The 56634-nt window shown below is 56.1% G+C and carries 58 protein-coding genes and 1 pseudogene (1 of these 59 only partly in view); 23 read left to right on the forward strand and 36 right to left on the reverse strand.

The annotated features are described in order from the left end of the window. Positions 1-46 precede the first annotated feature (46 nt). Positions 47-1009 carry a YhfZ family protein gene (locus FKM52_RS19170; RefSeq protein WP_141177764.1) on the reverse strand — a complete coding sequence of 321 codons (963 nt, stop codon included), beginning with the start codon at positions 1007-1009 and terminating at the stop codon, positions 47-49. Between the two features lie 15 nt (positions 1010-1024). After that, on the reverse strand, positions 1025-1876 hold the full coding sequence (locus tag FKM52_RS19175) for a class I fructose-bisphosphate aldolase (protein WP_141177765.1): 852 nt from the start codon (positions 1874-1876) through the stop codon (positions 1025-1027). Between the two features lie 167 nt (positions 1877-2043). Here FKM52_RS19175 and FKM52_RS19180 point away from each other — a divergent pair, with 167 nt between their 5' ends. From FKM52_RS19180 to potE, 12 genes are all read left to right on the forward strand, one after another. Continuing rightward, positions 2044-3441: an FAD-binding oxidoreductase gene (locus FKM52_RS19180; protein WP_141177766.1), complete on the forward strand. Its 1398-nt coding sequence runs from the start codon at positions 2044-2046 to the stop codon at positions 3439-3441. 23 nt (positions 3442-3464) lie between these two features. After that, positions 3465-4808 carry an FGGY-family carbohydrate kinase gene (locus FKM52_RS19185; protein ID WP_141177767.1) on the forward strand — a complete coding sequence of 448 codons (1344 nt, stop codon included), beginning with the start codon at positions 3465-3467 and terminating at the stop codon, positions 4806-4808. Next, entirely contained in the window at positions 4805-5770 is a 966-nt protein-coding gene (locus tag FKM52_RS19190; protein ID WP_141177768.1) for a 1-phosphofructokinase family hexose kinase, read from the forward strand. Before FKM52_RS19185 ends, FKM52_RS19190 begins: the two co-directional genes overlap by 4 nt. 14 nt (positions 5771-5784) lie before the next feature. Beyond that, a complete protein-coding gene (locus FKM52_RS19195) occupies positions 5785-7170 on the forward strand; it encodes a sugar porter family MFS transporter (RefSeq protein ID WP_141177769.1) in 1386 nt (461 codons plus the stop codon). Between the two features lie 87 nt (positions 7171-7257). Further along, positions 7258-7755, forward strand: a complete 498-nt coding sequence (locus FKM52_RS19200; RefSeq protein ID WP_141177770.1) for an RbsD/FucU domain-containing protein — start codon at positions 7258-7260, stop codon at positions 7753-7755. A gap of 14 nt (positions 7756-7769) precedes the next feature. Continuing rightward, on the forward strand, positions 7770-9149 hold the full coding sequence (locus FKM52_RS19205; protein ID WP_141177771.1) for a sugar porter family MFS transporter: 1380 nt from the start codon (positions 7770-7772) through the stop codon (positions 9147-9149). A gap of 430 nt (positions 9150-9579) precedes the next feature. Further along, complete coding sequence (locus tag FKM52_RS19210; RefSeq protein WP_141177772.1) at positions 9580-13125, forward strand: AAA family ATPase; 3546 nt, start codon at positions 9580-9582, stop codon at positions 13123-13125. A 76-nt stretch (positions 13126-13201) separates the two neighbouring features. Continuing rightward, positions 13202-13654, forward strand: a complete 453-nt coding sequence (locus FKM52_RS19215) for a hypothetical protein (protein WP_141177773.1) — start codon at positions 13202-13204, stop codon at positions 13652-13654. Positions 13655-13808: 154 nt separating this feature from the next. Next, positions 13809-14330 carry a hypothetical protein gene (locus FKM52_RS19220; protein ID WP_141177774.1) on the forward strand — a complete coding sequence of 174 codons (522 nt, stop codon included), beginning with the start codon at positions 13809-13811 and terminating at the stop codon, positions 14328-14330. Between the two features lie 347 nt (positions 14331-14677). Continuing rightward, on the forward strand, positions 14678-14782 hold the full coding sequence (gene speFL / locus FKM52_RS19225) for a leader peptide SpeFL (protein ID WP_106875989.1): 105 nt from the start codon (positions 14678-14680) through the stop codon (positions 14780-14782). 256 nt (positions 14783-15038) lie between these two features. Next, on the forward strand, positions 15039-17237 hold the full coding sequence (gene speF, locus FKM52_RS19230) for an ornithine decarboxylase SpeF (RefSeq protein WP_141177775.1): 2199 nt from the start codon (positions 15039-15041) through the stop codon (positions 17235-17237). After that, positions 17234-18550 carry a putrescine-ornithine antiporter gene (gene potE, locus FKM52_RS19235; protein ID WP_141177776.1) on the forward strand — a complete coding sequence of 439 codons (1317 nt, stop codon included), beginning with the start codon at positions 17234-17236 and terminating at the stop codon, positions 18548-18550. The genes speF and potE overlap by 4 nt, the downstream gene beginning before the upstream one ends. A gap of 58 nt (positions 18551-18608) precedes the next feature. On the opposite strand, the gene pgtP is transcribed toward potE, so the two are convergent. After that, on the reverse strand, positions 18609-19994 hold the full coding sequence (pgtP, locus tag FKM52_RS19240) for a phosphoglycerate transporter PgtP (RefSeq protein WP_141177777.1): 1386 nt from the start codon (positions 19992-19994) through the stop codon (positions 18609-18611). 468 nt (positions 19995-20462) lie between these two features. On the opposite strand from pgtP, the gene pgtC reads away from it, so the two are divergent. From pgtC to FKM52_RS19275, 7 genes are all read left to right on the forward strand, one after another. Then, a complete protein-coding gene (gene pgtC / locus FKM52_RS19245) occupies positions 20463-21617 on the forward strand; it encodes a phosphoglycerate transport regulator PgtC (protein WP_246085559.1) in 1155 nt (384 codons plus the stop codon). Beyond that, complete coding sequence (gene pgtB / locus FKM52_RS19250) at positions 21614-23623, forward strand: two-component system sensor histidine kinase PgtB (protein ID WP_141177779.1); 2010 nt, start codon at positions 21614-21616, stop codon at positions 23621-23623. Before pgtC ends, pgtB begins: the two co-directional genes overlap by 4 nt. Beyond that, positions 23613-24860, forward strand: a complete 1248-nt coding sequence (gene pgtA / locus FKM52_RS19255; RefSeq protein WP_141177780.1) for a two-component system response regulator PgtA — start codon at positions 23613-23615, stop codon at positions 24858-24860. The genes pgtB and pgtA overlap by 11 nt, the downstream gene beginning before the upstream one ends. A 229-nt stretch (positions 24861-25089) precedes the next feature. Next, positions 25090-26058, forward strand: a complete 969-nt coding sequence (locus FKM52_RS19260; protein WP_141177781.1) for a methionine ABC transporter ATP-binding protein — start codon at positions 25090-25092, stop codon at positions 26056-26058. A gap of 42 nt (positions 26059-26100) precedes the next feature. Next, positions 26101-26775 (forward strand): methionine ABC transporter permease, encoded by a 675-nt coding sequence (locus FKM52_RS19265; protein WP_141177782.1) that lies wholly within the window; start codon positions 26101-26103, stop codon positions 26773-26775. A 22-nt stretch (positions 26776-26797) separates the two neighbouring features. Beyond that, complete coding sequence (locus FKM52_RS19270) at positions 26798-27640, forward strand: DUF169 domain-containing protein (protein ID WP_181407959.1); 843 nt, start codon at positions 26798-26800, stop codon at positions 27638-27640. Between the two features lie 18 nt (positions 27641-27658). Next, positions 27659-28459, forward strand: coding sequence for a MetQ/NlpA family ABC transporter substrate-binding protein (locus FKM52_RS19275; RefSeq protein WP_141177784.1), 801 nt, complete (start codon positions 27659-27661; stop codon positions 28457-28459). 352 nt (positions 28460-28811) lie between these two features. On the opposite strand, the pseudogene FKM52_RS19280 reads toward FKM52_RS19275, so the two are convergent. Continuing rightward, positions 28812-29029: pseudogene (locus tag FKM52_RS19280) on the reverse strand (integrase core domain-containing protein); the annotation flags it as partial. Between the two features lie 518 nt (positions 29030-29547). Between FKM52_RS19280 and FKM52_RS19290 the strand changes: the two are divergent. Together FKM52_RS19290 and FKM52_RS19295 are read left to right on the forward strand one after the other, a co-directional pair. Further along, positions 29548-29892, forward strand: coding sequence for a POTRA domain-containing protein (locus FKM52_RS19290; protein ID WP_141177786.1), 345 nt, complete (start codon positions 29548-29550; stop codon positions 29890-29892). Between the two features lie 189 nt (positions 29893-30081). After that, positions 30082-30318, forward strand: coding sequence for a hypothetical protein (locus FKM52_RS19295; RefSeq protein WP_141177787.1), 237 nt, complete (start codon positions 30082-30084; stop codon positions 30316-30318). On the opposite strand, the gene FKM52_RS19300 is transcribed toward FKM52_RS19295, so the two are convergent. After that, entirely contained in the window at positions 30287-31072 is a 786-nt protein-coding gene (locus FKM52_RS19300) for a DNA adenine methylase (RefSeq protein ID WP_141177788.1), read from the reverse strand. The two genes, FKM52_RS19295 and FKM52_RS19300, sit on opposite strands and share 32 nt — an antisense overlap. Before the next feature lie 220 nt (positions 31073-31292). On the opposite strand from FKM52_RS19300, the gene FKM52_RS19305 reads away from it, so the two are divergent. Beyond that, on the forward strand, positions 31293-32393 hold the full coding sequence (locus tag FKM52_RS19305) for an acyltransferase family protein (RefSeq protein ID WP_141177789.1): 1101 nt from the start codon (positions 31293-31295) through the stop codon (positions 32391-32393). Between the two features lie 58 nt (positions 32394-32451). Here FKM52_RS19305 and FKM52_RS19310 read toward each other — a convergent pair whose 3' ends face one another. The 23 genes from FKM52_RS19310 to terL all read right to left on the reverse strand — a co-directional run bounded on the left by FKM52_RS19310 (position 32452) and on the right by terL (position 52891). Next, on the reverse strand, positions 32452-32604 hold the full coding sequence (locus FKM52_RS19310; RefSeq protein WP_141177790.1) for a DUF1378 family protein: 153 nt from the start codon (positions 32602-32604) through the stop codon (positions 32452-32454). 62 nt (positions 32605-32666) lie between these two features. Further along, on the reverse strand, positions 32667-33239 hold the full coding sequence (locus FKM52_RS19315) for a tail fiber assembly protein (RefSeq protein WP_141177791.1): 573 nt from the start codon (positions 33237-33239) through the stop codon (positions 32667-32669). After that, positions 33236-34156, reverse strand: a complete 921-nt coding sequence (locus FKM52_RS19320) for a phage tail protein (RefSeq protein ID WP_141177792.1) — start codon at positions 34154-34156, stop codon at positions 33236-33238. Before FKM52_RS19320 ends, FKM52_RS19315 begins: the two co-directional genes overlap by 4 nt. After that, positions 34156-34737: a YmfQ family protein gene (locus tag FKM52_RS19325; protein WP_141177793.1), complete on the reverse strand. Its 582-nt coding sequence runs from the start codon at positions 34735-34737 to the stop codon at positions 34156-34158. The genes FKM52_RS19320 and FKM52_RS19325 overlap by 1 nt, the downstream gene beginning before the upstream one ends. Further along, positions 34734-35804 carry a baseplate J/gp47 family protein gene (locus tag FKM52_RS19330; RefSeq protein ID WP_141177794.1) on the reverse strand — a complete coding sequence of 357 codons (1071 nt, stop codon included), beginning with the start codon at positions 35802-35804 and terminating at the stop codon, positions 34734-34736. The genes FKM52_RS19325 and FKM52_RS19330 overlap by 4 nt, the downstream gene beginning before the upstream one ends. 10 nt (positions 35805-35814) lie before the next feature. Next, the gene (locus tag FKM52_RS19335) at positions 35815-36165 is read right to left on the reverse strand and encodes a phage GP46 family protein (RefSeq protein WP_141177795.1); all 351 of its coding nucleotides are present in this window, start codon (positions 36163-36165) and stop codon (positions 35815-35817) included. Between the two features lie 85 nt (positions 36166-36250). After that, positions 36251-36916, reverse strand: a complete 666-nt coding sequence (locus FKM52_RS19340) for a phage baseplate assembly protein V (protein WP_141177796.1) — start codon at positions 36914-36916, stop codon at positions 36251-36253. Beyond that, the gene (locus FKM52_RS19345) at positions 36909-38027 is read right to left on the reverse strand and encodes a phage baseplate assembly protein (protein WP_141177797.1); all 1119 of its coding nucleotides are present in this window, start codon (positions 38025-38027) and stop codon (positions 36909-36911) included. Before FKM52_RS19345 ends, FKM52_RS19340 begins: the two co-directional genes overlap by 8 nt. Beyond that, the gene (locus FKM52_RS19350; protein ID WP_141177798.1) at positions 38011-39330 is read right to left on the reverse strand and encodes a DNA circularization protein; all 1320 of its coding nucleotides are present in this window, start codon (positions 39328-39330) and stop codon (positions 38011-38013) included. The genes FKM52_RS19345 and FKM52_RS19350 overlap by 17 nt, the downstream gene beginning before the upstream one ends. Further along, positions 39330-41561 (reverse strand): phage tail tape measure protein, encoded by a 2232-nt coding sequence (locus tag FKM52_RS19355; protein WP_141177799.1) that lies wholly within the window; start codon positions 41559-41561, stop codon positions 39330-39332. Before FKM52_RS19355 ends, FKM52_RS19350 begins: the two co-directional genes overlap by 1 nt. Positions 41562-41695: 134 nt before the next feature. Beyond that, a complete protein-coding gene (locus FKM52_RS19360; RefSeq protein WP_246085555.1) occupies positions 41696-42082 on the reverse strand; it encodes a hypothetical protein in 387 nt (128 codons plus the stop codon). Between the two features lie 2 nt (positions 42083-42084). Then, on the reverse strand, positions 42085-42453 hold the full coding sequence (locus FKM52_RS19365; protein ID WP_141177800.1) for a phage tail protein: 369 nt from the start codon (positions 42451-42453) through the stop codon (positions 42085-42087). A gap of 10 nt (positions 42454-42463) precedes the next feature. Further along, on the reverse strand, positions 42464-43900 hold the full coding sequence (locus tag FKM52_RS19370) for a phage tail sheath C-terminal domain-containing protein (protein WP_342777793.1): 1437 nt from the start codon (positions 43898-43900) through the stop codon (positions 42464-42466). Positions 43901-43902: 2 nt separating this feature from the next. Further along, entirely contained in the window at positions 43903-44148 is a 246-nt protein-coding gene (locus FKM52_RS19375; RefSeq protein ID WP_141177802.1) for a DUF2635 domain-containing protein, read from the reverse strand. After that, entirely contained in the window at positions 44141-44791 is a 651-nt protein-coding gene (locus FKM52_RS19380; protein ID WP_141177803.1) for a phage protein Gp37, read from the reverse strand. The genes FKM52_RS19375 and FKM52_RS19380 overlap by 8 nt, the downstream gene beginning before the upstream one ends. Further along, on the reverse strand, positions 44791-45231 hold the full coding sequence (locus FKM52_RS19385; RefSeq protein ID WP_141177804.1) for a gp436 family protein: 441 nt from the start codon (positions 45229-45231) through the stop codon (positions 44791-44793). The genes FKM52_RS19380 and FKM52_RS19385 overlap by 1 nt, the downstream gene beginning before the upstream one ends. Before the next feature lie 2 nt (positions 45232-45233). Beyond that, positions 45234-46145: a Mu-like prophage major head subunit gpT family protein gene (locus FKM52_RS19390; protein WP_141177805.1), complete on the reverse strand. Its 912-nt coding sequence runs from the start codon at positions 46143-46145 to the stop codon at positions 45234-45236. A gap of 17 nt (positions 46146-46162) precedes the next feature. Beyond that, positions 46163-46594 carry a hypothetical protein gene (locus tag FKM52_RS19395; RefSeq protein ID WP_141114705.1) on the reverse strand — a complete coding sequence of 144 codons (432 nt, stop codon included), beginning with the start codon at positions 46592-46594 and terminating at the stop codon, positions 46163-46165. After that, the gene (locus tag FKM52_RS19400; protein ID WP_141177806.1) at positions 46591-47670 is read right to left on the reverse strand and encodes a phage protease; all 1080 of its coding nucleotides are present in this window, start codon (positions 47668-47670) and stop codon (positions 46591-46593) included. Before FKM52_RS19400 ends, FKM52_RS19395 begins: the two co-directional genes overlap by 4 nt. Before the next feature lie 250 nt (positions 47671-47920). Beyond that, positions 47921-48397, reverse strand: coding sequence for a phage virion morphogenesis protein (locus FKM52_RS19405; RefSeq protein WP_141177807.1), 477 nt, complete (start codon positions 48395-48397; stop codon positions 47921-47923). Next, on the reverse strand, positions 48394-49623 hold the full coding sequence (locus tag FKM52_RS19410) for a phage head morphogenesis protein (protein ID WP_246085556.1): 1230 nt from the start codon (positions 49621-49623) through the stop codon (positions 48394-48396). The genes FKM52_RS19405 and FKM52_RS19410 overlap by 4 nt, the downstream gene beginning before the upstream one ends. A gap of 19 nt (positions 49624-49642) precedes the next feature. Beyond that, positions 49643-51202 (reverse strand): DUF935 domain-containing protein, encoded by a 1560-nt coding sequence (locus tag FKM52_RS19415; RefSeq protein ID WP_141177809.1) that lies wholly within the window; start codon positions 51200-51202, stop codon positions 49643-49645. Further along, the gene (terL, locus tag FKM52_RS19420; RefSeq protein WP_141177810.1) at positions 51203-52891 is read right to left on the reverse strand and encodes a phage terminase large subunit; all 1689 of its coding nucleotides are present in this window, start codon (positions 52889-52891) and stop codon (positions 51203-51205) included. It abuts the gene before it with no gap. Between the two features lie 81 nt (positions 52892-52972). Here terL and FKM52_RS19425 point away from each other — a divergent pair, with 81 nt between their 5' ends. Further along, positions 52973-53230, forward strand: coding sequence for a hypothetical protein (locus FKM52_RS19425; RefSeq protein ID WP_139568252.1), 258 nt, complete (start codon positions 52973-52975; stop codon positions 53228-53230). Here FKM52_RS19425 and FKM52_RS19430 read toward each other — a convergent pair. From FKM52_RS19430 to FKM52_RS19470, 8 genes are all read right to left on the reverse strand, one after another. After that, the gene (locus FKM52_RS19430) at positions 53202-53639 is read right to left on the reverse strand and encodes a hypothetical protein (RefSeq protein ID WP_139568253.1); all 438 of its coding nucleotides are present in this window, start codon (positions 53637-53639) and stop codon (positions 53202-53204) included. The two genes, FKM52_RS19425 and FKM52_RS19430, sit on opposite strands and share 29 nt — an antisense overlap. Next, positions 53632-54153, reverse strand: a complete 522-nt coding sequence (locus FKM52_RS19435; protein WP_141177811.1) for a DUF1804 family protein — start codon at positions 54151-54153, stop codon at positions 53632-53634. Before FKM52_RS19435 ends, FKM52_RS19430 begins: the two co-directional genes overlap by 8 nt. Next, a complete protein-coding gene (locus tag FKM52_RS19440; RefSeq protein ID WP_088208052.1) occupies positions 54153-54419 on the reverse strand; it encodes a hypothetical protein in 267 nt (88 codons plus the stop codon). The genes FKM52_RS19435 and FKM52_RS19440 overlap by 1 nt, the downstream gene beginning before the upstream one ends. 195 nt (positions 54420-54614) lie before the next feature. Further along, positions 54615-55085 carry a hypothetical protein gene (locus FKM52_RS19450; RefSeq protein WP_139568255.1) on the reverse strand — a complete coding sequence of 157 codons (471 nt, stop codon included), beginning with the start codon at positions 55083-55085 and terminating at the stop codon, positions 54615-54617. Continuing rightward, positions 55069-55326, reverse strand: coding sequence for a DUF2644 domain-containing protein (locus FKM52_RS19455; protein ID WP_246085557.1), 258 nt, complete (start codon positions 55324-55326; stop codon positions 55069-55071). The genes FKM52_RS19450 and FKM52_RS19455 overlap by 17 nt, the downstream gene beginning before the upstream one ends. Positions 55327-55346: 20 nt before the next feature. Further along, on the reverse strand, positions 55347-55745 hold the full coding sequence (locus FKM52_RS19460) for a M15 family metallopeptidase (protein WP_141177813.1): 399 nt from the start codon (positions 55743-55745) through the stop codon (positions 55347-55349). 84 nt (positions 55746-55829) lie between these two features. After that, positions 55830-56279 (reverse strand): hypothetical protein, encoded by a 450-nt coding sequence (locus FKM52_RS19465; RefSeq protein ID WP_139568257.1) that lies wholly within the window; start codon positions 56277-56279, stop codon positions 55830-55832. A 1-nt stretch (position 56280) separates the two neighbouring features. Then, positions 56281-56634, reverse strand: the 3' portion of a protein-coding gene (locus FKM52_RS19470) for a gp16 family protein (protein WP_139568258.1). 42 nt of this gene lie beyond the right edge of the window; 354 of the gene's 396 nt are visible here — the last part of the coding sequence; the start codon falls outside the window, past its right edge — the gene reads right to left on this strand; its stop codon occupies positions 56281-56283.

Below are 56634 nucleotides of genomic sequence, written 5' to 3' on the forward strand. Positions count from 1 at the left end.
TGGGGATTGGCTATCTCTATGCTAAAGCGGCGCTGGAAGGCGGAAATTAGCGAAAGCGCAAAATATCCGGGACGCTGTCAAACCAGGGATCGGCGGCGTTTAGCGGCTGCATCGCCTGCGCGTTAAGCGTGGCGAAATCGATCTGGCGCAGCAGCTGAGCGACAGGCGAAGCTGAACGCACCACCAGCACGGCGCTGGATAAGGTTTCCGCCAGCGCCAGCGCCTGAGGATTATCCAGCGGCTTAATGGTTAAGCCGATCTTCTCCAGCGGGATCAGCGATGGCTCCTGGTGCCAGACGCCGGTATCGATCTCACCGAGGAAAACGGAGCGCGGCAGCAGGGTAAAATCCACTTCGATGTAGTCACAGGCTTGTTCAGGGAACTGCGCTCTGGTTAAGCGCTGATGGTCGCTGGAGTGAAAATCGATGCCCACGCGCAGGCGCTTTGCCGGCGCGGCGTCGGTTTTTTCCACCACCACCAGGCTTTCCGGGCGGTAGTAGCTGCCGTTGCCCACCTCGAACAGTTCGAAGCCGCGATCGGCGGCATCCGCCATCAACTTTTGCGCCGAGCCGGAGGAGATAACCATGATGTCCGCCTCGCCCTGCTGGAAGGCGGCCAGACGAGAGCGCGCGCCGCGCAGATAGCCGACGGTAGTCACCACGTCCCACTGGCGGCACTGCTGCACGAACGCCGAAGCGACCTGCGTCGCCTCACGCGAGCCGCGCGGCGGCAGCAACATATGCACCGGTGGCATACGCGCCGCGTCCCACAGCAGCGGAAAATCCCAGGAGACCACGAAGGTCCCCTGATGACCGCGTGAAACCAGGCTGACCGCGCCCGATTTCTTCAGTTCCTGTAGCGCTTTTTGCACCGTGCCGGAGCCTATCTCCAGAACATCCTGAAACCAGGAGGTGGTCGGCAAACGACCGGACAATCCCAGCGAGAGGATGGTCCGCGCAATAAACGCTACCGGAGAAAGCTGCTTCGCATCATGTGCAATAACCGTCATTGTTTCCGTCGACTCTTACTGTTCCAGAAACCGCAGTGCCTGCTCAACGCTTTGCTTCTCATGTACGACGGCGTTGAGCGCACGAAGAACCCCGGCGGGCCGCTGCGCGCGGAAGATACGTCGTCCAAACATTACCCCGCTCGCGCCTGCCTGCATCGCGTCTGCCGCCAGCTGCAATGTTGAGTGCGGATCTTCGCCGCCGGCGCCGCCTGCAAGCAGTACCGGAGTATAACAGGTGCTTGTTACAGCAGCAAAATCCTCCACGGAGCCGGGCCACAGCGCTTTCACCAGATCGGCGCCGATATCCGCGGCGATGCGGCAATACATGCTCATCACTTTGGCGCTGAGCGCGTCGGGATCGATACCTTCCAGCGCCGAACGCGGCTCAATGATCACCGCAATGCCGTGACGTTCGCATTCGCGTACGATGCGGGTATTGCGCGCGATTTCCGCCTGCTCCAGCGCCGTATCTTTCTGCCCCAGATACATATAGGTCATTACCGCGTCGATACCGCAGGCCGCGACGTCGCCAATCTCAGCCAGCTGCGCCAGCACCCCTTCGCTGCGTCCATCTTTACCCGGCGTATAGATGGCGCGCGCATGGTTTTTCCAGTCAAGATGCAGCACAAAACCGGGACGATCGCGGCCGATAAAGGTATTTTCCACCAGCGGAATCATCCCCGGCGAGACCATCACGCCGTCGGCGGCGCGCAGCTGAGCGAAGACGGTTTCAATTTCGTTGCGCGTTTTCAGCCCTGACGGCGGCCCGGCCATTACGCCGTGGGAGGCGGCAACCACCACTGCGCGTCCGGTTTCCGGGCGCAGGATACGACCTAAACGAACAGCCTTTCCGGTTCTTGAATCCATTTTGATCCCCTTCACAAAGTTGAGATGTTGGCAAAAAGCAATTTGCAGCTTTCTGCAAATTGATCGTATATTAGCCGTCAATCCGATGTCAATGAAATATGCCCTGTGCGTTTCAACCCTTCAGAGGCGCCAGAATCTTTTCCTAAATTGTGAATGCAGGAGTTTGTATGTCTGACATTTCCCATCTCGTTTCCGCCTTAAAAAACCTGTTGCCTGAATCCCAGGTATTAACCGACAGCGATACGCTTCAGGCGTCAAGCCATGATACCTGGCCGCTCTCTACCAAGCTGCGGCGCTTAGGGTGCCATGATTATCAGGCGGATGTCGTGGTTAAGGTCACCGACGAGCGGCAAATTCAGCAGGTTCTGGCGCTGGCGACGGCGCACGATACGCCGGTTACGCCGCGGGCGCTGGCCTCTTCCGTCACCGGGCAGCCGCTGCCGACGCGCGGCGGCATCGTGCTCGATTTAACCGGCATGAAAAATGAACGCGATGTGAATACCACCAACCTGACGGTAGAAGTCTCCGCCGGCTATAACGGCGGCAAGCTGGAAGATGAGCTGCAGGCGATGGGCTGGACGCTCGGCCATTCGCCGCAGTCTTTATATCAATCCAGCGTCGGCGGCTGGCTCTCCACGCTGGCGACCGGCCAGTTCTCCTCTTACTACGGCGGCATTGAGGATCTGATCACCGCCTACACCGTTATCCTCGCCACCGGTGAAAAAATTCGCCTGAAAGCCTCGCCGCGTGCGGCGATGGGGCCGGATCTGCGCCAGCTGTTTATCGGCGCTGAAGGTACGTTAGGCATCGTCACTTCGGTACAGCTGAAAATTTTCCCGCTGCCGCAGACGCGCCTGTTCGATTCGCTGGAGCTGCCGTCGGTCGACGCGGGGCTGAAAATTATGCGCGAGCAGGCGATGGCTGGCCTGCGCCCGTTCCTGCTGCGTCTTTACGATACCGCCGAAGCGCGTCATGCCATGCAGAATCCGGCGCAGGACAAACCGGTAATGTTCCTGGGCGCCCAGGGCGTTGAAGCGGTGGCCCGCGCCGAGATGGATGCCTTTATGGCTATCGTTCAGCGCCACGGCGGCAAATCTGTCGGCCCGCAAGGGGTGCTGAAGTGGATGGATCGCCGCTTTGATTTCTCCACCGTGGAAAACCTGCTGGATACCACCGGCGGCTTCGCGGAAACCATTGAAATTGCGCACACCTGGGACGGCATCGCGGGCCTCTATCACGACCTGAATAAAATGCTGACGCCGCTGGCGGGCGAGGTGCTGTCGCACTTCTCGCACGTCTACCCGCAGGGCACTTCCATGTACATGATTCTGCTGGGTCAGGAAAAAACCGACGCCGAAGCGGTAGAGAAGCTGCGCACCATCTGGCGCGAGACAATGCGCGTCTGTCTGGAGCACAATGCCGAGCTTTCGCATCACCACGGCGGCGGCCTGGTGCGTTCGCCCTACGCTCGCGAATCGCTCGGCTCTGCGCATTTACTGCTGCGCCGCCTGAAACATGCGCTCGATCCGAACGGCGTTCTGAACCCAGGCAAGCTGGGGCTGTAATTTGATAATTGAGGGTAATCACGATGTGGTTTCTCGGCATTGATATTGGCACCACACATATAAAAGTTATCGGTATTAGCGAAGAAGGCGCGCTGCTGCCGGTGAAAAAGTGCCGTACGCCCGTTACGCAGCATAACGGGCTGACCTTTCACGATGCGCAGGCGGTATGGCAGCTTCTGTCGGCGCTGATTGTTGATTACGCCAACAGCGAGGCCCGCGCCTGCGGCCCGCTGGCGGCGGTGTCCATCGGCACATTCGGTCAGGAGGAGTCGGTAGCCGTTAACCAGCGAGGGGAGGTGATTTACCCTTCGCTGGCGTGGTGGGAGAACTATCCCGTCGCGGCGCTGGCGGCCGATACGCACCGCTGGCTCGACAGTCAGCAGCACTATCGGATATCCGGTATGCGCTCGCGCCCGAACCAAAGCCCGGAACGGCTGAGCTGGATCCGCCAACATCATGCGGATATCTGGCAGCAAACCGAGCGCTGGGTGGATTTCGGCAGTTATGTTATGTGGCGCCTCACCGGGGAATGGCGTGCGCCCACTTCGCAAATCACCCACTCACAGTGCGTTGATTTGCAAACCATGCAGCTGCATGAGCCGACGCTGGAACGGCTGGGGCTGCGCCCTGAGCTGTTTTCCGCGATGGCGGATACCGGCCAGTGCTGCGGCGAGATTCGTGCGCAATCGCTGCCGGGCGTGGCGCTCGGCCAGGGCGCCTGCGTTTTTGTCGGCGGGCACGATCAAATCGTCGGCGCCTGGGCGGTGCAAAATCGCCAGCCGACCCACGTTTTTGACTCCATCGGCACCTCGGAATATCTGATGGTGCTGACGCCTCACTTCCCTGATACGCCTGTCGCCTGGCAGCTTGGCGTGGATATTGAACGCACCTGGCAGGCGGGAGAGTTCGTCATGGGGTGCGCCACGCCTTCCGGCAAGATTATTCAGACGCTGGCGGAGCTGCTCTATCAGGGCGATTACGACCGGCTGTTTAGCGATCTGCTGGAGGGCCAGCGCGCGCCCGGCCTTGCCGTTTCCGTCAATGAAAATGAAGCGCAGGGGCTGTTCTCGCTGCACCACCTGAACGCCGGCGTGCGGCCAGCGGATATCGTACAGGCGACGCTGAACCATATTGCCGATCGCGCTTTTATGCTGCTGACCCAGATGTGCGAAACCGGCGCGATTCGTCCGCAGGATGCGGTGCTGATGGGTTCTCTGTTCCAGCGCCCGGAGATGCTGGAACATCGTAAGCGTCGCTGGAAAATGCCGCTTTACGTCAGCGAGCTGGCTGAGCCGGTCGCCACCGGCGCCGCCATGATCGCCCGCGAAAGCTGGCTTATTGCTCATCACCGGGAGGATCGACTGTGAACGTGATTATCGCCTCACTGAATACCGCTATCGAACGTCTGCTGCTGGTGGAGGAGCAACGCCCCGGCGTTGTGCATCGCCTGCTGGATGATAAAACCCTGGCGGGCGGCAAGGGGGTCAACGTGGCGCGCGTGCTGCGTCAGCTACAGGCGCAGCTGCCCAACGCGCCTGAGCCGCTGCTGCTTGGCTTTCTCGGCGGCGCCACGGGCCGCCTGTGCCGCGAGCTGCTGGAGCAGGAGCGGCTGGAGGGACGCTGGTGCGTTATCTCCGGCAGCACGCGCATCTGCGAAGTGGTTACCGAGAAGCAGGCGCCGGAAAAAGCCAGCGTTTACAACGCCGCCGGTCCGGCGATTCAGCCTGACGAACATCAGCAGCTGCACGCCATGCTGGCGAAAGAGATGCCGCACGCCAGCGCGGTAATCTGCACCGGCTCGCTGGCGAAAAACCTGGCGCCGGACGAATACGGGCGCTGGATAACCCTGGCGCGCGAGCATGGCGTGCTGTCGCTGCTCGATACGCATGGCCCGGCGCTGCTGCAGTCCGCCGCCATGCTGCCCGATATCATCAAAATTAACCGCGATGAGCTACGCCAGGTAAAAGAGGCGTCCGGGGAAAACCTGCCGGAAAGCTGGCTGGCGCAGGGGGTACGCTGCGTCATTATCACCGACGGCCAGCGGCCGACGCTGGCGCTGACGCCGGACGGCGCTTTTGAAATTACCTCGCCCGCCGTGACCACCGTTAGCGCGGTAGGCTCCGGCGACGCCTACTGCGCCGGACTGATCGCCAGCCTGCTGGCTCAACCGCAGGCGGGCTGGGCGCAGCACCTGACGCTGGCGGCGGCCTGCGGCGCGGCGAACGCCGCCAGCCCCACGGCCGGACTGGCGCCTGACGTCAGCCTGAAGGCGCTGCAGCAGGCCTGCGCTATACGCGCAATCACACCATCGCCACGCTCACCCGCCTGATAACGGAGAGTTTTATGGTCAGTCACGCACATGTCTCAGCAAAAACCACCTGGATGCGCAACGTTCTGCTGATCTCGCTGGTTACCGCCGTCGGCGGATTTTTGTTTGGGTTTGATAACGGCAGTATTTCCGGTTCCGTTGGCTTTTTACAGGAAAGGTTCACGCTGGATGCCGATGGCATCGGATGGGTGACCTCATCGATTATTGTCGGCTGTATTATCGGCGTTGCGATAGCCGGCCCGCTTTCTGACGCGGCGGGAAGGAAAAAAGTTCTGCTGCTGACGGCGCTGATTTTCATCTTCGGCGTGCTGGGCGAAGCGCTGGCCTCGTCGCCGGAGATGCTGGTGTGGTTTCGTATTCTGGTCGGCATCGGTATCGGGCTGGAAACCACGGTAGCGCCGCTCTATATCGCTGAAGTCTCCCCGGCGCATATCCGCGGGCGGCTGGTTTCGCTTAACCAGCTTTTTAACTGCGTCGGTAACCTGACGGTGTTTGCTATCGCCGCGATTATCGCCAGCCAGGCCAGCGAGGCGTGGAATATTGAGTACGGCTGGCGGGTGATTTTCGCCACCGGCATCGTGCCGGCGATTGTTTTCCTGCTGCTGCTGGCCTGGGTGCCGGAAAGCCCGCGCTGGCTGGTGCGTAAAGGGCGCGATGAGCAGGGGCTGGATGTGCTGCGTCAGATTAACCCGGACGAAGCGGCCGCCAGGGAACAGCTGAAGGCGATTAAAGCCGCGCTGCGCAATGAGCACTCGGCGCGCCTGAGCGATCTGTTCGCTCCGCGGCTGCGCAAGGCGCTGGCGATCGGCTTCTGCGTGGCCCTTTTCCAGCAGATAACCGGTATTAACGCCATCTTCTACTACGCGCCGGAGATCTTTAAAAGCGCGGGCGTCAACGTCAGCGGCGCGATGTCTTTTACCGTACTGATTGGCCTGACGCTGGTTATCTCTACGCTGGTTTCCATGTGGATTATCGATAAGGTCGGGCGGCGGACGCTGCTGATTTTCGGTTCGCTGGGCATGGCTATCGCTCTTGGCTGTACCGGTATGCTGTTCCGCGCCAGCGAAACGCACACCATCCTGCTGCTGATTTGTATCCTGGCCTACGTTGCGGTGTTCGCTGTCTCTTACGGTACGGTCGCCTGGGTAATTATCGCGGAAATTTTTCCGATTCACGTGCGCGGCGTTGCCGTATCCATTGCGACGTTCGCCTTGTGGGGCGGTAATTTTCTGGTATCCCGCTTTTTCCCGGTGCTGGTAGAAAATATTAGTGCGGCCAACACCTTCTTTATTTTCGCCGGTATTTCCGTGGTCGCTTTACTTTTTGTCTTAGCCATGGTGCCGGAAACAAAAGGTAAAACGCTGGAGGAAATTGAGCTGGAAATGCACGGAAAAGAATAAATTAAATTTTAAATCAACGGATGGAAAACGGCTTAATACCTTAGCCCTTACTCTACTTATTAACTGAAAATAATACCGGAGAACATCATGAGACCTGGGAAAATCCTACACCCGCAGATCGCCTCGGCGCTGGCCAGCCTCGGCCACGGCGATATTGTTCTGGTTACCGATGCGGGCGCGCCGGTTCCGGCCGATGCTAACCGCATCGATCTGGCGTTCTGCGCGGGCACGGTGGATTTATTTACAATATTACGCGTGCTGCGCCAGGAAATATTTATCGAAGAGGTTATTTTTGCCGCTGAAGTACCTGAAAGTAACCCTAAACTTTTGCGCGACGTTACGGAAATTTTTACCGGATCGGGCGCAGACTTTACCTTAATACCTCATCAGAAACTGGTTGCGGAGATCTATAGCGCGGCGAGGGTGGTTATTCGCTCCGGCTCATTAATGCCGTGGGGTAATTTTGCTCTGGTCGCCAGTACCGATCCTGATGCCTGGTTTGATGATTCAATGAAAATGATCCCGGAATATAAAGCGAGATCGGAGCGTATCAAAAATAACGCCGTCCCCAGAATTAAAAAATAATCACGGGTGAACATATGAAAACAACATATCGTATGAGCTATAGGCTGTCTTTTATTGCGTCATTAGCCGGTTTGTTGTACGGGTTTGACTCTGCCGTTATTGCAGGTGCAATCTCGCACCTGAGCAGATACTTTTCCCTCGATGCGATGGGCACCGGGTGGGCGGTCTCTTCCGTGGTGCTCGGCTTTATGATTGGCGCTTTCAGCGGGCAATTTATTACCAACGCGCTGGGCAGGAAAAAAGCGCTGATTATTACCGGGCTGCTGGTCTTTTTATCGGGCGTGTTCACCGCGTTTCCCTATAACTTCACGCTGTTTATTATTTTCAGAATCATCGGCGGTATTGGCGTCGGGCTGGGTTCCGCTACTGCTCCGGTCTATATCGGCGAAATATCAGCACAGAAGATACGCGGCAAAACGCTGGGCTTTTATCAGATGATGATCGCCTTCGGCATACTGGCGGTGTATATGGTTAACGCGCTGGTTGCCAGCTGGACGACCGATCCTGAGTGGGCTACGCAATATTCCTGGCGTTTTATGCTGGGAGCGATGGCGCTGCCCGGCTGCCTGTTTATGATCCTCGCCTTCTTTTTACCGGAATCTCCGCGCTGGCTGATTAATAAAAACCGCGAAGAAGAAGCCAGCGCCATTATTAAATATGTTAACGGGCAGGAATATGATAGCGCAGCGGCTATCGCCGAGATCAAAGGCTCTTTCCAGAATAAGAGCCCTGCTGATAAAAGTGAAAGCATCCTGTCGAAAAAATATCGCCGGGTATCGCTTACCGTGCTGACAATGGCGCTGCTGGCGAACCTGTGCGGCATCAACGCCGTGCTCTATTACGGCAACGTGCTGTTTGAAAACATCGGCATCGCCAGCGAAAAAACCGCCTACTATCAGCAGATTGTTATCGGCGTTGCCTTTTTCGCCGCAGCGGTCTGGGCGGTATATCGCGTGGAAAAATATGGGCGGCGTAAACTGCTGATCGTAGGCTCCTTTGTCTGCTTCTTATCGATCACGCTGCTGGGCATATTAATCTGGCTGGGGATCTCCAGCCTGTTTATGCTGGCGATCATGATTATCTATATTCTGTTTTTCGGCGGCACCGTCGGCCCCATCCTGTGGATCATTATTCCGGAGCTGGCGCCGAACCTGATACGTGACAAGCTGATGTCCTGGGCCACGCTGCTGATCTGGACCGGCAGCTTTATCGTTTCACAAACCTTCCCGATGCTGACCAACAGCGAACTGCTTAACCGGCTGTTTAACGGCAGCTTTCCGTTCTTTATGTATGGCTTCTGCTGCCTGCTGTGGTTCCTGCTGAACCTTTTCTTCGTGACCGAAACCAAAGATAAATCACTGGAGCAAATCAGCGCGGAAATGAGTAAAGCCTGAAGCGGCTGCCTGTGGCAAACCGGTCAGCCAGGCTGTCGGCCGGTTACGTCAGCTTTTTATAACGCCTTTATTTTGCGCGAAAATGCGCCGGTAACAGGCTGAAGAGAGCTGGCCGTTAGCAATTTGCCAGCAAATCAGCAACAGGATCATATTATAATTTCGCTAATTTTAAACAGCGTTTAATATTACTGGCCGCAAGGCGTGATTTTTAATCGCGCTTCCGGCGCCAGCCGCAGCAAAATAGCGTTAGCGCGCGCTCCGCTGACAACAATATAACACCCACCCTGCGCCGCCTGCTTTTCATCAGGAGATTAAGAGCGGTTTTCCAACTGGCTATTAATCCGTCACGTGGGTAAAATCCCTCATCTGCATATAACGTAAATAATTGCCTGTTTCATGGCGGAATTTTTCCCAAAAGGCGGATCGCCCGGTGACGTTTAAAGAACTGCTAAAATTTTTATTCCCTGAATGGCAAATCTTCTCGTTTATTAAACAATATGGCTTAACTGCCAGAGCGCAAGCGCCGTCGTCGGAGCCGCCATTACGGCAACAGCAAGCCGGAGCCTCAGCGCAGGCGTCCCAGAGCGCAACGCCCGGCGGCAGGCGCGATCAAGCCGCTTCCGCCTCGTCCCGCAGCGCTAATAAGATAAAAAACGGTGAACTGAACCGTAAATTTAACGCTATCGGCGCAGATCTCACACAGCATATTGTCGGTCAGCTACAGTGCCAGGCCCGCCTGCTGCGCGCGTTTAAGCGCCCGTTTGTGGCGGGGCGCGACAGCCTGATGCCAGCGAATACGCTTTTTCTGCTGGGCGGAGAAAGCTCCGGCAGAAATACCCTGATCGTGCAGATCGCCAGGCAGCTGGCGGAGCGGGCGTTGATCCAGCACGATCGCGTCAGGCGTTTAGATCTGGCGCGCTATGCCAGCGCGGGCGATGAGCAGAACTTTCTTCAGGAGCTAGGCAATACGCTGCGCGGCCCGGCTGAGATCGTTGTTTTTGAACATTTTGAGCAGTGCGCGGATAGCTATCTGCGGCCGCTGGCGCAGCTGGTCACCAGCGGACAATATCAATCTATGCGCGCCGGGGGCGACGCTACTCTGCTGACGGCCAGGGGAAAATATCTGGTATTTATCAGCAGCGTGCGTGAAAGCGTGATATCAGAAACGTTTGGCGGCCCGTTTATGCAGGCGGTAAACGATGTGATTAGCGTGGATGACTACACGCCTGGCGAAATTAAACAGCTGACGCTGCGCTTTCTTAACGACCTGGAGCAGCGCAGCCAGAAGAACCTGCAATTTACGCTCTATTACGACGATGAGTTAGTGCAGCACTGTACGGCGAGATACAGCAAAAAGCAGGGGCTGATAGCGATTCGCCACTACCTGCAAGAGACGATCTATAAGGCGCTGGTTGAGTATCGCCTGCAGGATAACGCCGCCGGCGACGGCAAGCTCTATCTGGCGGTTATTGACGATGCGCTGGCGATCAGGCCGGGATCGCCTACGGCGCAGCCTGTCTGCCTGGATGCGCTGCTTCCCAACCGGCAAAACAGCAGCCTGCTGGCGGTTCAGCAGGAGCTGCAGGCGGTGATCGGGCTGCACAGCGTGAAAGAGTATGTGCTGGGGCTGGAGAATAACGCCAGCATCCAAAAGCGCCGAGAGAAGGCGGGCTATAAATCGTCTCCGGTTTCGATGCATATGATTTTTACCGGCAATCCGGGAACCGGTAAAACCATGATGGCGCGTATCGTCGCCAGATATTTAAAAGCCATTGGCGTGCTGACCGGCGGCCAGCTGAAAGAGGTTACCCGCGCGGATCTGGTGGGGCAGTATGTTGGACATACGGCCAGGCTGACCAACGAGGTCATCCAGTCCGCGCTGGGGGGCGTGCTGTTTATTGATGAAGCCTATGCGCTGTGTCGCGATCGCCATGACGTTTTCGGCATTGAGGCGGTTGATGCGCTGGTAAAAGGAATAGAAGACCATCGCGACAATCTGGTGGTGATTCTGGCCGGCTATAGCGATGAAATGCAGACCTTCCTGCAGGCTAACAGCGGCCTGAAATCGCGCTTCCCGAACCTGATTCATTTTGATGATTACAGCGCCGATGAGATGCTGAAAATCGCCGGCCTCACGGCGCGCGCTAAAGGCTATGTAATTGACGACGCCTGCAATGAGCCGCTGCTTCGCCAGTTTGAAAAGAGCCAGATTAAAGGGCGCAACGACAGCGGCAACGGGCGGCTGGTCAGAAATATTATTGAGGGCGCTATCGTCGAACAGTCCAGACGCCTGGCGCGCGAGCCGAAGGCCGATATGGGGCTGCTGCTGGCGGAAGATTTCAAATTTGTCCGGCATCAGGATTTTGATTTAGAAAGCGTGCTGGCGTCGATCGTCGGCCTGGAGAGCGTGAAACAGGCGATTCGCGCCCAGCACGCCATGCTGCTGGCCGCAGAGAAACGGCGTAAGGCGGAGGTGGTGGTCGATATCCGACAGTCGCTCAATATCATCTTTACCGGTAATCCCGGCACCGGTAAAACCACTATTGCGCGCGTGATGGCCGCCATGTTTAAAGATATGGGGCTGCTGAAGCAGGGCCAGCTTATTGAAACCGACCGCAGCGGCCTGGTTTCCGAGTATTACGGTAAAACGGCGGAAAAAACCGCCGCTATCGTCAAGAGCGCGCTGGGCGGCGTACTGTTTATTGATGAAGCCTATTCGCTCTCCGCCAGCCGCCCTGGCGATAAAGAAGCGATCGATACGCTGGTGAAGCTTATTGAAGATTATCGCGGCGAACTGGTGGTGATTCTCGCCGGCTATAAGAAAGAAATGGCCGACTTTATGAAGAATAACTCCGGGCTGGAATCGCGCTTTCCGCTGGTTATTCACTTCCCGGACTACTCGGCAGAAGAGCTGTACCATATCGCCCTGTTGCAGGTAGCGCGTAAAGGCTTCCGGCTTACTGAACAGGCGCAGGCCAGGCTGCATGAGTCGGTAGCGGCGGCAAGCCGAAGCGCCTCCGCCTCATCCGGCAACGGGCGCATGGTGCGTAATATGCTGGAGAAAATTTTGCGCAATCAATCGGCGCGTATAGCGACTACCGAGGTGGCGGCGGCCGATTTGACCACCATCCTGCCGGAAGATATCGGCACGGCGCGGCCGGCGGAGCAAGCCTACGATCTGGAGGCGGTGCTCAACGATATTATCGGGCTGAACGAGGTTAAAACCTATATCCGCAGCCTCTATGCCCGGCTGCGGGTGCTGAGCGAGCGACGCAAAATGGGCCTGCCCGTCGACGGCAGCCAGACCCTGCATATGATTTTTAAAGGCAATCCCGGCACCGGTAAAACCATGATGGCGCGTATTATCGCCGACGTGCTTTCACATATTCACGTTATTCAGACCAACAACCTGGTTGAAACCGACCGGGCCGGGCTGGTGGCGGGCTATGTGGGGCAGACGGCGATAAAAACCACCGAGAAGGTTCGGGAGGCGATGGACGGCGTGCTGTTTATCGATGAAGCCTACGCTCTTGCGCAGGGCGGCGCCAACGACTTTGGCCGCGAGGCGATCGATACGCTGGTTAAGCTGATGGACGATAACCGCGATCGGCTGGTGGTCATCCTGGCAGGCTACAGCCAGAACATGGATGCATTTCTGGCAATGAACCCCGGCCTCAAATCGCGCTTCCCTAATATTATTCAGTTTGATGATTACAGCGTGGACGAACTGATGCGCATTGCCGACCAGCTTTATCAGAAACGCGGCTACGTGCTGGAAGAGGCGGCGCGGCAGAAGATGCGGGCGCTGTTTACGCAGGCGGTCAGCGAAACGGCGTTCGGCAACGGGCGCTACGTGCGTAACGTTTTTGAAAAATCATTAAACCAGCAGGCGCTAAGGTTAAGCACCGATCCGGATCTGACGCGGGAAGAGCTGATTACAATCGAGGCCAGCGATATTATCGCGCGCCAGGAATAAAGGAAGCGCCGGCGACGGAACAGCAACAGGTCGCCAGCCTCCCTCTGTTAAACATTTTTTATAAATAAGGTAGCCGATGAATTATCAAGAGCGCCCTGCGCCAGGCATCTTCGCCAGGCTCTATTTCCTGTTTTTTATCCTGCCGCTAACGCTGCTGCTGGTTATTACCCCGCTGGGATTTATGATGGATATTTTTACTACTATCAGCAGCGGTTGGGTTCCCGCGTCAAGCGTGGGCGTTCCCTCTTCGATGGTGCAGGCTGTTTTGATGACGTTATTACCGACGTTCTTTTTTGCCCGTCTGCGCAGCCTCTACTGGTATTTTCCGTGGCTGCTGCCCGTGGTGATTATCGGCTCGCTAAACCTGCTTATTTTTGCCGCCGGCGCCGGGCTGCTGTTTAAAGGTTTCGAAGTAATCAACGCAAGCCGTCAGATTATTTTTATTGTTCTCGCCATCGTACAGATTATTGTTTCGCGCCTGGCGATGTGCGCTTATTTTCACTTCAGACCGCTAAAGCCATTGAGTTGATCAGATGAACTTTTTTAAGAAAAACAAGCCAGCGCCATCAGAAGCGCAGTATAAGCACACGCAGCAAGATTCGCAGACCAGGCGGCAACAGGATAAAAATTCCCACAGAGAGCAGGCTGAGGGAAAAGCCGTCAAAAAAAGGAATTTATTCAGCGTGCTGGGCTTTATCGCCCTCGGCGTGCTGGGCGCCACCTTTTATCTGGCGGACAGCGTTCCCCTTGTTGCAACCGGCCAGGAGGCCGCCAGTGCGTTAAATACCGGCGTGTCTGAGACGCTTGGCGCCGGCGTGCGCCTGCTGGAAAACGACGGCAAACAGCTGCCGGGCAGAGACTATAACGTCACGTTTCGCAGCGGAAACGACGCCGGCGACGAGCAGGAAAAGCATAGCGTGGAGCTGCTGGTATGGGATTATGCCGCAGTTGACGGCGATTACGTACAGATCCTTAAAGACCACAGCGCGCTTAGCGATGCCTTTATGATCAAGCATGCGCCGCAACGCTTTCAGCTGAACGTAACGCCAGGCGTGCCGGTGACGTTACAGATTAAAGGCGTTCGGGACGGCGGCGGCGGTATCACCTATGCAGCGATGTTTCACTATAAGCAGCATCACATCACCTTTTATAATCAGGCGCCTGAAGCGGGAAGCAATACTTATACCGTTAATTTAATTCCCTGAGCTGGCAGAAACGAATGCGGTTAGTTATCGCGACGGATGGCGAGGCGGGCTATCGCCATCTGTGCCTTTACTTTTTTCCCGCGCTTATGCCGCACCGTGGCGTATATCAACGCCAGCCTGTCGCGGATTATTTAATATTTAACCATGCGGCCACAGGCGCATACCCGCTGCAACATCGACACATAAATCCAACATTACGATATGTGGTGAAACAATGCGCTGGATAGTGCTTTTTTCATGGTTATTAATTTCACGTTACATGCGCAATAGTGATCATCGTCACAGTTTTACCTCCGGCCAGCGTTAAAATAGCGCTACTTTCAGTTAACCCTTTGAAGGTACCCGTGATGGAAAATAATAACCGACTGATGCCTCATATCAGGCGGACAACGCATATAATGATGTTTGCCCACCGCAACAGCTTCGATTTTCATTTCTTTAATGCCCGCTAGTCTTTCGACTATGGGCGCCTCAGCATACAGGTCTTCCTGAATCCTGGTTATTACCGGTTGCTGCTGGTAACTAACCGCGCTCACTCCCAATAAAACCTTTATTCAGCAGTATCCGGACTGCGAGGGTTTTTGTTTCCAGAAAGCATAACACTGATATTGATTTATCAGCGGCAAGCTATTGCTTTTATTCCGGAGTAATCAATTTCTTTTTTAAGAAATTGAGGGCCTGCTATTATCTGAAAATAAAGAGATGAAAATGAGTGCTTTAAAAATTGCCGTTAGTAACACCTGCCCCAACTGTTTTGCTACCCAGCGCAGCAGGGTACAGGTTGGTGAAACTAATTTTATCGACGTTGCCGCCGCTGTATTAACAATGAAAGATGTGGCCAGCGGCAAACTCGATGAGATCGGCGCTACCGGTTATAACATCCCGGTGTTTATCGCGATTAATAAAGATGAGGTTGTGCCGTCTGAATATATGCCATTAATTCAGGGCGTATTTGAGCACGATGAAACCCGCAGTGATTTCTATGGTCGTCAGCTGGAAGCCGCCGCGCATAAATATGAAACTCAACTGCGTCCGCCGTTTTTCAGCGCGCTGGTGGATTACGTTAAGCAGGGCAACAGCGCGTTTGACTGCCCCGGACACCAGGGCGGTGAATTTTTCCGTCGCCATCCTGCGGGTAATCAGTTTGTTGAATACTTTGGCGAAACGCTGTTCCGTTCAGATTTGTGCAACGCCGACGTCGCCATGGGCGACCTGCTGATCCATGAAGGCGCGCCGTGCGCCGCCCAGCAGCATGCGGCGAAGGTATTTAATGCGGATAAAACCTATTTCGTACTGAACGGCACCTCCTCCTCTAATAAAGTGGTGCTCAATGCCCTGCTTACCCCAGGGGATTTGGTGCTGTTCGATCGTAACAACCATAAATCCAACCACCACGGCGCGCTGTTGCAGGCCGGGGCCACGCCGATTTACCTTGAAACCGCGCGTAACCCGTACGGCTTTATCGGCGGTATCGACGCCCACTGCTTTGAAGAAAACTATCTGCGCGATCTTATTGCGGAAGCCGCGCCGCGTCGGGCGAAAGATGCGCGTCCGTTCCGCCTGGCGGTGATTCAGTTAGGCACCTATGACGGTACGATTTATAACGCCCGTCAGGTGGTCGATAAAATTGGTCACCTGTGCGATTACATCCTGTTTGACTCCGCGTGGGTCGGTTACGAGCAGTTTATTCCGATGATGGCCGACTGCTCTCCGCTGCTGCTGGAGCTGAATGAAAACGATCCGGGCATTCTGGTTACTCAGTCCGTACATAAACAGCAGGCTGGCTTCTCGCAGACGTCGCAGATCCATAAAAAAGACAGCCATATCAAAGGGCAGCAGCGCTATGTGCCGCATAAGCGCCTCAACAATGCCTTTATGATGCACGCCTCCACCAGTCCGTTCTATCCGCTGTTTGCCGCGCTGGATATCAACGCGAAAATGCACGAGGGCGAAAGCGGGCGCAATATGTGGATGGATTGCGTAATGAACGGTATCAAGGCGCGTAAGCTGATCCTGGAAAGTTGCAAACATATCCGTCCATTTGTGCCGCACAGTGTGGATGGCAAACCGTGGCAGTCTTATGAAACCGCTCAAATCGCCGTTGACCTGCGCTTTTTCGCGTTTGGCCCAGGCGAACGCTGGCATGCGTTTGAAGGCTATGCCGATCATCAATATTTTGTCGATCCGTGCAAATTACTGCTCACCACGCCGGGCATCAACACCGCAACCGGTGAGTATGAGGCGTTCGGCGTACCGGCCACCATTCTCGCTAACTACCTGCGTGAAAACGGCATCGTCCCGGAAAAATGCGATCTCAACTCCATTCTGTTCCTGCTCACCCCGGCGGAAGATATGGCCAAGCTGCAGCAGCTGGTCGCCCTGCTGGCGCAGTTTGAAACCCTGCTTGAACACGACGCGCCGCTGAAAGATGTGCTGCCCTCTATCTATCGTCAGCATGAAGCGCGCTATGCCGGCTACACCCTGCGCCAGCTGTGCCAGGAGATGCATGACCTCTACGCCCGTCACAATGTGAAACAGCTGCAGAAAGAGATGTTCCGTCGGGCGCACTTCCCGGACGTGCGGATGAACCCGCAGGAGGCCAACTACGCCTACCTGCGCGGCAACGTGGATCTGGTGCCGCTGCCGGAAGCGGAAGGCCGTATCGCCGCTGAAGGCGCGCTTCCTTATCCGCCGGGAGTGCTGTGTGTGGTTCCGGGCGAGGTCTGGGGCGGCGCGGTACTGCATTATTTCACCGCGCTTGAGGAGGGCATCAATCTGCTGCCGGGCTTTGCGCCGGAGCTGCAGGGGGTTTACATCCAGGAAAACGACGGGCGCAAACAGGTCTGGTGCTATGTGATCGCGTCAGGCGCAACAAGGGGCGCGTTGCTGAAAGAGGAAAACCTATGAGTAAGTCGAGCAACAAAATGGGCGTTGTTCAGCTCACCGTCCTGACGATGGTTAACATGATGGGCTCCGGCATCATTATGTTACCGACCAAGCTGGCGGAAGTGGGGACGATCTCCATTATCTCCTGGCTGGTGACGGCGGTAGGTTCGATGGCGCTGGCATGGGCCTTCGCAAAATGTGGGATGTTCAGCCGCAAATCGGGCGGGATGGGCGGCTACGCCGAGTACGCTTTCGGTAAGTCAGGCAATTTTATGGCCAACTATACCTATGGCGTGTCGCTGCTGATCGCGAATGTCGCTATCGCCATTTCCGCCGTGGGCTATGGCACCGAACTATTCGGCGCCGCCCTGTCGCCGGTTCAGATTGGTCTGGCGACCATCGGCGTACTGTGGATCTGTACCGTCGCCAACTTCGGTGGCGCGCGCATTACCGGGCAAATCAGCAGCATCACCGTATGGGGCGTTATCATTCCGGTAGTCGGCCTGTGCGCGATCGGCTGGTTCTGGTTTAGCCCGACGATGTACGTCAACGCCTGGAACCCGCATCATGCGCCGTTCTTCAGCGCGGTGGGGTCATCCATCGCCATGACGCTGTGGGCTTTCCTCGGCCTGGAATCCGCCTGCGCCAACACCGATGTGGTTGATAATCCGGAGCGCAATGTGCCCATCGCGGTGTTGGGCGGCACGCTGGGCGCAGCGGTAATCTATATCATCTCTACCAATGTGATTGCCGGCATCGTACCGAATATGGATCTGGCGAATTCCACGGCGCCGTTTGGTCTGGCCTTCGCCCGGATGTTTACGCCTGCCGTAGGCAACGTCATTATGGGACTGATGATTATGTCCTGCTGCGGTTCGCTGCTCGGCTGGCAGTTCACCATCGCGCAGGTGTTTAAATCCTCTGCGGATGAAGGTTATTTCCCGAAAATCTTCTCACGCGCATCCTCATCCGGCGCGCCGGTACAGGGAATGCTGACCATCGTGATTCTGCAAACCGGCCTGTCGTTGATGACCATTAGCCCGTCGCTGAATAATCAGTTTAACGTGCTGGTTAACCTGGCCGTGGTCACCAATATTATTCCGTATATCCTGTCGATGGCGGCGCTGGTGATTATTCAGAAAATGGCCGGTCAGGATGCGGCGAAGGCGCGCCCTGCCAATATCATCGCTTTTATCGGCGCCATGTACAGCTTCTACGCGCTTTACTCTTCGGGCGAAGAGGCGATGCTCTACGGCGCCATCGTCACCTTCCTGGGATGGACGCTTTACGGCCTTGTCTCTCCGCGCTTTGAGCTGAAAGATAAACACAGCTAAGCGTTTCCCGGCGGTATGAGGTCTGTACCGCCGGGCTTGTATTGATGCCGTCTGGCGCTTAAGTAACAAGAGATTCCATTTTCTGCGCCGCGACGCGCTCTTTACGTTGCCGCTCCAGCTCCAGCGCTCCGCGGTGGGAAAGATAGCAGAATAAAATACAGCAGATAATGCCGCCCATCAGCAGAAAGAAGCCGCCGTGCCAGCCCATTTTATCCACCATCACGCCGAACAGGCTGGTGCCCAGCGAGGCGCCGAAGATATAGCTCATAAAACCACGCAGGCCGACGGCTGAACCCACAGCGTAGCTGGGAACAATTTCCATGGTTTGCACCGAAGCCAGGAACTGAGGGACGTAGATCAGGCAGCCGACAATCGCGGCGAATATCGTCACCATCAGCAGGGATTCGCTCTTCCAGTAACCGATCAGGCAGATAAAGATCAGCGCCATGCAGATCATCGCCAGCGGCATGCGGCGTCCTTTAAACAGTTTATCCGACAGCCAGCCGGCCAGCAGAGTAGAGGGGATGGCCGCCCATTCAAAAAACAGGAAGGCCACGCTCATCTGTTCTTTAGAAAAATGCTTCACCGTCAACAGATAGATAGGCAGCCAGCTAATCATGCCGAAGCGCACCATGTAGACGAACACATCCACCAGAGAGATATACCAGGCGTTTTTATTGCGCAGCACACAGGTAGAAAAGATCTGCCACGCGCTCATATTTTCCGGCGCGGTCGCGGCCTGTTTGGTTTTCACGATGATTTTTTCTTCCGGCATCAGCTCTTCCAGCGCCGGCAGGCCCTCTTTGCGCGGCGAGCCTTTGCCCAGCAGCAGAACGATACCTGCAAAGATCAGCGCCACGCAGGCCGGCACAATGTAGCTGGCGCTCTGCCAGTGCTCGCTGCCGAGCAGCGCGAAAGCGGCGCCGACGATCGGGGCGACCACGCCGCCGCCGAGATTATGAGAGATATTCCAGAACGCGCCGACGCGTCCCCGCTCCCGGCGTGGAAACCAGTTGGCGATGGTGATAAAAGAGGGCCCGACGCCCATTCCCTGAAACAGGCCGTTAAGCACCACCAGGGCGACAAAAACCCAGAATGCAGCGCTGAAGCCCAGGCCGACATTAACCAGGGCGCACAGCACCAGACCGCAGGCCATAAAAACTTTCGGGCTGGCTTTATCCGCCAGGCTGCTCATCACCCCTTTACTGATCCCATAGGCGATCAGCATGCAGCTGCTGAGCAGGCCGATCTGCGTAGCGCTGAGATCTAACTGCTCTTTTAAATAGGGAGTGGAGAGCGTGAAGTTATTACGCACGATATAGTACGCCAGATAGCCGAGAAATACGCTAAGCAGCGCCTGCATACGGTAGCGATAATACGTTTTCTCTACTTCATCGGCAGCAACTTTTTGCGCGGATCGCCCCGTCTTTAATATTGATAACATGTCGTCACCTGTATTTTATATTGCCGTGAGTTTCAGGATTATTCAGCAGGCAGAGTGCAATGGACGCGGGTGGAACTCAAGTTGCCATAATGAGTCATATTTGACTCAAATTAATGAACAGCAGGGTTATTTTTGACGCATATTGCTTCAGGCGAGAGTGAAATAATTAAATTTAATCTGATTTTATTGTCCTGTGCGGATATTAACAAATCCTGTCGCTATTATCTGGTAGGCTGCCAGAATATTTACCGCTGCCTGACCAATATTTCCCTGTTGGCCTCTTATTGCCGGCTAAAACTTATAAACGGGTAAGTTTTGTCTCATGACTAAATGTGTGGAAAATTAATATCTATGAATGGGATCACATCTGTGTGGCTTCGCCAGCCGGCTGTTGCTGGCAAAGCGGCGCTGCTGCTGTTAATCAGCACGCTGTGCAGGCCCAGCGCGGCGCAAAACAATGAGCTGGTGATGGCGACCACTTTCTCCCCCGGCACCACCGCGTGGATTATTCAGCGCTGGCAGAGGGAGCCGGGGGCGGTAAGGATCCGGACGCTTAACCGCACCAGCGCCTCGCTGGAGCAGCTGCTGGATGCGGAAAACAGGGAAAATGTCGATCTACTGCTGACGTCGTCTCCGATGCTGCTGCAGCACCTTCAGGAGCACCGCAAGCTGGCTCTGTTCGACGGCATCGCGCCCGCCAGCCAGCGCCTGGTGCCGGAATCTATTCGTTCCACTGCCGTCGCGGTTGCGATATCCGGCTTTGGTTTGCTGGTTAACCGCCCGGCGCTGGCGGCCAGAAACCTGCCCGCGCCCGGCGACTGGGATGATTTGACCGCTGCCCGCTATCAGGGGACGCTGCTGATGAGCAGCCCATCGCGCTCGGACACCAACCATTTAATGGTGGAGTCGCTGCTGCAGCAGCAAGGCTGGACGCAGGGCTGGCAAACGCTGTTGGCGAGCGCCGGCAATCTGGTAACCATCTCCTCACGCAGTTTTGGCGTTGCGGATAAGATCAAAAGCGGGCTGGGGATGGCCGGGCCGGTGATTGATAACTATGCCAATCTGCTGCTGGACGATGCGCGCCTGGCTTTCGCCTATTTTCCGCAAACGGCCGTAGCGCCGACCTACGTGGCGGTCCTGAACAACAGCCAGCACGCCGGCGAAGCGCGACGCTTTATTCGCTATTTACTCAGCCCGGAAGGGCAGCGGATGCTTGCCGACGCGAATACCGGCAAATATCCGGTTACGCCGCTGGCGGCTGATAATCCACGCGCGGCGCAGCAGCGGGTTTTGTTGGCGCGGTCGCCGCTAAATTATCGTTTGATCCTGAAGCGGCAGCGGCTGGTACAGCGCATGTTTGATACCGCGATCAGCTTTCGTCTCGCGCAGCTGAAAGATGTCTGGCGGGCGCTGCACAGCGCGGAGGCGCGGGTAAAACGCCCGCTGCCTGAGATTCGCGCGCTGTTAACCCGCATACCGGTAGATGCGGCCAGCAGCGAAGATGAAGCCTGGCTGGCGCAGTTTGACAATAAAAGCTTTGCGGAGCAGCAAATGATGGCGTGGCAGCGCTGGTTTCTTGATAACCAGCGTCAGGCGATCCTGAAACTGGAAGAGCTGAAATGAAGTGCGGCTCATGGCTGCAACGCCTGCGGCAAATCAGTATCAGCAGCAGCTTACGGGGCGCTTTTTTAATGGGCGCGCTGCTGACGCTGTTTGTCAGCAGCGTCAGCCTTTACTCCTGGTATGAACAAAGCTCGCAAATACGCTATTCGCTGGATGAGTATTTTCCCGGCATCCATTCCGCCTTTCAGATAGAGGGCAATCTCAATCTGGTGGTGGACCAGCTCAATGAGTTCTTGCTGGCGCCGAATACCGCCGTAAGGCTTCAGCTGCGTAATCAAATTATCCAGCACCTGGATAAAATCGAGCGGCTCAGCCAGCAGTTATCACGCCCGGAGCGCCGGCAGCTGGCGGCGATTTTACAGCAGAGCCGGGCGCTGCTGTCTGAGCTGGACGACGCGCTCTACAACATGTTTTTGGTGGATGAAAAGGTCAGCGTCATTTCTGCGCGCATCGACTGGCTACACGATGATTTCAACAGCGAGCTGAACTCTCTGCTGCAGGACTTTACCTGGCAACAGGGAACGCTGCTGGATCAAATCGCATCCCTGCCGGGCGACGCGGCGCACTACCTGAAACGCTGCCGCGAAGTACAGAATGAGCAACAGCAGGTTTACACCCTGGCGCGTATTGAAAATCAAATAGTAGCCGACCTGCGCGACAGGCTTATTGAACTGAAGTCCGGCAACGATGACGACAGGCTGGTTGAGACGCATATTCGCTATCTGATAAATCTGCAGCAAACGGTGGAAGAAAATCTCCGTATGCTGAATGACTGGCCGGGCGCCATTACCCTGCGGCAGACTATCGATGAGCTGCTGGAAATCGGCCTGGCGAAAAACAATATGCCGGACGCCATGCGCGACTATATTGCCGCACGTAAAGCGCTGCTGGAGGCCAGCCGCACCAGGGAGGTGACGCTGGGGCGTTTCCGGACGCTGCTGGAGGCGCAGCTGGGCAGCAATCACCAGCAAATGCAGCGGCTTAATCAGCGTATGGAGCGGATTGTGCAGGTCAGCGGCGGATTAATACTGGTGGCGACCTTACTGGCGCTGCTGCTGGCGTGGGGGCTTAACCGCTATTTTATCCGTACGCGGCTGGTGCAGCGCTTTAACGCGCTGAATCAGGCGGTGGTGCAGATCGGCCTGGGCCGCACGGACGCAGATATTCCGGTTTATGGTCATGATGAACTGGGGCGTATCGCCGGGCTGCTTCGCCGCACGCTGGGACAGCTCAGCGCGCAAAGGCAGCTGCTTGAGCTGGAAGTTGCGGAACGCAAAACGATTGAAGCCGATCTGCGCGCCACCCAGGATGAGCTGATCCAGACGGCGAAACTGGCGGTAGTCGGGCAGACGATGACCACGCTGGCGCACGAAATCAACCAGCCGCTGAACGCGCTGTCAATGTACCTGTTTACCGCAGGAAGGGCCGTTGAGCGGGGGCAGACGCAGCAGACAAGCGCCATTTTAGGCAAAGCGGAAGGGCTGATTCATCGTATTGACGCCATTATTCGCTCGCTGCGCCAGTTTACCCGCCGCGCAGAGCCGGAAACGCCGCTGCAGGCGGTAGATTTACGTCAGACATTTATCGCGGCGTGGGAGCTGCTGGCAATGCGGCACCGCCCCCAGCAGGGAACGCTTTCGCTGCCGGATGGCGCGATGCTGGTGCGTGGCGATGAAGTACGGATCCAGCAGGTGCTGGTGAACGTGCTGGCAAACGCCCTTGATGTCTGTCCGGGCGGGGCGAAGATTAGGGTGAGCTGGCGCCCGCAGGGAGACACGCTTGAAGTGCTGATTGCCGATAACGGCCCCGGCTGGCCTGAAGCCTTACTGCCGTCGTTGCTGAAACCCTTTACCACCAGTAAGGCTATCGGGCTTGGTATCGGTCTCTCTATTTGCGTTTCGCTGATGGCGCAGATGGCGGGCGCACTGCGTCTGGCATCAACGCTGAGGCGCAACGCTGCTGTGGTGCTGCAATTCAATTTGACGGATGGGCAAGATGTCAGGTAATGAATGTTCGATTCTGCTGATTGATGATGATGCTGATGTGCTGGATGCCTACGCCTCCCTGCTTGAGCAGGCGGGATATCAGGTTTGCGCCTGCAACAATCCCGTTGAGGCCAGAGCGTGGGTGAAAAAGGACTGGCCCGGCATTGTGCTGAGCGATGTTTGCATGCCCGGCTGCTCAGGCATCGATTTGATGACGCTGTTTCATCAGGACGATCCGCAGCTGCCGATTTTGCTTATCACCGGGCATGGCGATGTGCCGATGGCGGTAGAGGCGGTAAAGAAAGGCGCGCAGGATTTTCTGCAGAAACCGGTAGATCCCGCCCGGCTGCTCGCTCTGGTTGAGCAGGCCCTACGCCAGAGGCGCGCGGTTATTGCGCGTCGTCATTACCGTCAGCAGACGCTGCAGGCTGAGCTGATCGGGCGCAGCGCCTGGATAGAGCGCTATCGTCGTCGTCTGGAGCAGCTGGCGGAAACGGATCTGGCGGTCTGGTTTTACGGCGAGCCGGGAACCGGGCGAATGAGCGGAGCCCGCTATTTGCATCAGCTGGGACGCCATGCCGCAGGGCCGTTTATCTACCGGGAGCTGACGCCGGAAAACGCATCGCAGCTTAATGAAATGATGGCGCAGGCGCGGAACGGAACGTTAGTGTTAAGCCACCCTGGGCATCTGACCCGTGAACAGCAGCAGCACCTGATACAGCTGCAAAGCCTGGAGCCTCGTCCGTTTCGCCTGATCGGCACAGGTACTGTTTCGCTGGCGCAGCTGGCGGCCGACGGACAGATAATGGCGGAATTCTATTACTGCTTCGCCATGACCCATATTGCCTGCCTGCCCCTGGCGCAGCGGCCTGACGATATTGCGCCGCTGTTTCATCACTATCTGCAAAAAGCCTGTCAGCGGCTGAACCGTCCTCTGCCGGCGGTCGATAATGGATTGCTGAAAGCGCTGGAGCGCCGCGTCTGGCTAAGCAATGTTCGCGAGCTGGCGCATGCCGCCGAACTGTTTGCCGTCGGCGTGTCGCCACTCACGGCCACGGCGGATCCGCAGCTGCGCATCGGCTCACCGCTCCCGCTTGATCATCGCCTTGAGGAGGCGGAGCGGCGCATCATCACCGAAGCGCTAAATATTCATCAGGGACGGATTAACGAGGCGGCGAGCTACCTTAAAATCCCGCGCAAAAAGCTCTACCTGCGCATGAAGAAATATCAGCTGGATAAAAAGCACTACAAGGCATAGCCGGGGGCGGCGCGAATATTTACGGGCGGCTGGATGGGCGACGGAAGTTTATTTCGCAATTTATTTTATTCTGTGAGAATTCTCTTAATAACAAGCGAAAGGATTGATTATATTGTTTGCGCCGGCGGCGACGGCTTTACCATGAAAAAGGCGATGAAAAGTTATTTTTGAATACACGGCAATAACATTTGGCCCCCTCTGTTAACAGGGGCGACGTGGACAGGCTAATTTGATTCATATACGGAACTTAAGTAAAAGCTATTCAGGAAATATTATCCTGCATGATATTAACCTCGATATTATGCAGGGTGAGATCCACGGGCTGCTTGGCGCCAGCGGCGCGGGAAAATCAACGCTGCTGCGTTGTATTAACGGTATTGAACAGGTCAGCGATAAAAGCCGCATCCGCGTCGATAATACGGAGATTCTGTCTCTTTCTCCCGCAGGATTAAGGGCCTTTCGTAAGAATATTGGCATGATTTTCCAGGATTTCGCTTTACTGCAGAGAAAAACCGCGCTGGAAAACGTGCTGTTGCCAATGAGATGCTGGCGGCAGGCTGGCGCAAAGATGCGCGCGCGCGCCATGCACCTGCTGGAGTGCGTCGGTATGGAAGAAAAAGCCGGCTGCCGTCCGGCTGAGTTATCCGGGGGCCAGAAACAGCGGGTCGCCATTGCCAGAGCGCTGGCGTTGCAGCCTAAAGTTTTGCTTTGTGATGAGGCCACATCGGCATTAGATCCGGCAACGGCGAAATCTATTCTGGATTTGCTGAAGTCGATTAACGCGCAATCCGGCATAACCATTGTGATGGTTGCCCATCAGATGGAGGTAGTAAAATATGCCTGTGACAGATTATCCGTGCTTGAGCATGGGAAACTGAGCCTGACAGACAGCGTTGAGAATATTTTTCTGCGTCAGCCGGCGGCATTAGCTGAGCTTTCCGCTCACGCCGATATCGCGCTGCAGGCTAACGAAACCGGTTTTATTATTACGCTTGCCGATATTACACAGAGCGCAGCGGTGCTCTGTTCGCTGGCAAAACTGGCTAACGGCAAGCTGCGCATATTATTTACCCGCAGCGATAGCTGTAAAACCGCTACGGTCGTCCATTACACCATGGCAGCGCCCCAGGCTGACGCAATGCGAATTATTACCTGCCTTAAAGAAAATAATATTCGGTTTCAGAAGCTGGCTGCTTGATGTCTGAGTTGGCATGTCATGCTACTTAACAGGAAACAGGCTATGTTGATCGATTTTGCGCAAAGCCGCGTGTTTGAATATCTGCCTAAAGTTATTTTGCCCGCCTGTCTCGCCACTCTGGCAATGCTGGTGATTTCTCTGTTGTTAAGTACTATTGTCGGAGTGAGCATTGCCGTAATGCTTACCCTGTCGCATCCGAAAGGGCTGGCGCCCAACAGATACCTTTACCGTATTTTTAATACCCTGATTGATGCCATCCGCTCCTTTCCCGCCATTATATTAATTGTGCTCTTTACGCCGTTAACGCGCTGGCTTATTGGCACATCGGTTGGCTGGATCGCCGCGGTGGTGCCTTTAACCATAGTGGCGTTTCCCGCCGTTGCCCGGCTAATAGAAAATGCCTTGCTGGAAGTGGATAAAAACGTGATTTTAGCCGCCAGATCGTTTGGCGCCAGCAACCGGCAGATTATTACTAAAGTCATGTTTTCTGAAGCGGCGCCGGCGATTGTTTCCAGCATGACCTTTGCTTCCATTCAGCTGCTTGCCAATACCGCCCTGGCCGGCGCGGTAGGCGCCGGTGGACTGGGAGCCGTCGCGCTGACCTATGGCTATCAGCGGTTTGACGATCTTATGACCTATGCCGTCGTCTTTATTTTGTCGGTTATTGTTCTCGTTATTCAGTACATTGGCCGAATCACTTACCGGTTATTTAAATAATATCAGCAGCGGGAGGTATTCTGTGAGAAATGACGCGCTCTGGATTAAGGTCATGCTGGAGTTAAAACGCGCTCCGGTTGGCATCCGCTTTTTATACGATAAAGATGAATATGATTCATGCCCGACCGCCGAGCTGTCAGGCCCGCTGCCTTACTGTGCGGCGGTAAAGAACGCAGCTGCCGGCATCCCCTGCAAGTTAACCCTGCGGCAATCGGCCTGTTTGTCCGGGGCCAGAGCTTTAGGATTGTTAAAACCGCAGGATGATATTGTCCATCCCAATGATATTGCCTCCGGTAAGCGCCATTACAATATGGGGCTTTATGCGGATTATGTCATTAGCCGTCAGATAGCCAAAGATATGGTCTACTGTAATCACCAGGTCTACGGTATAGAAATAGCCGAGCTTGCGCTGTATACGGATTATCATCCTGATTTGGTGATTATTATTGCGAACGCCGCCAGCGCAATGCGTTTGATTCAGGGCTATTGCTATCACTATGGACAGCTTAAGAACGTTAAGGTAGCAGGCAATCAGGCCATCTGTCAGGAGTGTACTTCTTATCCTTTTGAAATGAATCAGGTTAACGTTTCTTTATTATGTTCCGGCACCCGTCAGGTGGCCAAATGGGATAATGACGAAATGGGGATCGGCATCCCCTTTAACCAGCTGGATAAGATCGTTGACGGTATTCGCCAGACCGCTAACCCGATGGAGAATAATAAAAGCAAGAAATCTATTCAACGCAAAGCCGCGCTTTATGGCGTGGCAGACCAGTTAGAGATTGAGCTGGGAAGTAACTACTACACCGGAGGTTACGGAACCATTGAATACCATAAAAGAAAAAAGGCTAACCAGCAGAAATAATTTTACAGGGAGAATAAAATGAGAAAGATAGTTGTTCTGGCGCTGTCTCTGTTCGCATCGTTAATCCTGACCGCCTGCGATCGAAAAAATGCGGATGTCTCCGCGGAAAACGTTAAAGTCGCCTGTACTGAGATTACCGAGCGTATCCTTGCTCCGGCGCTGCCGCTGCTGAAGGAAAAGGGCTTTAATATTGAAACCGTTATCGTTGATAACAATGTCAATGTCCTGAGAGCGATTAATGACGCAAGCGTTGACGCCGGGCTGGGCGTGCATATTAAATTTATGCAGAGTTTTAACCAGAAAAGCCACGGTCAGTTAGCAATGGTAAAGCCCTATCCCTTTACGACCGGCATTGGCCTTTACTCAGAGCGTTATGCACGTATCGCTGATTTACCGCAGGGCGCGACTATTGCCATAATGAACGATGCAATGAATATGGATCGCGGGCTACGCATCCTGCAGAACGCCGGTTTAATTCAGCTGAATACTGATAAAAAAGGCGAACTGAGCCTGCTTGATATCACCGGGAATCCGAGAAATTTTAAATTTCTGGATATGGATCAAATCCAGACGGTCAGAGCCTTGCCGGACGTGGATGCTTCGGTTGTTTTCTTTACGCATATGCGCAACGCCAATAAAGATTTTCGCTCATATCTGATTAGGGATCGTGACGCGCAGCAATTTCCGATGGGGCTGGTTGTGCTGCAGCCTAACATTGATAAACCCTGGGCGAAGGCGTTAGCGGAAGCGTTAAGATCGCAGCCGGTTCGGGAAGGTATAACGCGTAATTTCGACGGCGTTTTTGAATATTATGACTAACCGCAACGCCCCTGAGGATATATTTGTGCAGGGGCGTTAAATCGCGGAGAGCAGAGATTAAGGAAGCATTTTGCTGTCCTGGCGGAAAATTTAATCACTGAGAAAATGGCGGACGTGGCTATAATTTTGAAATAGTCTGAAAAATAAAACTTAAGTGTGTTTTTTTAGCGTGCATGGTAATTAAATATTACTGCGATGCGCCGCTGTTACAGCTTCATTTTTTACAGCTTCGCTTTTGAAAAATGTTCATCGCTTACTCTGATCTTCACAGCCTGAACCGCTAAATAATTAAAACAGATTCAGGATGGCATACCGTGATTATGTAGCCAGGTCCGTTTTAGTACCGTGCATTTTATGAGATCCCGGCCAGATAATGTTGTTGACGGTATTCCTCCGGCGGCATATTGTTCAGCGATTCATGCGGGCGTTCACAGTTATATTCTGAGAACCATTTCTCTGTGATTTCCCGTAATTCGTTCAGCGTTCTGAACAGATAACAATCGAGTATTACTGTACGGTATGTCCGAAACGCTCAATGAAAGCGTTCCGCGTTGGCTTACCCGGCTGAATACATCCTTAACAGTTCGTCCGACTACAACCGACTTAATCACGGCGATGATCTGATGCTCAGTAAAACGGGCTTTACGCATAGCGATCTCCTTCATTGGCAGATTGAGTATGCCGGAAGTTCTCTGAATGTGAATGGCACTATGATGTGGGATACTTACCCTGCCCGCTATGCAACGGTGCGTAAACTAATAACCCGGTACAGTCTGCTGTCAGCGATTGCCGGGAGCGTTTAGGTTGTTCACTAACGGAGTTACACGTCTTGTGAAGGGTGGATATTATTAGTAAATAAACTAACAAATAAAAATTGAGTGTGTGTTTACAGTGTTTATGGTAATTAATTATTTCTGTGATGTGTCGATGCCAATATTGGAAGTTTGTTTGGTAAAAATTAGCGTTGCTTACCATAAGCCTCATAGCCTGCTCCGATAAATAATTAAAACAGATTCAGGATGAAATCTTTAGTGAACAGCAAGACTTTGGTTTTCTTTGCGCCGATTTTAGCGCATTCCTTTTCAACTATGGCTGCCTCCGAACGCGTGCAGTCGGCACAACAGTTCCTTAATCAGCAGCAGCGTCAGCAGGCGCTTGAACAGCAAATTACTCCTGTTGCGCCAGATGTGAATCTCTCTTCGGTGCAGCAGCCGCTCCCTGAACAGGGATTTCCGACAGAAACACCCTGTTTCACGGTTTCACAGGTTGTGCTGAGCGGCACACAGGCCCTGCCTCACTGGCTACCCTTGCAGCGGCAGGCTAACCAGGCCGTTGGTCATTGCCTGGGAGCCAAAGGCATTAACCTGTTAATGAGCCGCCTGCAAAATAAGCTGGTGGGATGTAGCCGCGAAAAATGTTTGATACTGATTTGAAGGGTATTTGATTCGCGCTGATAGCCCTACGGCGCATATCAAATACCTTCCAAATAAGAGCGATTTTCAACCGATAAAACCACTTCTAACCTTCTATATTTCCTTCCACTGGACTGTCCGATCCCGTCGAGTTAGTGTGCGTCGCACTACAGGCCTGTAGGTTTCTTAGTCGCTTAGAAGGAATTGACCATGTACTTTTATCAGATTCGCCAGACCATGACTGACGATGCGTATGACGTTATCTCAGCTTTCGGTCAGACGGCCTCACTGACCCTACAGGCCATAGCCTACATGACTGGACAAAGTGAACACGCCACCCGCTTCATACTTGAGCAAATGGCGGTGTTTGATGTAGCCGTCGAAGATAACGGCCTGTGGTGCCTTTCAGAAGAGTTTAAAGCCTCGTTGCATCAACCTCAGGTCTGAAGTTGCATATCACCAGCTCAGACGCCTTATGGCCGTTATTACTGCCTACTGAGTACGTTGTATTAACCGCTATCATCTCCAGCCCCTCAAACACCCGGCGCATGTCCGGGTGATCGTTAACTGAGATAATCATCTTCCCCTGGCATCTGCGTGCCAGTTCCGCCATTGCGACATACTCTTCAAGCCCGAACGGTACGCCGTAACCTTGCGTTTGCCAGTACGGCGGATCAAGGTAAAACAGCGTGTCTGGCCTGTCATAACGGGTTATGCATGTTTTCCAGTCCAGATGCTCTATTGTTACCCGGTGCAAACGCAACCAGGCCTCTGACAGCGTCTCCTCAAGCCGCAGAAGATTTAACTTCGATGGGCCTGTGGCGGTGACGCCAAATGTACGTCCCTCAGACTTGGCCCCGAAAGACAATTTCTGTAGATAATAAAATCTGGCCGCTCGCTGAATATCAGTTAGCGTTTCAGGGGGCGTATCTTTGAGCCAGTGGAAAATCTCACGGCTGGTTAAAGCCCATTTAAACTGCTTTATAAACTCTTCCAGGTGATTCTGGATGACCCGGTAAAGGTTAACGATATCGCTGTTGATATCGTTCAATACTTCGGCCTTAGATGGCTCTTTCATAAAAAAAAGCGCAGCACCGCCACAGAACGGCTCGACGTAGCATGTATGGGAAGGAAAAATTGGTAATAGATGTTTAGCGAGCTTTCGCTTACCTCCCACCCACGGAAAAACGGTCGTTTTCATAAAATCCTGCCAATGTTCGATCTGTTATAACGATCAATAAAAGAAAATTGATCACTCAAACCAATAATAAAAAAGTTATTCCGTAGTCAGCAGTTTCGGGAGTGATGCGGGAAGTACCGAGAAATAAGCGTAACCTTATGAGAAAGTGGCAAAAGAATAGCCATACAATGGATAAGGCTATACAATCTGCGCTTCACTTAGGTTAACAAACGAACAACACATGGCTGAAAAGAACAACGGTACGCTTAACTCAATTCAGATCCTGCGCGGCATAGCCGCTGTTGCGGTCATGCTGGTTCACCATCAGGCATTTATACCATTACCCGCAAATGCTCCGTTCGGGAAGATAATACCCGGTGGCTCCTGGGGAGTAGACCTGTTCTTCCTGATTAGTGGTTTCATTGCGGCTTATACGGTATCGCCAAATAGCACGGGTACAAGAGCTGGGGCAAACTACCTGTTGCGCCGACTAATCAGGATACTTCCTCTCTATTACATATTGACGATGCTGAGTTTTGGTTCGGATGCCACAGCTTGGTTGCATAGTCTGAAGTCGATGCTATTTATCCCTATTGGTGGTGACTATGGCCCGGCCTATGGGGGCGCACAAATCGGCCAGGGATGGACATTAAACTACGAGATGTATTTCTATCTGGTAGTTGCTGTTTCTTTTGTTTTTGGTAAATACAAATGGTTATTTTCCATAACATTGATAAGTAGCGTTATAGGTTTACCCCTTATGCTTAATTCCTTGCCAGACAACTATCTAATTTATGGATTTTCATTTCCGTCTACCTACTTCTCAATGATAACTCATCCTATCATTTTTGAGTTTCTGGCAGGTACTCTGCTGGGGATGTACTATCCTCGAATGCGGGCAATCACCAGGCAAAGCGAAAAATGCCTGTATCTGTGTTTTATTGGTTATTTCCTCTACAACGTTTATACGCCACATTGGGTCGGACACGGCCTTCAGGGCTGGGGTTTCCCTTGTCTCTTGCTGTTAGTGGCCATGTTGAAACTTGAAAGAAGCGGCTTACGATTCCAAAACCGTGCACTGCTCCATTTGGGGGCATGTTCATATGCCATTTATCTTTTACATGAGAACATAAAGAACATTTTCATCAAAATTGCAAAACATGCCGCGCACTTATTTGTAATGCCTGACATGCTGATATTGATTTTATCGTTAACCACAACGTTTATTGTTGCACATTATACGCACAAGTTTATTGAAGTAAGGTTATCAGACTGGCTTAAAGCGCGGTTGTTACACAAAAGGCTAACTGCCGGAGCAAGTGTCATTCCCCCCTTGAGATAAGACACCAGTCAGTGAGTTACAGTAGTCAAAATGTGCCGCATGCGGCACATTTGTCTGGTTAGGCTGCTTTTGCTGCCGCTGTTTTTGCCTCTGCCGCCTGGTCAATCTTTTTGCGAATATAATTCCGTATGGTTTTATATCCACCGGCAACCAGATAGAGCGCACAAACAGCAGTGCAGCCATAAAGTAATACAGTCTGAATCAACGTCATTTTTTATTCCTGTGTTTCTTCTTTAAGTAAAAGTGGAAGTTATTCCCCTTTGGATATCAATTTTATTGAGCGGGTTTTTCTGGCCACTCAGGCTTGCTTAGGTCGACATTTTTCAGCGCCTCGATATAGTCGAGCCAGGTCTGTAATTTGGCTTTGTTAGCGTCAGAGAGAGAACCCAGCATCAGTGCGGTCTGCCATTCGCCAATAACCTGTCGGGCCTCAGTGATTAACTGGCTTTGTTTGGCTGTTGCCTCTGCCAGTAGTGCATTTTTTTCTGCCTCCTCATCCTTGACCCAGGCTTTTCCGTCCCACTTCTCATACTTCCCGGAGGGAGCTGTCGTCACCACGTTCTCCGGCAGCGGCCCCAGATCCTCAATGACAGTTGATGCCCCTGAGGCAGTATCATAAACGGTGACGCCGCGATGGTCTTCGATGAGCGACCACGCCTGCTTCGCTTCATCAAAAATAGCGACATGGTCGACAGGAATCGCCGGTGGCGCTATTTCGGTACAGTTGGCGGGTAATCCTGTATGTGGTGCAATATACGCATCACCGGCACCGATAAATTCATTAGTGTCAGCACGCAAATTAAAAACTTTAATAGTTTGTGCGTTGTCGGACATTTTAAAAGTCATGCTAGCCTCACAATATAATTGAAAGCGATATTTTTAACGGTGTTTTCCGCATTACCAGCCGCGGCAACCGTAATAGTGTGACCGTGCGCTCCCATAACGATAGTGTGCGTATGCGCACCAATGGCTACCGTATGGGCATGGGCACCTATAACTACGTTATGGGTATGAGCACCAATAGCGACAGTATGGGTATGCGCTCCCGCTGAACTGGTGTTCGCATTACCACTTTTATCACCCGCACCATCAGGGCCTGCACCACCTGCTGTATACACTTTTTGATATGTATGAACATGTGCACCCGCGCTATTAGTTGTCTTTGTCCCGTAATCGAATGAAGTCGTCGCTTTAGTCCCAAGGTCAGTACTGGTCGTGGTTTTATTACCATAATTGAAGGCGGCTGAGGTCTTTGTGCCGAGGTCGGTATTTGACGCCGTCGCGGTATGCGTGTGTGACTTAATGCCATCGGCCTCAAGGCTCAGCAGCGTACGGCCATCAGGCGCACCTTTAATGGTCTGCCCCCGCATATCGGGCAGCTTACCGGATGGATAGGCCGCAGCGGTTTTCGGGTATTTGGCGGTGTCGAAGGTCTGCCCCTGCATGATGGCATATCCATCGGGCGGAGTGGCTGTTGGCCAGGCCAGCGGCGTGCCAACCGGTACTGCTACCGACGCAGCAGTAGCAGCAATCGCTGTGGCTATGGTTTTAATGGCCGTCACCAGCTGGTTATTCTTCGAGGGGTCAGGCGTCATTTTAGCTTCAGCCAGAATATTTTTATTCTCGGTCTGAATATCAATAATACCGCCCTGAAGCGCATTCATGATTTTGGCGTAAACGATAGTGCCTTCCGCGCCGGTTGACGGGTCACCATCGTGAAATAATCCATCGTCGGTATCGACCGGCTCAATAATATCTTTCATTACGTATTATTCTCCACGTAATTAAATACAACCTGCGTGTGCGCAGGCTTTAAATCGCGGAATATGCTCTCCAGCATATTCTGGCCAAATGACATCAGGCGCTCACCTGTGGCCGAGCTGCCGCAGCGAAAGCGATACACCGGCACCTGACCGTCCTGAATATTCACGATCCAGACCCAGACAATTTCCGGTATCCACAGACGGTCACCGCAGCGGTTACGACCACAGCGGAACGGCTCCGGCTCGTCGATGGTGACGTCATAGCCCAGCGACTTTGCCAGGCGGATAAAGTAGCTGCGGCTGAGTCCACCGGTTTCGTTGAGTTTCGCCATAATCTGCTGGCGGCGGGCCTGAATGGTCATGCCGTTGCTAACAGACAGACCCAGCACGCGCTCCCAGTCCGACAGCAGCGCCACAGCGGTAAAGGGTGTTATGCCGTTCAGCACGTCCTGAGCGCTGCGCTCGACGCTGGCCAGCATGTTTCCCTCGGCCTGCAGTTCAGCGTTCAGCCGCTTACCCTCGCGTGCATAGCCATCGGGTAGCAGCAGGTACAGCAGTTCGCGCCAGTCGTTCCCGGTCATTTGAGTTCATCCACGGTGATGGTGCCCGGACGTATCCACTGCACGGTCTTCTCGCTGACCTCCGGCACGACGTTAGCTGTCGGCGCGGTCAGCTCGTAATCCACCACACCGGAGGTATCGGAAATCAGCGCTCCCATCTGGGTTCTGACCGCAATCTCACCCGGAGCCAGACGGCTGAAGTAGTCCGTCAGCACCTGGGTTATCTGCGACCTGGCCTCATCAAGCGAAAGCCCGTCGAGGCTGACTTTCACAAAAATATCGGTACTCACCGGCTCCGGGGCCATCACCAGCGTGTCTTTTGCCGTCACCGGGCGCTGGTCGTCGATATGGGCCTGTACCGCCTTGAGTGTCTCGTCGGACGGCAGACCGCCGCTGGCGGTAATCACCACGTCCACGGTGCCATAGCCCCGGCGCAGGGGGTAAACATACGCCTCTGATACGCCGCTGACCTCCATCGCCCAGCGGCGGTAGTCGTACTTGTTGCCCCCGGCTGGCGGGCGGCGCATCAGCTCCAGCAGACGCGAAAGCAGCGAGGTATCGCTCTCGGCATCCGTGCCGCCGCGCATGGTTTTAATCGTCACCGCGCTGTCGATACCCTGAGGCGCACTGAGCAGTGTTGCGGTGGTGTTGTCGCTGAGGTTGCCCATGATGCCAGGAGTCATGGCGCTGGCGCTCACGGTGACGGTGCCTTTATCGCTGAGCGTGGCCTCAGCCGTGGTCTGGTACAGGATATTGCCGCCACGTGGACGGAACTGCAGACCACTGGGCACTTTCAGTCCCGCAGAGCCGGTGAATTCTGCCTGACCGCTTGCTGCACTGGCCGGTTTAGGTGACAGTCCACGGGAACGGGCGTGCATCACCAGCCAGTCATGGTCGGCGGTGTCAGGGAATATCTGGCGCAGTATCCAGCTCTGGTCGTTGTACAGCCCCTGCGCCACGCCGGAGACGGCATTCGCCCGGATAGCGTAGTCGCTGTCACCGGAGACGTCCGCATCCGGGAGCTGGTTGCGGATATCCCTGAGCTGTTGTTGAGTAATGTCGGCGAGTGCCGGTACGCTGTGAGCCATAATTCCCCGTTTAAACCACTTTGACCGGATGCCGGAAGGTCAGCACATCCCCGCCCGCGCTGGTGACCGTGATGGAAAGCCGCAGCCAGCCGGTTTCAGGCGAGGTGACGACCACATCCACAGCGGTCGCCCGTTTGTCATCAATCAGCGGTTGTAGCGCCTGTTCGGCATACTGGCGGGCCAGTGTGCGGGTCTGCGGCGTATCCTTCGCGCGGGCAAGTTCGTGCAGGCGAGACCCCATCTGCGGGTCAGCCCAGTACGTGCCCTTGCGGATGCGCAGACGCAGCCAGACCGCGTTATGCAGGTCGGTGCAGCGTTGTCCGGTGTAATCGCCGGTGGTGTGATCGATATAGGCGTCCATAGCGGGCAGAATGCCGCAGGGGGAATAAGGCAGGAAGGTACGGGGGTGAAGCGGCTAAGTCCGGGGCGGGAATGCCCCGGTGAGATTATGCGTTTTTGGGCGGGCCTGACGGGCCATCCGGGGTGTCGTGGATGTGAGGCCCAATTTTAACACCGTTGATGGTGACTGCCACCGAGGTGATGGTGCCGCCCATATGTCTGATATTACCCTCAAACGAGGCCGTCACGCCACCGTCACCACCTTTGATGGTCATACCGCCGTTGCCGCTGATAAGCCCCTGTGCGGTCAGCTTCTCGGAGGTACTCAGCTCCGGCGTGGTATACACTACAGACTCCGAGGCGTTAACCTTCATGCGCTTGCAGTCCAGCTCCCAGTCGTCGCACGTGACAGCAATGATGCGGTTACGCTTCAGGATGATGCTGGCTCCCTCATCGGTATAGATGGCCACCTCGCCGGACTCCAGCCCCTGCAGACGGTAGCTGCTGTGTTCGGTGGCAATCACGATCCCGTGACTGGTTCGTCCGCCCAGCGGCAGCACAATCGCCATCGCACCCTCTGGCGGTACGGTGGTGAAACCGTACTGCTGGAACATCTCAATGCCTTCCAGCCCTTCAGGGGCCAGTCCGGCCACTTGCGCGGTCTGTACGCCCCCCGTGGTGGTGATACGGGTTAGTACGCCACGAAAGGCCAGACGTATGCCACTGAGCGCCTTACGGATGCGTTTATCCACCAGTCCAGAAAAATCAGGCATTGTCGACCTGCTCCCATGTTGTCCACAGTCCCTTGTCTTTTTTGCCGCGCCGGTGTCCCTTGCGATGGCCGGACTTCGGATATGCATCCGGCAGCCAGATACCGTCCTCACGCAGCAGTAGCGAGGTTTCCTGCCGCTGGCCACGACCGCCCCGGAAGGTGCGGCGCATGATGAAGTAAACGTCGTCGACCCCGTGGACGTCGCTTTTAACGTAAACCCGCTGGCCCGGTGCCCACAGCGTGCCGTTCGCGGTGGTGAAGCCCCGCAGGGTCGCCGAGAGCGCAAAACCGTTCAGCCTCGCATCCGCCTGCAGCTTGCGGGCGCGGAACTGCACCTCCTCATCGCTCTGCGAATCACCCTCCACCACGATACGCGGGCGGTAGAGCGTCATGGTGGTGTCTTTCACCGTGCATTTGCGGTTGGCCTTGCCGTCTTCATGCTCGGTGCCGTGACCCTGCGCCAGTACCGTGGTCTGAGAGTATCGCCCGCTCATATCGGTACGCTTGCCGAGCCTGAGCAGGTTATTGTCCTGCCCGTTACGGTGCATGATGAGCGTGTCAACCGGCGTGGCGCTGTAGTCCGGCCCACCGATAATCAGGGTGCCGTCCGGGGCCATCCACGGCCACAGGCCGCTCATTTCAGCGACGCGCTTCAGTGCATCCCACGCACTGTCGCCCGGCTCGATGCTGACTTTCTTCACGCTGCCGGGGTTCTCAGCCTGTATACGGATGGCGGTCACGCCCAGCGGCTTAATCACCTGGGCGACAACCTCCTGTAGTGTCATTTCCTGCGCGGTAAAAATGGGAGCTGAACAGTCCACCAGTACCGCCGCTGCATCGCGACCGTTCAGCTCCAGCATATGCTGGCCACGGCTCACGTCATGGCTCAGTTCGTCAATCATGCCGGTCATGATGGTGCTGTCGCCGTAGCGCAGCTCGGCTCTGGCTCCGGCCTCCACGTTCGCGGGCAACACCGGCTCGGCGGTGCCGACCGACAACTGCCAGCCGCCCGCGGGGGTCAGCAGGTCGGAATCCACCTCGAAGCGCTCCCAGTCGTCGTGCGACCGCCCGCCGATACGCAGCGTCAGTCGCTGCTCATCTTGCCCAGGCATACAGCACATCCCCCGGATTCAGGTTATTTGACTCGCGCAATGATGGATTGAGGCGGGCCAGCTGCGTGGCGCGGGACGCGTCGCCGTACCACTCAAATGCCAGCAGGGGCAGATTACAGCGGCGCGTCACCTGACGCTGCACCAGCGGCGGCAGCGCCAGTATCAGCCCGCGAGCCTGCTCCTGCAGGTGCCAGGCGCTTTCCTGCAGCGCGGCAATGATGGCCTGATCCTGACGGGTATCCGGTGTGCCTGCCTGCTCGCGAACGGCAGTGGCCATACGCGCCGAGACGGACGTCCGCTGGGCCGCTATCGCCTCCACAATCAGGGTGCGCACGTCGCCGGTGATGCGCTCAATATCGGTGGAGGACAGCGTCGGGGATGCGGTCTCATTCACAAAGATATCGCTGGCCGTGTCGGTCATTTCGCTCACGGCCACCAGTCGGATGGCCTGGTTGATCATCTCCGTATCACTCTGCGGCATCACGCTGGCGCGGCGTAGCGTGGAAGCGAATACGCTGCCGGAGGACATGGTCTGCTGCGAGGTGGTGCGCTGAGCCGGTAACGTCAGCATGGTGTCCTTCAGCCCGGTCAGGGCGTTCCAGTCCGACAGGCGGGAAGCCTCGCTCAGCGACAGCCGGTCAGTGAATGCGCCGGTCAGGTGCTTCAGGTCGGAGATAAAGGCGGTCGGGTAGTCCAGATAGTCGAGGGCGCTGCCGATGGTGGACTGCACCTCGTTTGCCAGGGCGTTTACCACGTACTCGGCTGAGGCGATGATATTGGTGACGCGGGCAATATCCTGCTGAATATCGCGCAGCGTATCCATTGCGTCCCCGAACCAGCTGATCGCGCTGTCGAAAATACTGTCGCCGTCTGCCTCGTAATGGGTGGTGGCGAACAGTGCATCGGGCTTACCGCTCTCCACAAAGACCAGGTCGACGGTGACTGCGTTAACCGGCTCCACCTCATGGAAAACCCCGGCCTCCAGAAACTGCACGTCCGGCACCGAGCCGTATACCGGGTGAACCAGCTCGCCGGTGCCCGCCGTTTTAAGGGCGTTTAAAAAGGCCTTAAGCTGCGTCTGGTAGCGGTTGCCCCAGAAGATAGCCTGCAGACGAAAGTTCACCGCCTTAAGCCCCTGGTCTTCCACCTCTTCACCATCCCGGTACGGGTAAGCATAGGTCACGGTGTCCTTTGCCAGCGTGTCGCGGGTAAACAGGCAGTCAAACTCCACGCCCCGGAACGAGGCAGGCATCAGGAGGTCTACCCCCAGCGCTGAAGCAATCTCGTTAATCGTATCCGCCACTATTTCCTCCTCGAATCAACATCAATCCGGCGCAATACCGTATCTGTCACCTCGCGGCTGTCGAGGTAGATATTAGCCACAATCGGTTGCTGCGGCCCCTGCGGGCCGTAGGGAACATTTGCACCAGCAGGCGCAGGTTTTGCGGTACTGTTCTGCGAGAAAAAGCTCTTGATTTCATCAAAGGCATCCAGAAAGCCAACTGGCTTGGGCATGTTGTCCGGGATGTTGTAGCCATCCTCTTTCAGCCGTTTAACCTTATCGTCGCCACGCTCCAGGAACTGATCGTAAAACTGGCCCGCAGCCATGTACCCTTCAGCCAGTGGCGCACGGACGACCTTGCCCAGCAGGCTCCCGCCTTTACTGAGCAGACCTCCGCCTTTTGCGGCTGTTTCGGCAGCTTCTTCAGCCACGGCTGAGCCACCGCCCCGGAGACGTTTCCACAGCTTCTGCCCGCCCGCCAGCGCCAGTGCCCCCAGCCCGGCACCTCCTGCGGCCCCGATGCCCTGAATGGCTGAATAAGCCCCGCTGATCGCGGTGGTCAGTTTGGGAAATTCTTTCGCCAGCTCAGCCGCTTTATCAGCCGCCTCCCCAACCCACTTAGTGAAAGGAGAGGCAGTATCATTGGATGAAAAGGCCGCTTCGTTTTTGGCTTTGTTGACCTGAAATGCCGGGCTGTCCTTCACCAGCTCAAAGTCAAGGTCAGCTGAGGTTTTCCCGGCAGGCATATCAAACTGCTCGTAACCTTCCCCGACCAGTTTGTGGTAATAGTCCTTGTTACGCTCCCAGTTCAGGAAGCCCATGCGGGAGTATTCATTGGTAAAGATACGACCGACATTCTGCCCGTGAATCTGATCGCGGCGTGCTTCCAGTTGCGCTCTGGCTTCACCGGGAGCCGTCCGGGCAATCTGCTTATTGAGGGCCACGAACTGAGGATCGTGATCGTCCATGCTGCGAATGGCCCGGTCGACAGTATCCAGAGGAGTCAGCCCCTTCGCCGCGTCGGCACGCATCAGGGCGCGAATATCGAGACCACGCTTGCCGACCTTAATCTGCTTGAAGTTGTTGGCCAGCGTCGGTGAAGACAGCTCGGAGAGCAGATTGGTGGTGAACGTTGCCGCTTCTTCCGGGGAACCCGCACCACGTGCAGCCGCCTCAAAAAGTGCCGCAACCTGAGAGAAGCCGGTGCGGCCATGCAGACCGATGGACTTGGCAGACTCCAGCGCCTTTGGCATCTCTTTGGCCAGCAGCGGCACATCCACCATGCCGTTCTGCGCCATTGTGGTGGTGACGCTGAGGCCTGCACGGGCATCCTTCTCATTCAGACCGAAGTTAAACGCGCTGGACTGTAGGCTGGCAACGGAGGCCGCATCGGTCTCGGTTGCGGTGGCGTTCTTCATGACACCAGGCAATGCACGGTAAGCCTGCTCTCTGGTCATGGTGCCGGAGCGCAGCATCACCTCCAGACCATGAAAGGCTCCGTTAATATCGCCACCACCTTCACGCAGCGCGGTTTTGATCGCACTGTCGATATCCGTCATCCCCGACTGTCGCCCGGCCAGATTGTCATGCTTGTAGGCGAAGTTGGCCACCTTGCGCAGTTCGGAATCGTACTCCATCTGATTCTCGATGGGCTTGCGCATCACCATTGCACCGGCAACCAGACCGCCCCCGATGGCACCCACGGTTTTGCCCACGCGGGCAAGGCGCTGATAGCTGCGCTCGGTTTCGCCCAGCTCGCGTTTGAGCCTGGCAACGGTCGCCTGCGTCTGATTCCATGCGCGGGTCTGTTCGCTGGCGCTCATGGTGCCGCTGCGGGAGAGACGGTTGTACGCGGCCAGCGTCTGGTTAATCTCGCGGCGGATGGACTGCTCGGAGCGAATACCCAGCGTTTCGCGGGCCTGCGCCTGTCGGCGGTACTCCTGCAGGGCCGGGTTCATCTTCTCCTGGACACGCAGCGTCTCGCCCATCTCCTGTCGCAGACGGGAGACCGTTGACTGCATGCGCTGGTAAGCCCGTTCCTGCTCCTTGACCGACAGAACGCCGCTACGCTCAAGTCGGTTATAGGCCGCGACCGTGCGGCTGATTTCCCGCTGGATGTTATGCTCTGAGCGTATTCCCAGCGACTCACGGGCGCTGGACATGCGGCGGAACTCTTCGGATAACGACCGGATTTTGGGCGTGGCGTTATCCTGCACGCCAAATTTAATCTGAGTATCAAAATCACGGGCCACGGGGCAGTCCTCTTAGCGGGAAGCAGCGCTGCGTGCCCTTTTACGGGGGCGACGCAGGCTGATAACGGTGCGGTTTTTCTGCCAGGCTTTGGGGTTTTCCCGGCGGGTGATGGCATCCAGCCATCCGGCCAACTCTACAGCGCTGGCGCGTCGGATTTGCTCTTCTGTGATGCCGTATCGTCCGAGCCGGATGACTGTGTACCGGTATTCGGTAAAGCGCTGCTCATGGATTTGAGCTTTTTTTTCACCTCATCGCGCAGGGTGCGCAGGTAGGCATAATCCTCGGAGACCAGATTGTCGCAGAGCAACTGATAGGTAATGCTCTCAGCGGGAATGTCGCCAATCTTCGTCAGCGTGCGGGCCAGCACAGCAATCGGCACGCCAGCGTCAGAGACGCCGTCTTCAATCACGGCAATCTCGTCTCCGACCGTTGCCAGACCCAGCTCCACGTCCTGGTGGAGCTTGCCATCAAATAGAATGCCAACCGGCAGTGAACCTGTGCAGGTAATGTTCCCGGACATCATTATTCCTCAATTTTGTTAAGTGCAAAGGCGGTGATGTTGATCCGCGCCTCGTTATCCACGGTGTACTGCTCACCGACCTGCGTGACAAACACACCCTGGTAGGTGGTGCGTTTGCCGCTGCCGAGCGGCGTCTGGGTCAGTTTTGCCCCGGCAATCTGCGCCCAGTTGACGGTGGTATCCTTTGGCACCACTGCCGTGATGGCCAGCTCCCACGTGGCGATACCCTGGGTATAACCTTTCGCGCGGCCAGTGCTGTTCATGGTCTTGACCAGCTTTTTCCCGGTTGTCTCGGTGGGGTTGAAGTCAGTGACCTCAACCTCCACGCTGTTAACGTCCAGGACAATCGAGCCTACGTATTCAAGGGCCATTGTCGTCTCCTTACATCAGATAAATGACGGCGGCGAACACATGCAGACCCCGCACGATTGCTGCCGGAATGGTGGCCTCCGCCCGCGTGTCGTCCTGAAGGCTGCGGGTGACGGTAAGCTGGTCTTTAAGCGCGTCGACGTTCTCCACAATCTCCAGCTGCTCCAGCGAATACAGCACATCAAGCAGTTCGGAGCGGATACGCGCAAGCCGGGCGTCCGTGAGCTTTTCTCGCGGGAAACGCTGGGTATAGCGGGTGCGGCATGCCAGACGCACATAGTCGAGCGAGCGGATAATGGTGATATCCATCAGCGACCGGTCGGTCACGCCAGCAGCATTCTTCACATAAGTGCTGACCGCGCGCACGATACGCACCACGCTGCCGTCCACCTCAAACGGCGTCAGGCCGTTCATCAGAGCGTTTTCCTGTTCGGTACGTCCCGGCCAATTGTCCTGCGCCGTGATATCCAGACCCGGTAACGTCAGGGTATTCAGCGGGCGGGCCGGATCCGATTCACTGGCCATCACCGCGCCGTAGATTGCCGCCAGCTCGCCGTTGGGCAGCGCGGAACCGGCATGCCAGCCGCAGGAAATGCGCGGTGCATTAACCTTGCTGGTCAGCGTGGTGCCGCTGGCAAGCGTCCCGTTCCAGCCGGTAACACCTACAGCCCCGCGCTGCTCAAGCGGCCCGGAAACGTTATCAAGATGCGCAGACAGCTTCGCCAGTGCATCGTCACTGGTATACGGCAGCAAAATCATCGTGTGCCCGGAGGCGAATACCGCGCTGAATGCCGCATCCAGCGACGGGTCACCCTGGCCACCGCTCATTGGATCCATCTCCAGTGTTAGCCCGCTGGCCGTACTGGTGACCGTCATCGCAATCTCATTGCCACAGGTGCCTTTGTTCACTGCGGTAAAATTAAGAATTGGCGTGGACGGATCATCGTCACCCGCTGGCGGAATAACACCGGTCTGAGCCGTGACCGGCAGACTCTGGTCAGCAGTGACTGCTGTAGCCAGAGCTTTATAAATATCGTCAGGGGTATCACCACTGGCGACTGCCACATTGATGAATGTGCCGCAGACTGACAGGCGTACCTGCCCGGAGTTGGTGGCTTTTCCGCTGATGGTCAGTTTGGTATTGGCCGCCTGTGCGCCTTCAGCATCATCCAGCCCGACAACCGTCAGCTGAATGTACTGGTTTGCCTTGATCGCCGCGCGGGCCATACGATGCGCCTGTGAGCCATGCCCGAAGTACAGCGCCGCTTCATCGTCACTGTAAACGTTCACTGGAGTCAGTGCATCGACAGTGGCACTGTCTGCAAGACGCTGGCCAATAATCAGCAGCTTCTGGTCATTGGTGGCCAGCGCACGTGAAGCCAGCGTAGTGTTGAACGCGAAATAAGCGCCGGGCTTATAAATCGGGTTCGGAATAGTTGTCATATCCATAGTCATTTATCCGCCTTAGCTGCCGAAGCAGCAGGTTTATCTGCGGTTTTATCGGACGGTTTTGCGTCGGCTGCCTCAGTTACAGCGGATTTAGCCGGTTCGGCATACGGCAACAGATCGCCATCCCTGAGACGGCGCAGCCAGTAGGCCGTCTCCGGTACGTCCACAGCCTCTTTGTCCGTGATGTAACGGTCAGGATGGCCTTCCACCGGCACCTGAATACCCTGGCGGGCAATTACCTTAATCATCGTTGTCAGTCCTGTTGTGCATGATATCTTCGGCGACCGGGTCGGATTCGCCTGGCTGGAAGTACGCCATGCGGGTGCTTTCATGCCACGGCAGCGGTTTTTCAATACGCCCGTTCCAGCGAACAAAGTCAGCGTCGTCATCGGTCGGCAGCTCTGGCGCAGGCCAGTGGCCGTTATCCAGCGCATCCTCCATCCACTGCGTGCTGAACACGCACTCGTACACCGCCACGCCCTTATCATTGAAGGTCTGCCCGGCTACGGGGCGCACGCCTTCAGGCTTCAGATAATCAATCTTCAGCCCCAAATCCTGCCCGGTGAGCAGGCGTCGCACGCTGCGAATGAGGCGATAGCATCCCGGCTCTTCAGTCCCCGGCCCGCCGTGTCGGAGCGCCTCATTGCTGCGCAGGTTGTAATCCACGACAAAGACGCTGAAGCGACCGGTGACGAGGAAGCGGCGGCGGGAGGTGTCATGTGCCCGGCTGTTAGTGATACCTGAAAACACCACGCACACGCCGGGGAGCTGCCGCAGGGCCACGCCGATATCCGTGGCCAGCACGTTCCATGTCACTACAGGGTTGTTGACCATCCGGCCCAGCCCCTGCTGCAGGCGTTCACACATCGCTTTTTCGATGGTGGTAATCATCAGTACGCCCCTCCGCCCGTGCGGTTACGGCTCCACAGATCGTCGCCACCGGAATAAAACTCGACGGTCGGCGTCGATGCGTCGACGGTGCCGCCGTTCTCCGGGTTTGAGCCGATACCGGCTTTGCCGCTGGCAACCAGCTTCAGCCAGCTGATAGCATCCTCGTAGCGCAGGCGGATCACTTCGTTGCAGGTATGCTCGTTACCGGTCAGCAGGTAACGGGCGATATCACAGCAGTAATCACGCAGCGCATCGGGCACCTGCCGCAGCGGCAGGCGATAGCGGGCACCGATATACGCATCAATCCTGCCGCTCGCCGACCGGAGGTGGCGGGCGAGACGCTCATCATCCGCCTCATCACTGTTCCATGGTGCTGACACGCTGACCGCATCACGCTCTGTGAAATAGGTTTTGTAGTCCTCCGGGGTGGCGTAGCTCATGGTCAGTTTCCTTTACCCGTGGAGCCGTAAGCCATCTGCCAGTAACCGAACGCAGCGGCACCGCGAGACTCAACACCGTATTTATACTCAGCCCGCATAAAGACGTCGTCCGAGTCCATATTGGTCTGGGAGACAAAGTCCGGGGATTCACGCTCCTGGAAGATAAGCGGCTTCAGCACTTTGGTGGTGTCGAGGAGATACCACTCGGTATCGGTTTTCAGATCCTGAATCACCAGCACTTCCGCAGAGCCTTTGTAGAGGTTCGGCTTACCGTCTTCCAGGCGTTCAGCGGTCATCAGCGTCCTGGCGACATCTTCCAGCGCCGGAGGGACAACCAGTACATCCGGGGTGATGTTCAGCGGACGGTCGTGGCGGTCTTTCAGCTTTTTCATACTGGTGCGGGCCGCACCAAAGGACGCTTTCGCTTCAGCCTGAGACGCAACGGACAGCGGTGCCTTGCCCATGTTGCTGTAGGTCTTGTCACCAATAACGTGTTTGTCGCTGAAGAACGGCTGACCATCGTAAGCCTTCTCGGTGAAACCTTTGGTCAGTAACTCAAACACAATCTCATGCGGCCACATCGCCGCGCTTTCACCAGCACCCGCAGCCTGAATGCCGTAGATACCCAGCTGGTCATCCTTGATGTGGTTGCGCTTGACGACAACCGTGGCCTCAAAATCCTTGTTCGGCACGGTAAAGTCCTGTTTCAGCAGCTTGGTCAGTTGCTTCTCACCAATCCACTCGCGCATCTTGGGGAACATCTCCAGCCACGCGTAGTAGTTCGCCGCCCCCGTGGAAGGGATGCGAGTTGCCACGCGCTGCCACTGGGGTTTACCCAGCGTCAGCCCGCCCTGAAACGACTTTTTGAGATTCAGAAACAGCACGCTGAGATTGGCTTTGTTGATTGCAGCCATAATATTTTCCTTATAAATCAGTAAATCCAGACGCCGTCACTTTCGATCAGGATGATTTTCCCGGCGCTGCTGCGTGTCGCTTCACCTGCAGGCGTCTCGCCTTCAGCAGGCGTACCGCCGTTTTCAGCAGACAGCGTCTGGTTATCGACGATGTAAGCGCGGCTGAGCAGGCTGGCCTGAGTGATGGTGCCATCGCTGGCCCACTTGAACGCTTTGTTGGCGCGAACGTTGATAAGCTGCGCCCCGTCTTCACCGGCGCTGTTATCCACGGACTCGTCGGCACAGCCCGCATATTTCAGGGTGGCATCCTCCTTGCCATTGACGGCAAAGCCGGTCGCGTTTACACAAACGATGGCTCCCATCGGGATAACTTCGCCTTTGGCAACGGGCACCGGCACCAGAATGCAGTCGCGCCATGCCGTGTCGCGGGGTTCAGTGATAGCGGTCATTTTTTCTCTCCGGTCAGGTCTTCAGCGGTATTACCGAACTGGCTGCAGATAGCCAGCTGCTCGGCGGTCAGTTCGACGCTATTGTCCCGGCCACCCTCAAACGTCATACCGTCAGACTGCAGCTGTGACAGAGCCTTGATGGGCTTACGGGTGCCGATCATCTTTTCCATAAGCGTATAGTTGCTTTTGCCCAGCTCGCGCAGGTTGTCTTCATCCGCACCTTTCATCACGCGCCCGTCACTCAGGGCGGCGGTCAGCAGGGTCTCGACCTTGTCGCCCTGAATCTGAGAGGACAGAGAGGCCAGTTCATTACGGAGATCGTCCACCACGGCCACAGGCACAAATTTGGTGGGGTCAGGCGCACCGGTCTGCGCGGCAGACAGGGCGGCAATCTTCGTCTGACCTTCCTGAATGGCCTGGTCTTTTGCGGTCAGCTGTGCCTTGTGAGCGTCAATCAGCGCACCGATGCTGGAGCAGTTGGCCTCTTTGAGCTGATTGTTCTGCAGGTCTTCCAGTGCGGTCTGAATAGCCGCCTCATCAGCCTCCTGCTTCAGCCCCATGATGGCGCAGAGGGCGAGACGCAAATTTTCGTTCATCGGTTTTTCTCCGTTATCAAAAAACATTAAGGACGCCGCCACCTGACGCATCCCGTCCAGCACAGGCATATTGGTGAGCGCGGCGTTGACCAGCTCCCGCACGTTTCCCTGCTCGTCATAGCGGAAGGTCGGCGATACATAGCGGTATTCATCAGCCTGAATCAGCGAGGCGGCACGTTCAGTCCACTTTACGTCAGCAAACAGGCCTTCACCCTCCACCCAGGTCAGAGACTTGAACCAGCCTGACGCAGGCACCGGGCCACTGGCCTGTGGGGCATTCAGGGACTGGTGCTCATAGTCAAACTGGTAGTCATTCACCCGGCTGTTGGCGGCATCTATCAGACGCTGTGCCAGTGAGGCGTCCAGGAACCAGCGCTGACCCCCTGACGGCGCACCAAACCAGCCAGCCGGAAACAGCTGAATGCGGGCGGTGTTGTCCTTGTTGATGCCTGAAAGTGAGGCGGTGGCGAGCTTCCACATCGGTGTATTGCGTCCTGAAACTGTCAAAGTGAGGACAGGATAGGCGGCAGGCTAAATGCCCGACAGTTACAGGGGTGAAGCGGTAAGAACAGGGGGAGGATACAGGGGATTAAGACAGTAACACCGTGGCTGCATGGCGCAACCCCGTTTAAAACCCGTTTAAATCGCGCAGAATGGCGTTAAAACAATGCAGGGGTAATACGTTACCCCCGAAAGCGAAAAAACGCCACAACGGCCTTTTGTGGGCTTATCAGTCTTCCCCGCCAAGATGGTCAATGACCGCCTGGCGGATGGCGTCATTATCATCATCCGTAAGGCTGAGGAAAGGACGGGCCGGAATATCTGAACCAGGGTGGTTGACCTGACTCGCAAAGCGTCCGTTAAAGTACAGCGCTTTTTTATTCCGGGGACGGATGATGTGAGGGCGGGTTTTCCCGCCCATCTGGTGGATTCGGGCATAGACAACATTCGTGCCCACCACCGCCTGATCGTTATCGGCGAACGGCTCAACTGAGCCATGCAGGCGTCCGGTCTTCATCAGCGGCTTGCCGTCGCGATATTTAAGCGGCTGCCATGCGGGACGCCCGCCCTGAACAAAGTTCTCATCCACCGCATCGAGCATGATACCGGCAACCTTATTCATCAGTGGCTCACGGTGCTGACAACGTGTGGCCAGCTTCTCCAGCCAGTCACGGAACTCGTCGGAAATATCGATATCGAGCTTCATGCATCCCCCTCCGGTAATGCCCCGTCAATCAGGCTGGCGCGTGCGACAGCAGCAGGCGACCACGGCACCGACGATACCGGCTCAAAACCATCAGCGCTGCGGGCAAGCGTGACCACGCTGTAGCCCGTTAAATCCTCCACCACCATCAGGAGTGACTCGCCGCGCTGCAGAACGGCCACCGGGTAACGGAATGCCGACGCCAGACGCCCCAGCCACGACGCATCGGCTTCCCGCAGACTGACCGCCGTCTGCGCCGGTAAGGTGATAACCGGCGACGGCAGGGCCGCACTGTCGCTGATTGCTGCCAGCACTATGGGTGATAATGCACCGGCGCGGCGAAAATCCTTACCGGGACGAGCAGGTAGTGAGCGCACCCAGCTCTCAAGGTCGCGGTTCATTGCCGTGGCCAGCCGGTTATTGCGCAGCGTTTCATACACTGCCTGCGCGGCAAGACGTGGAGGGGCATCAACGCTTTTCTCCAGGAGGGACTGACCCAGCCCGGCGAGATACCCACGCCCCGGGTTGAGGTTAAAACCTGCATCCGGCACCATCATCCGCCCGGTCTTCGGATCACGAAACGCTGTCACCGGGCGCATCTCCCCGTCAGTGCCGTAAGGTTGCTGGATTGTGGTCATGTACGCTTCCGAGGATTCAACACCAATCGGATGCGCATCAACCTGAGCCTGCGTGAGCGCCCTGACAAAGCACCGGCAGTTATAGCCATTCGGCGGAAACAGTACATTCCAGATAGGATCGTCCCAGCGGAATATACGCCCGTGCAGGGCTGCATGCGCAGGCCGGGTGCGACCGTCCATGATGGCGTTATACTGCCAGTAAGGGCGCTCTTTCGCATTCGCTACCATCCACTGATAGCGGCCCGCTGCATGCGCCGACTGGATATTGGTGCGAAAAATGGTATCCAGCCGATACGGCATCAGCTTTTTGCCCTGCAGCACGCCATCATCATCGGCAACCAGCCCGCGCCCTAGCCAGCCCTTACGCTGCAGCAGCGGCTCCAGTTCGTCCTGGAACTGGCGGAAGCTCATCCCTTCCGTAAGCGAGCGCGTCAGGCTGTTCTGGATATCGCTGAGAACATCCAGCTTTGTGATGCCGGCCACCGCAAACTCCACCGCATGGGCATCATCCTGCATGTCCTTCCAGCTCATGGTGGGCTTCAGCCCCTTCGAGCGGAAGTAGGCTATCGCCCGCGCCGGTGGCAGGGTCATGGCAAAGCCTGCGTTGATATCAGGCATCCTGCTGCCCCATTGCATCGGCGATAAACACCGCCTGACCGACCAGCTCGCGCAGGGCCATATCGTCCAGCGCTGGATAGCTGGCTGCAAGAAGCTCGTAAACCTCATCCGGGCTTCGGGCGGCTTTTACCCTCGTAATAAGCGGTTTCAACATTGCTTCAGCAGCGGCAGTAGCCTGAATGGCCAGAAGCTGCGGAGCGGCATCCAGCTGCAGCTGTACGTTGTCAGTTCCACTCTGCGGCACAGAGAGGGCAGCAAGGCGGGCCTGCATTACCTGAGACAGTGCGGCGTCACCGGCCTGCTGGCGGGCCAGCGGCTTCAGGATGGTCTGACCTTCCTGCGGCAGCGGGATACCGCTTTTATCCGAGACCCAGTCAGCAGTGATTTCAAAACCCGCCTGCTGTGCCGTAGTTACCACCGTCATCAGTCGCTCAAGGTCAACGGACTCGCGGGCATCAAACTCCAGATACGGCGCGCGCTCCGGGTTAAAACGCCCGTTTATCGCCAGCACTGGCCACAGTAGTTGCTGCGTCAGCGTCTCCGCCGACATCCATGCATCACCGACGAGGAGATCGTGACGGATTTCGTTATGCACATTTCCGAGCGCATTGGTTGACGATTTGCCGTCCGCCTGACTTGTCAGCGTCCCGCCGAGAATGACCTTTGACTGTACCTTCTCGCACCAGCTCACCATATCCAGGAAAGGCGCACTCTGGCCTGCTGACGGAGAGACCAGCGAGATTTCAGCATTAGACGGAATGATGCCGCCGCCTTCGCGGGCCAGCATGCGGATACCGCGAAGCAGGTTCAGTCGCTCCCTGTCGGTCATGGAGGCATCATACTTACCGATACGGAACGGCAGGCCGTAGAGGTTCAGGAACTGCGCCCAGTCGCGGGCAGACAGATTCTTGAACAGGTACGTCCAGACCAGCACGCGGAACAGGCCACTCTGCGCCACCGGGCCGGATTTGGATTTGTGCTTATGCACGATCCAGCCCATATTCCACAGCTCCTCGCCGCCCACGCCACCCCGGTTCAGGCGGATACTGTCAAGGTCGTTCTGCGGCATGGTGAAGGCCCGCGCCGGTCGCTTGTGGAACGCAGACGGAAGCCAGAGTGAACCTTTACGACCCCATTCGATCTCGATGCACGAAAAGCCGTGGCCGATGGCATCGAGCATATCCATCAGCATCTCGCGGAAGCCCGGCAAATGGCGCAGCCACCAGTCGGCCTCCGCCGCGACTTTCTTCTCCGCCTCGGTCGCATCCGGGGGCGGTTTGACGGAAAACGGCAGCGTCAGCAGCGCACGCTTACGCTTTGACAGCTCGGCGAACAGGTGGCCGTCGCGCTCTTCCATATCGGTAAACAAGTCGCTCTGTGCCTGAATGTCGCCCTGTTCGGCAGCGCTGAACAGGGCATACACCCGCTGAATATCCAGCCCCGTAGAGGGGTGCGTAGCGGTATCACCATAAAGAAAATCATCGCCACTGCTCTGCATGGCCTGTGTGTTATCGCGGGAAAAAAATCGTTTAAACGCGGTTTTAATGTCCATTTACCATCCTCCAGACCCGAACCCGTCAGAGCCATAATCGTCGTCATCGTCATGCCTGCGGCGTGAGGGAGAATCCGACTCCACCGCCTCCAGCTGGCTGACGGGAATAAATTCAAAGTTACCCACGCTGGTTGACGCGATGGCAAACAGCATATGCAGCGCATCCGGGCCGTCATCGTGGTCAGCCATCGGGAAATGCATCAACTGTTCACGCAACGTGGCGAGCGCACGGGCGATCAGAATGTGCTCGCTCTCCATAAAGGGCTGCAGAGATTCAATACGTCCGGCCTTGTCGGTAGAGGGAATAACAGCGCGGGCTGGAACGGGGACGCCCGCCTTCAGGGATTCTTCTATCAGCGTCTCGCGCAGGAAGTCCTGGAACTGCACCGACTCAAACGCCCACGCTACGCAGCCAAACTCACGCTGCAGCTGGATAACATCGGTAATAATCTTTTTAGGGCGGCGCACGCGAATATCGGCACGGACGACCTTCAGCACTTTTTTGATGCGGTGCCATCCGCCAATCAGCAACGCGCTGGGGTCGTTGCCCCGGCTGTTGTGCTTGCCGAGCGACGGGTCGCAGGCACCGAAGTAAATCAGGTCAGGCTCCAGCTCCCGCCACTCATGGATACAGCCGTGGAAAATGGCATGCTCGCCGCTGACCGGGTCATTCTGGTATTCCGCATCGAAAGCGCGGGTGCCTACGCGCACGCGGATCAACATCAGCGCCAGTAGTGGTCGAGCGGCCCAGGAAACGCGGGAGCCTTTCAGCAGCGCTTTTTCATGACGGTTATAGAACGCCTTCGCAGCATTTTTACCCTTACCACGCAGCACCGCTTCCCACTCATCCCACAGCGCCAGATTCTCAGGCCACGCGAGGATTGCCTGGAAACGCTTCGCGTTCCACAGCGGGTTTTTCATGGTGCGGGCCAGCACGGAATCGTAGTGCAGGATTGACCCGACGTAGATAACATCGAGCTTGACCCCGGCCCCGCCCAGCGGCAGCACCGTGCTGTTCAGCCACTTCTCCAGCTTGTCACGCTGCTTTGGCGTTACCACGTTCTCGTCGTTCTCAAGGTCATCAAGATGAACGAGATCAGGACGATACGCGCCGTGCTTACGGCCACGCAGACTCTGCCCCTGGCCAGCGGATTCAATTTTGATGCCCGACGCAGTCAAAATGCAGCCGATACGCCACACGCGACCCTGTCCACAGGCTTCCGGGAAGTCCAGCGCCAGACCGGCGTTATAGAGCAGCTCGGCCTTGATAACCTCCAGAGACTCCGCTGACTGAGCAGACGTGTCAAAGGCGATAATGATGAATTTCTTCAGCTCAAGAACGACGCACCACAGGTCGAACAGCTGCTGACCGAGGGTGGTTTTTGCTTCACCACGCGGTGCGGCAATAACGTCATTCTCACTCTCAGGGCTGGTGACAATCTGCGGCAGGCGCTCATACAGATACTCGTGCAGCGCACTGGTTTCCGGGTGATGGAGGTGATGCTTAAAGTAGGTGTTGACGAAGAAGCGAAACCCGGTCACCGGATCGCTGACCTGTAACCGGCGAGCCTGTATCGCCTCCGGGCTGCTGTCCAGACCACAGCTTGCGCTCTCTATGCGGTCGCGCAGCTCCCCCTGAATGCGGGCAATCTTCTCGCGAAAGGCTTTAAGCGAAGTTTTTGATGCCACAGATAACTCACCTCTTAAAAATAAAGCCCCTCTGTGCCAGGATACTGCTGCCAACAATGACCCTTTAAACAGAGAGGCTTTATGTCTGATACAGAAAAACTCACCATCGAACAGAAGATTGAAATTGCCCGTCTGGCGACCGAGATTTATATGACGGAATACCAGTCCGGGCATAATCACTCAGCGGCAAAACTAAGCAGAGCCGAAACAAACCAGATGTCGAGCGATGTGCTGGAAATCGCCGTCGAGAAGCAAAAGTTGCACGACATACGGACTGACTTTCAGCATATTTATCAAACACTGGAAACGGCTATCGTCGGTAATTCAGACGATCGGTAATGAAATCTACGGCTCCACCGGGGCCGTATACCACCTGCAGTGCCACCCACAGGTCATCCATAAACCCCGTGTGCTTCAGGCCGTCGCCAAACTCCTGCCGGAGCAAATCGACAATCCGGTTAACCTGAGCCTGACCATAGGCCAGCGGCACTTTTTCTGTGCAGGCTCTGGCGGCGCATTTCATATCGGCCACGGTGGTTGATTCTATTTCTCGGGGCTGGCAGCGGTTAAGTGCTTCAATAATCCCGGACTTCACCTTACGGGCAGCGGCTTCATCCGTCGTACAGACGAAATAATCACTACAACCATTGAGAGTGACGATAACATTTGCCCCTGAGAGCATGAGGCGGGTGATATCTCCGACGCGAACCGAAAGGCGCTCATCAAGCTCAATCATTGGGTTAGCCATATTTTTTCTCCACTATCTGCTGAAACTCAGGTAATACGCCCAGAAAGCCCGCCATCAGCGCTGGGTGTTTATCGCTGAGGAAGGCGGCTAAATCTTCCACCACGCCTGCCGCCACAATCAGGCGGTCGGTCTCCGGCAGAATGCGCTTACTGGCCGCTATCATTTTGTTAAAGCCGTCCTGCAGCTTTGCCAGCAGGCTGGCGTAATCATCGGCTGGCATTGCGACCTGACCGTCTGCACCTTCACGGGCCTTACGCAGCTGTTCCATCGCGTGCTTATGGTGCTCCAGAAACTCCAGCAGCAAGTCACGGGTGATATCTTCCGGCACACCGGACGACAGGCGACGGGCCGCACGCTGCTTGTCCCAGTCGTCGCCGTTCTCCCGCGACTCCCGACGCCAGCGAATAACCGACGCCACACTGACCCCGTGCATCGGCCCCAGCACTTCGGGGGCGATCCCCTGGGCGATGTAATCGCGCCTGACGGCATCCCGTATAGCTTTCGGGTGTGCCATTAACGCGCCCCCTGACCATCAATGAGACGGTCAATACGCTCGCCGGTGCGCTCCATCGACTGCTTAATCTCACCAAGCATGCTCATGATTTTTTCCTGATCGCGCAGGGCATCTGATTTGAGCTGAAACACGGTGTACATCTGTCGGTTATCTTCCCGCAGACGCTCAATCGTCGCGTGCAGGTTCTTGATCCAGAACGTGAACCCAAAGGAGAATAACCCCAGAAGAGCGGTCTGCCAGAACTCGGCAAGATGGGCTGCATCCATTTCTAATTGTCCTTATCCGGCACGGGCCAGAAAAATGCCTCAAGGGCGTGAAGTTTCGCGGCGTTCGTCTGACACCAGACGCCGTAGTCGGTAGCATGTTGCAACAGGGCATCCGGGGGTAGCCCCTGTGAGCCACCGGCATACACTGACGGTGCGGGTGGCATCGGGGCCACCGTGACCATCGCTCGCGGTGGTTTACTGTCCTGAACTATCATCGGCGCGGGTGTTACCACCAGCGGCGTATCCAAGGGCTTTGGTGTAGAGCTGCAGGCCGTGAGGCCCAAGCCCGTTATAACCACAGCCAGAAGTCTGATTGTCATCGCTGACCGCCTTATTGATACCTAGCTGCAGCAGGCGGTTCGTCTGCGTCAGCTCAAATTCTTTATTAGCCAGCTGCAGGGCGAGCTGGTCAGCCCGTTCACGCTGCTGGCGCTCATTATCCCTTGCCTGCAGCAGCGCCTGCTGCCCGGCCTGTGCCAGTTGCTGACGTTCATCCGCACGGGCCTGTTTCTCACTGGCCAGCGCCGTATCGCCGTCTGCTTTTGCATCCTTGTGGCCGGAGTCATAGCCGGTGCTGTGCAGCCACCATCCGGCTCCGGCCAGCGCCGCGCAAAGCACGACTCCGGGTAAAAGACGGGTTAAAAGCCATTTAACTGCGCTGTTCATCCTTACCTCCCGCAGGCCGGGCAACTGGCACCTTCAGCTTCTGGTGAACCTGCACGCCTGCATGTGTTACCCAGGCACCGAGATACAGGCCCAGTGCGGCATCAGGCTGTCTGTCCATCACCACGCAGATAAGCAGCGCCAGCGAACTGACAACCAGCGCCACCATCGTGGCGGCGTCGGTGGTGGACAAACGCCCCTGCGGGTTGGTAACTAGTTCGCCCAGGCGGTTGAGGAGTGCCATCAGTACGATCCCCCGGAACATCACGCGGCTGTAGCCGGATACTGCGCAAAGGGAAGCTGGAAGTGCGGGCCATCCTTCAGCGTTTTCCAGTCGCCACCCCACTCAACGGGAATGGAAAGCTCAGCTGAAGCCTGCTTAAACGCCTGCGCAATTTGCTGATAGAGCGGCATCTCCCACGAGATGTCGCTGCCGACATACGCCACCACGTCGACCGCATGCCCGGTAAGGTGGCGGCTGTTCATGGTCTGGCTGCTGCCCTGAGCGACCATCTGTTTCTGGCGTTCCTGAGTGCGGAGGCCTTCGGTGATACCAAAATCAACGGGAGACAGTGCCAGCGCACGGCGGGTCACTTTCACCAGGTCAGGGTGAACACCCTGCAGGCGGGACTCGCTGCGCTGACTGAAGCGGAAAGAAGACATAAAAAAACCCTCACAAAGTTTGTGAGGGTTATTGTGATGGGTGACGTAACTCAGGGCATGATACGGGGGTGAAGCGGCATGCCATCAGAACAGTGCCCCCTGTGCCGGGGGAGAGGTTGCCTGACGGCGGCTGGCCACAATGGCCCATGCACGGGTGTTACCGATACCGTATTTCGGGCCGAGTACCGTGAGCGCCATACGCAATGATTCGCCATCGGCCAGCATGCTGTCAACCTCGGCGAGAAAACAGCGGTTGCGCCACTCGCGCAACGCGTCAGCGCAGCGGGGTATCACCAGCGAACTGTCACCACCGAAACGCTTAACCAGCTGGCGGGTGTTCTCGTCGCCAATAACGCCCCGCAGCATGGCCAGACGGCGCTCACCAGTGTCGCGCAGACCACGACCAACCGGGAAGCATGCACCGCCAAAACGCTCAATCAGCCGCTGCGTGGCCGGGAAGCCTATCACATCGGCTATCTGACGGGCGGTATCCGGCAGCAGCTCTTCGAGGGATTCAAGGTCAAACTCGCGCATATCACAGCCTCCCGTGACGCTTCGCGTCAACAATCAGCATTTGCATCAGCTTACGCACCTGATCGTCATTCAGCCACTCTACCGGCTTCGCCTCGCCCAGCATGCGCTCCACAATACCATCCAGATAACCCCACGGACGGCCAGCCTCCGCCAGCATGGCCTCAATCTTACCCAGCATAGCTTTACGACCCGTCGCCACGCGGGGACGGCGACCACGGGAAGACGGCGCAAAGCCCTGAGTGCGCATATACAGCACCACTTTTTCCAGTTCGGCAGTGGTACAGTCACGCGCCGAACTTTTGCCGGTCTGGCGGGCCAGTACATCGCGATAGGTGTCATCGTCCCAGCCGAGGGA

This window comes from Mixta tenebrionis, assembly GCF_006517625.1.
In the GTDB taxonomy this organism is placed as follows: domain Bacteria; phylum Pseudomonadota; class Gammaproteobacteria; order Enterobacterales; family Enterobacteriaceae; genus Mixta; species Mixta tenebrionis.

Excerpts from the sequence above, each read along its gene's own strand:
- FKM52_RS19305 (WP_141177789.1), top strand. The coding sequence starts at position 31,293 with ATGGCTGAAAAGAACAACGGTACGCTTAACTCAATTCAGATCCTGCGC.
- FKM52_RS19215 (WP_141177773.1), top strand. The coding sequence starts at position 13,202 with ATGAATTATCAAGAGCGCCCTGCGCCAGGCATCTTCGCCAGGCTCTAT.
- FKM52_RS19195 (WP_141177769.1), top strand. The coding sequence starts at position 5,785 with ATGGTCAGTCACGCACATGTCTCAGCAAAAACCACCTGGATGCGCAAC.
- FKM52_RS19175 (WP_141177765.1), bottom strand. The coding sequence starts at position 1,876 with ATGGATTCAAGAACCGGAAAGGCTGTTCGTTTAGGTCGTATCCTGCGC.
- speF (WP_141177775.1), top strand. The coding sequence starts at position 15,039 with ATGAGTGCTTTAAAAATTGCCGTTAGTAACACCTGCCCCAACTGTTTT.
- FKM52_RS19295 (WP_141177787.1), top strand. The coding sequence starts at position 30,082 with ATGTACTTTTATCAGATTCGCCAGACCATGACTGACGATGCGTATGAC.
- FKM52_RS19405 (WP_141177807.1), bottom strand. The coding sequence starts at position 48,397 with ATGAAGCTCGATATCGATATTTCCGACGAGTTCCGTGACTGGCTGGAG.
- pgtC (WP_246085559.1), top strand. The coding sequence starts at position 20,463 with ATGGCGACCACTTTCTCCCCCGGCACCACCGCGTGGATTATTCAGCGC.
- FKM52_RS19385 (WP_141177804.1), bottom strand. The coding sequence starts at position 45,231 with ATGAGCTACGCCACCCCGGAGGACTACAAAACCTATTTCACAGAGCGT.
- FKM52_RS19330 (WP_141177794.1), bottom strand. The coding sequence starts at position 35,804 with ATGGCTCACAGCGTACCGGCACTCGCCGACATTACTCAACAACAGCTC.
- pgtA (WP_141177780.1), top strand. The coding sequence starts at position 23,613 with ATGTCAGGTAATGAATGTTCGATTCTGCTGATTGATGATGATGCTGAT.
- FKM52_RS19340 (WP_141177796.1), bottom strand. The coding sequence starts at position 36,916 with ATGCCTGATTTTTCTGGACTGGTGGATAAACGCATCCGTAAGGCGCTC.
- FKM52_RS19180 (WP_141177766.1), top strand. The coding sequence starts at position 2,044 with ATGTCTGACATTTCCCATCTCGTTTCCGCCTTAAAAAACCTGTTGCCT.
- FKM52_RS19185 (WP_141177767.1), top strand. The coding sequence starts at position 3,465 with ATGTGGTTTCTCGGCATTGATATTGGCACCACACATATAAAAGTTATC.
- FKM52_RS19450 (WP_139568255.1), bottom strand. The coding sequence starts at position 55,085 with ATGAACAGCGCAGTTAAATGGCTTTTAACCCGTCTTTTACCCGGAGTC.
- speFL (WP_106875989.1), top strand. The coding sequence starts at position 14,678 with ATGGAAAATAATAACCGACTGATGCCTCATATCAGGCGGACAACGCAT.
- FKM52_RS19360 (WP_246085555.1), bottom strand. The coding sequence starts at position 42,082 with ATGTCCGGGAACATTACCTGCACAGGTTCACTGCCGGTTGGCATTCTA.
- FKM52_RS19430 (WP_139568253.1), bottom strand. The coding sequence starts at position 53,639 with ATGGCTAACCCAATGATTGAGCTTGATGAGCGCCTTTCGGTTCGCGTC.
- pgtP (WP_141177777.1), bottom strand. The coding sequence starts at position 19,994 with ATGTTATCAATATTAAAGACGGGGCGATCCGCGCAAAAAGTTGCTGCC.
- FKM52_RS19200 (WP_141177770.1), top strand. The coding sequence starts at position 7,258 with ATGAGACCTGGGAAAATCCTACACCCGCAGATCGCCTCGGCGCTGGCC.
- pgtB (WP_141177779.1), top strand. The coding sequence starts at position 21,614 with ATGAAGTGCGGCTCATGGCTGCAACGCCTGCGGCAAATCAGTATCAGC.
- FKM52_RS19400 (WP_141177806.1), bottom strand. The coding sequence starts at position 47,670 with ATGTGGAAGCTCGCCACCGCCTCACTTTCAGGCATCAACAAGGACAAC.
- FKM52_RS19205 (WP_141177771.1), top strand. The coding sequence starts at position 7,770 with ATGAAAACAACATATCGTATGAGCTATAGGCTGTCTTTTATTGCGTCA.
- FKM52_RS19310 (WP_141177790.1), bottom strand. The coding sequence starts at position 32,604 with ATGACGTTGATTCAGACTGTATTACTTTATGGCTGCACTGCTGTTTGT.
- FKM52_RS19315 (WP_141177791.1), bottom strand. The coding sequence starts at position 33,239 with ATGACTTTTAAAATGTCCGACAACGCACAAACTATTAAAGTTTTTAAT.
- FKM52_RS19275 (WP_141177784.1), top strand. The coding sequence starts at position 27,659 with ATGAGAAAGATAGTTGTTCTGGCGCTGTCTCTGTTCGCATCGTTAATC.
- FKM52_RS19320 (WP_141177792.1), bottom strand. The coding sequence starts at position 34,156 with ATGAAAGATATTATTGAGCCGGTCGATACCGACGATGGATTATTTCAC.
- FKM52_RS19390 (WP_141177805.1), bottom strand. The coding sequence starts at position 46,145 with ATGGCTGCAATCAACAAAGCCAATCTCAGCGTGCTGTTTCTGAATCTC.
- FKM52_RS19375 (WP_141177802.1), bottom strand. The coding sequence starts at position 44,148 with ATGATTAAGGTAATTGCCCGCCAGGGTATTCAGGTGCCGGTGGAAGGC.
- FKM52_RS19170 (WP_141177764.1), bottom strand. The coding sequence starts at position 1,009 with ATGACGGTTATTGCACATGATGCGAAGCAGCTTTCTCCGGTAGCGTTT.
- FKM52_RS19410 (WP_246085556.1), bottom strand. The coding sequence starts at position 49,623 with ATGACCCTGCCACCGGCGCGGGCGATAGCCTACTTCCGCTCGAAGGGG.
- FKM52_RS19290 (WP_141177786.1), top strand. The coding sequence starts at position 29,548 with ATGGCTGCCTCCGAACGCGTGCAGTCGGCACAACAGTTCCTTAATCAG.
- FKM52_RS19325 (WP_141177793.1), bottom strand. The coding sequence starts at position 34,737 with ATGACCGGGAACGACTGGCGCGAACTGCTGTACCTGCTGCTACCCGAT.
- FKM52_RS19435 (WP_141177811.1), bottom strand. The coding sequence starts at position 54,153 with ATGGCACACCCGAAAGCTATACGGGATGCCGTCAGGCGCGATTACATC.
- FKM52_RS19345 (WP_141177797.1), bottom strand. The coding sequence starts at position 38,027 with ATGCCTGGGCAAGATGAGCAGCGACTGACGCTGCGTATCGGCGGGCGG.
- FKM52_RS19395 (WP_141114705.1), bottom strand. The coding sequence starts at position 46,594 with ATGACCGCTATCACTGAACCCCGCGACACGGCATGGCGCGACTGCATT.
- FKM52_RS19425 (WP_139568252.1), top strand. The coding sequence starts at position 52,973 with ATGTCTGATACAGAAAAACTCACCATCGAACAGAAGATTGAAATTGCC.
- FKM52_RS19415 (WP_141177809.1), bottom strand. The coding sequence starts at position 51,202 with ATGGACATTAAAACCGCGTTTAAACGATTTTTTTCCCGCGATAACACA.
- FKM52_RS19455 (WP_246085557.1), bottom strand. The coding sequence starts at position 55,326 with ATGGCACTCCTCAACCGCCTGGGCGAACTAGTTACCAACCCGCAGGGG.
- potE (WP_141177776.1), top strand. The coding sequence starts at position 17,234 with ATGAGTAAGTCGAGCAACAAAATGGGCGTTGTTCAGCTCACCGTCCTG.
- FKM52_RS19380 (WP_141177803.1), bottom strand. The coding sequence starts at position 44,791 with ATGATTACCACCATCGAAAAAGCGATGTGTGAACGCCTGCAGCAGGGG.
- FKM52_RS19300 (WP_141177788.1), bottom strand. The coding sequence starts at position 31,072 with ATGAAAACGACCGTTTTTCCGTGGGTGGGAGGTAAGCGAAAGCTCGCT.
- FKM52_RS19365 (WP_141177800.1), bottom strand. The coding sequence starts at position 42,453 with ATGGCCCTTGAATACGTAGGCTCGATTGTCCTGGACGTTAACAGCGTG.
- FKM52_RS19440 (WP_088208052.1), bottom strand. The coding sequence starts at position 54,419 with ATGGATGCAGCCCATCTTGCCGAGTTCTGGCAGACCGCTCTTCTGGGG.
- FKM52_RS19265 (WP_141177782.1), top strand. The coding sequence starts at position 26,101 with ATGTTGATCGATTTTGCGCAAAGCCGCGTGTTTGAATATCTGCCTAAA.
- FKM52_RS19465 (WP_139568257.1), bottom strand. The coding sequence starts at position 56,279 with ATGCGCGAGTTTGACCTTGAATCCCTCGAAGAGCTGCTGCCGGATACC.
- FKM52_RS19335 (WP_141177795.1), bottom strand. The coding sequence starts at position 36,165 with ATGGACGCCTATATCGATCACACCACCGGCGATTACACCGGACAACGC.
- FKM52_RS19460 (WP_141177813.1), bottom strand. The coding sequence starts at position 55,745 with ATGTCTTCTTTCCGCTTCAGTCAGCGCAGCGAGTCCCGCCTGCAGGGT.
- FKM52_RS19370 (WP_342777793.1), bottom strand. The coding sequence starts at position 43,900 with ATGGATATGACAACTATTCCGAACCCGATTTATAAGCCCGGCGCTTAT.